The organism is Streptomyces sp. NBC_00341 (genome assembly GCF_041435055.1).
Classification (GTDB): domain Bacteria; phylum Actinomycetota; class Actinomycetes; order Streptomycetales; family Streptomycetaceae; genus Streptomyces.
Window position 1 is genome coordinate 171,561 of record NZ_CP108002.1, and the last position, 56,356, is coordinate 227,916.

Here is a 56,356-nt window from a genome sequence, read left to right on the forward strand (position 1 = left end):
ACGGTGATGTCGCGCGCGCCGAGCTCCTTCGCCCAGGCGAGCATGAGGCCGTGCATGCCCGCCTTGGCCGCGGCGTACGCCGAGGCGCCCGGTCCGCCACCGTTGCGTGCGGCCTGGGAGCTGATGTTGACGATCCTGCCGCCTCCCGGGCCCATCTGGCGCACCACGGCACGGGTGACGAGGAATGTGCTGGTGAGGTTCAGGTTCAGGACGGTGTGCCAGTGCTCGTCGGGCATCTCGATGAGACTGTGCCGGCCCACGAGACCGCCGGCGTTGTTGACCAGGATGTCGATCGGGCCCTGGAGCTGTGCGGCGGCGGTGCTGACCGCCGCTTCCACGGCTGCTGGGTCGGTGGCGTCGAGCGGCGCGGCGTGCGCCCGCCTTCCGGTGGCGGCGATCCGGTCGGCGACCTCGTGGCCGTCGTGGGTCTTGTAGGTCAGCGCCACGTCGGCGCCGGCGTCCGCGAGAGCGATCGCGACCGCCGCTCCGATGCCCGTACCGCCGCCGGTCACCAGGGCCCTGCGCCCCTGGAGGTTCAACGAGCGGAGCCCGGTTGTCTGTCCGTGTGTCGGTGTCCGGCTCATGCCTGCCTCCCGGCCTGATCGTCCATCATTTCGTAGTGCGACGGCTCGCCTTCGAGCGGTCGGCTGATCTCGTGCATCATTCGTCTCTTCCTGAAGCGGGTAGGTATCGGGTGTCTGTCCGGCGATGTGCGGCGGGTGAACGGCGTTCGGCACGGCGTGCCGGGGGCTGTCTTCTCGTTCGGTAGGGCGGTCATGACCGGCTGGGACAGAGCATCAGCTCGGGTACGTACGCCCGAGGTGGAAGCTGCAGGATCGCGGCGACCATCGCCGCCACGTCCTCCGGCTGCAGCGCGTGTGCCAGCTGATCGGCCGTCGGGGGCGTCGGACGCTTGGCGATCATCGGGGTCCGGGTGAATCCGGGGTAGATCACGCTGACCCGGACACCGTCGGCGCGAGCCTCCTCCATGGCGGCGTGGGCCAGTGCGGCCACGGCGGCCTTGGCCGCCTGGTAGCCGACGCCGGACAGGTCCGGCCTCTTCGCGGCCGATGACGACACGTGGACGAGCACCCCGCCGCCGCGCCGCTTCAGCGCGGGGACCGCTGCCCTGGTCAGGGCGAACGCGGCGTCGACGTTCACCCGGAACAGCTCACGCCAGTCGCTCTCGGAGAGGGTGTCCAGTGAGCGTCGGGTCACGTTCGCACCGACGCAGTTGACCACCGCGTCCAGTCCGCCGAACTCCGCGGTGGCGCGTTCGACGGCAGACTGTGCCGCGTCGAGGCCGGCCAGATCGCCGGGGACGTCGAGCACGCGTGTGCCGCCGCCGCGCAGGCGGTCCGCCACTTCGGCCAGCTCCGGTGCCCGCCGGGCGGCGAGCACGAGGTCGGCACCGAGTCCGGCCAGCGTCTGCGCGGTCGCTCGTCCCATGCCGCTGCTGGCGCCGGCGACGAGAATCGTGTGCCCGCTCAGCGGGCCCCGCGGAGGCGGGAGGCTCATCCGGTCACCAGCCGCCGGATGTACGACACGTCGGTCCGGGTCTGGTCGAGCGCCTGTGCGTAGGGCAGCGCGTAGTGGCTGTGCAGGGTGAGCACACCGTCGAAGTCAGCTGCTCGGAGGTGGGCGATGATCTCGGGCCACGGGACCATGCCGTCGGCGAGTCCGAACCAGTCGGAGGCCCACGCCCGACGGCCGCTCGGGTCGGGGGCGGCCGGGTACCAGCCGCCGTTCTTCACTCCTACGCAGCCGAGCCAGGTGGCCAGCAGGTCGAAGGTCAGCCGCCAGTTCTCCCGCCCCTCCTGCACCGCCTGGTTCCCGGGGTCCGGGTAGGCGACGAACGTGGCCGGATCGCGCCCGTCGAGCAGCCGGTGCGCGAGCGCGCCGGAGCTGTGTACGGTGCCGCCGTGCAGCTGCAGCGCGAGCCGGACACCGGCTCGTTCCGCGAGGTCGCCCAAGGCGTCGAGATCGCGCCTGGCCCGGTCGATCTGCTCGGTGACCCGCATGTTCGGGTCGTACTTCCAGTAGCCGAGCCGAACCGTGCCGATCCCGGCCGCGGCGCAGGCTTCGAGCACGGACTCGGCCGGGTAGGCCGCGGGATCGCTGAGGTCGGTCGTCGCCAGCGGGACGGACAGTCCGCCTTCGCGGCAGCGGGAGACCGCGCTGGAGATGTCGGCGGGATTCGTCGGGGAGGCGGTGAATCCGTCCCGGATGAGGAGGTCGACTCCGTCGAAGCCGAGACCTGCGATCGTGTCGACGGTCTCGGCGACTTCGCGGTCGCCGAACAGCTTGGTGAACAGGACCGTTTGCATCTGGTGCTGCCTTTCTCTTGAGGGGCACGGCGCGGTCGGCTCGCGCACGGTCGGCCGGGGGGGGGCGGGCCGGAGATCCGGCGTCAACGGCCTCCCAGACCGCTCATGGTGATGCCGCGGACGAACCAGCGCTGGGTGAGGAAGAACAGGATGATCAGGGGGATCGTGGTGACGGTGGCCGCCATCAGCAGCAGGTTCCACTGGGTGCCGTTGATGTCCTGGAACACCTGCAGGCCGACCGGGACGGTGCGGGTGGCGTCGCTGTTCGAGATGATCATCGGCCAGAGCAGGTTGTTCCACTGTCCGATGAACTTGAACACCGCCAGGGTCGCGAGCGCCGGCAGGGCGAGTGGCACGATCACGCGGACGAACGCCTGCCAGCGGTTCGCGCCGTCGAGGCGGGCCGCCTCCTCGTAGTCGCGCGGGATGCCGAGGAAGAACTGCCGGAGCAGGAACACCCCGATCGCGGTGAACGCGTGCGGCACGATCATGCCCGGCCAGGTGTCGATGGCGTGCAGCTTCGCGACCAGCACGAACTGCGGGATCAGCGTCACCTGCGACGGGATCATCAACGTGGCGAGGTAGACACCGAACAGCCAGCTGCGGCCGGGGAAGTTCAGCCGGGCGAACGCGTACGCCGCGAGCGCCGCGGTGACCGTTTCGAGGATCGTCGTCCCGGCGGCGAAGTAGATGGTGTTCAGCAGGTACTTGCCGAGCGGGACGAGATCGAAGACGCGGGTCAGGTTCTCGGGGTGCCAGCTGCTCGGCCAGAACGACGGCTTCGCGGCCATCGACTCGTCGTCGGACTGGAACGCCACCAGCACCATCATCACGACCGGGATCAGCGTGACCGCCGTGACCAGGAAACAGGCGAAGACGACTAGTTTGCGCCTGACAACAGGTTTGGTCTCACTTGTCATAGTGCACCAGCTTCCGTTGGAAGAGGAACTGGCCCGCTGTGATCAGCACGATGAACGCGAACAGCACCAGCGACTGCGCGGCGGCGTACCCCTGGTCGTAGTTCTTGAAGCCCGTCTGGTAGATGTACATGACCAGCGTGGTGGTCCGGGTGCCAGGTCCGCCGTTCGTCATGATCAGGGCCTGGTCGAAGACCTGGAACGAGCCGATCACCGACGTGACGACGACGAAGAACAGTGCGGGGGAAAGCATCGGCAGCGTGATGTGCCGGAAGCTGTGCCACGGCGACGCACCGTCCACGCGTCCGGCCTCGTAGAGCTGCTGCGGAATCGTCTGGAGCCCCGCCAGGATGACGACCATGCCGAAGCCGAAGCTCTTCCACACGCTCATGACGATCAGGGCCGGCATCGCCCAGTTGTCCGAGATCAGCCAGGCCGGACCGCTGATGCCGAACCATCCCAGCACGGTGTTCACCAGGCCGTCGTGCGGGATGTAGAGCCAGATCCAGACGAACGCCACCGCGACCGTGATGGTCGCGTACGGCAACAGCAGGAGGGACCGGAAGACGGCGATCCGCCGGATTCCCTGATTGAGCAGCAACGCCAGTGCCAGGCTGACCAGGATCGTCAGCGGCACGCTGACCAGCGTGAAGTACGCCGTGTTGCCGAGCGCCGACCAGAACGTCGGATCGGGGCCGAGGCGCGCGAAGTTGCGCAGGCCGACCCAGGTGGGCGAGCTGAACAGGTTCCAGTCCAGCAGGGAGATCACGCCTGCCGCGACGACCGGGCCGACGGTGAAGACGACGAAGCCGATCAGGCTGGGCAGGAGGAACAGCCAGGCGGTGAGCGCCTCACGGCTGCGTCGGCGCGGAGCGGTAGCGGGTGTGAGCGGTACGGGTGTGCTTGTGGCGGGCGGGGTACCGACAGCCATCGCGATCACCTCTTCCTGGCCGTGGCTTGGCTGACGGTGTCGCGATGCTGACGCATCAGTACGTCGAGGCGTGGGGTGAGGCCGTCGATGACCTCGCGGATGCCGACCTGGCCGAGGAAGGCGCGCGGCAGATCCTGACCGAGCAGCTGCTCGACCTGGTTCCAGTTCGTGGTGACGTCGTAGGCGTGCCCGCCGGCGAGCTTGCCGGCCAGGATGTTCTGGACGATCCCGAGGTTGGCGGGCGGCGGCTGGAACGCGCTGCCCGCACTGCGCCGCGCCGGGTTGTTGCGGCCGGCCTCGGCGTAGATGTCGAGCGCACCGGTGCTGGTCAGCGTCTTGAGCAGCTTCCACGCGAGGTCGAGTTCGGCGCCCTCGCGCACCCCCGACGGAATCGCGAAGCTGGTGCCCGAGACGCGCGGCGTACTCCCGGCGGCACCGGCCGGGAACGGGATGACGTCCCAGTCGAACTTCGCCTTGCGCGCGTTGACCACCTGCCACGGCCCGTTCTGCAGGAACGCGACGTTGCCCTGGAGGAAGTTCGACAGGGAGTTCTCGGTGACGAGGTTCTTGATCGGCGGTGTGACCTTGTCCTTCGCGAACAGGTCGATGACGAACTGCAGGCCCTCCATCGCCCGCGGCTCACCGAGGATGCTCCGGCCGCCGTCCGCGCTCATCACGTTTCCGCCGGCGCAGTAGATCCACGACACCAGGTCGCCGATCAGCGGCGCGCAGGTGAAGCCGTACTGCTCACCGGGTTTGGTGAGCTGCTTGGTGAGCTCGCGGAACGTCGCCCACGACATCGGTTCGGTGCGTGACGGCAGCGGGATGCCCTGCTTCTGCAGGAGGTCCTTGTTGTAGTACATGACGGTCGGCGCGACGTCGAAACCGATGCCGTACGTCTGCCCGTTGAAGCTCGAGATCCGCCGGCTGGTCTCGTAGAAGTCGTCGAGGTCGAAGTCGGGGTCGGCGGCGATCAGGTCGTCGAGCGGGCGGTGCGCGCCGCGGGCGGCGTACGTCGGGATCAGGGTGCCGTTGAGCGCGGTGACCAGGCTCGCGGTGCCGCTGACGAGTTGCAGGTCGAGCTTGGTCGAGTAGCCGCTCGACGGGGTCAGGGTGGCGACGGAGCGCACGCCGAGCTGCTTCTCGACATACGTGCCGAAGTCCTCCCAGACCTTCGTCTCCGCGGCGCTGCTGGACCACATGGACCAGGTCGCCCTGTCGGAGGACGGGGCGGACGAACAGCCGGCTGCGGCGAGCCCGATGCCGGCGAGGCCGCTGAGCTCGAGGAAGCTGCGGCGGGACAGCTTACTGATCATGGTTCTCCTCAGCGATAGAGCAGGTCGACCGACTCGGCGCGAATCCGCTCCTCGTCGACCTCGATGCCCAGTCCAGGGGCTGTGGGGACCGTCGCGACGGCCTTGGTGATGGTCAGCCCGTCGACGTACAGGTCGGTCAGGAGCTCCGGCCCGTTGAGTTCGGCGGGCAGGGCGAGTTCAAGCTGGCTGAAGACGTGGAGTGCGGCGGCGAACGCGATTCCGCAGTCGGTGAGACCGCTGGCCAGGATCTCCAGACCGCCGGCGAGCGCGGTCTGGGCGGTCTTCAGGGCGTTGCGCAGTCCCCCGGACTTGCAGACCTTGATCACGACCAGGTCCGCCGCGTCCAGCCGGATCGCGCGCGCCAGGTCCTGGGCGGAGAAGCTGCCCTCGTCGATCGCGACCGGCAGGTCGATGAGCCCACGCAGCCGGCTCATCGCGAGCGTGTCGGTGCTCGGCACGGGTTGCTCGACACAGTGGATCGTGCTGATGTGCGCCGTCCGGTCGAGGAGTTGCTTGAGGGCGGCCGGGCGGTACGACTGGTTCGCGTCGAGCCACAGCGGTTTGCCGTCGGCGACTTCCGCGGCGGTCTCGATCGCCGCCGTGTCGGCGTCCAGGTCGCCACCGATCTTGATCTTGTACGCCGCGTAGTCCGACGACTGGAGTACGTGCTCGCGGACCGCGTCCTGGTCGCCGACCCCGATCGCCGAGCAGAGCGGGATCTCGTCGTACACCTTGCCGCCGAGCAGCGCGTGCACGGGGACGCCCGCGAGTTTGCCGGCCGCGTCGTGCATCGCGACGTCGACCGCGGCGCGGGCGAACGGGAAGCCGTTCGAGACCGCGGGACTGAGGCGCTGGGCGGCGCGCCGTTGGAAGAGCTCGACATCGAACGGGGTGAGTTCGAGCAGGATCGGCGCGAGGTGGCGGCGGATGATGACGGCCATCGTCTCGGCGGTCTCGTAGCTCCAGCTGGGGAGCGCGCGCTGCTCTCCCCAGCCGACCACGCCGTCCTCTGTGGTCAGCTTGACGAAGATCACCGCCGCGGACTGGTCCGGCGCGGCGTCGGGTGCGCCGACGGCTCCGCTGCCGAGCACGAACCTGCGGGCGAACGGTACGGCGACCGGGAAGACCTCGACCTGGGTAATGCGGGACATCTGCGGTCCTTTCAGGCGGTGATCGACCAGGCGGCCGGTTCGACGAAGCTCGGTCCTCGGGTGCCGTCGGCCAGCCACCGCAGGGCGTCGCGCAGCACATAGCCCGCGAGCGCGAGGTGGCCTTCGGCGGTGTCGCCCGCGATGTGCGGGGTGAGCAGGAGGTTCGGGGCACGGAGGACCGTCGCGTCGAACGTCGAGGGCTCGGGGTCGTAGACGTCCAGGGCCGCGTAGATCCGGCCACTCAGCGCGTGGTCCAGGAGGGCTTGCTGGTCGATCGCGGGGCCGCGCGAGGAGTTGACCACGACCGCGCCGTCGGGCAGGTTCTCGATCAGCTCGCGGGTGATCATGCCTTTCGTCTCGGGCACGTTCGGGACGTGGATGCTCAGGAACGGACTGCGTGCGGCGTCCTTGAGCGTCGTCGTCCGTACGCCTATTTCCTGTGCGCCGGCGCGCGACAGGTACGGGTCGTAGACCGCGATGTCGCAGCCGAACGGTTTGAGCATGGTGATCAGTGCGCGGGCCGTGCTGCTCGCGCCGATGATCCCGACCTTGGCGCCGGCCAGCTCGTGACCGCGGTACTCCGTCTGCTTCCAGCCACCGGAACGGATCGCTCCGTCGAACCGGGGAAGCCTGCGGGCGAGGGTCAGCAGGGAGCCGAGGCAGTACTCGCCGACCGACCAGGCGATCCGCCGGCCGGCCGAGAAGACGCCGACGCCGTGATCGAGGACGGCCGGGTCGATCAGGTGCTTCACCGTGCCGGCCGCGTGCGCGACCACCTTCGGGCCCTGGCCGCCGGCCCACAGCTCGTTGCCGAGCCTCGGCGTGCCCCAGCTGGTCAGCAGGACGTCGGCGCCGGCAGCCAACTCGGGGAGGGCGGCCGGGTCGAGACCGGGCGGGTTGCCCGGCTGGGCCGGGCCCGTCGTGTGCCCGTCTTCCGCCCAGACGACATCGAAGCGTTCGTCGAGTAGCCGGCGCGTGTCGGCGTCGATGACATCGGCGGCACGTTCGGGTGAGATGAGGGCCGCGAGTCGGGGATTCGGCACGGGAGCTCCTTCGGGGTTGGCGTGAATCTGACGGTAGGCGCCTTCCGTCATGCAGGTCCAAGCCCGTTTTCGCATGAACCGATACCGTGCGCGCATGGACTTCACGCTTCAGCAACTCCGTGGCTTCGTCGCCGTCGCCGAAGAACTGCACTTCGGGCGGGCGGCGCAGCGCCTGAACCTGACCCAGCCGCCGTTGACCCGGCAGATCCAGGCCCTTGAACGGATGCTTGACGTCCGCCTGTTCGACCGCCCCGGCCGCGGCGTCCGGCTGACCGCAGCCGGCGGAGTGTTCCTGGAGCACGCCCGCCGCGTGCTCGCGCTGCTGGAGGTCGCTCCGGAGGCGACCCGGCGCGCGGCCGACGGGACGACCGGGACACTGCGGATCGCGTTCACCGCGATCGGCGCGTACGCCGTGCTCGCGGACTTCCTGACCCTGGTCGGCAGGCGGACGCCAGGGGTGACGGCGGAGCTGACGGAGCTGGTGAGTCCCGAGCAGTTCGAGGCGTTGGCGAATCTCGATATCGATCTCGGGCTGGTGCGGCCGCCGATCCCGGAGAAGTTCGAGTCGATGCCGGTGCACTCGGAGGATCTGGTGCTCGCCGTGCCGGACTCGCATCCGCTGGCGTTCGGCGAGGGGCCGGTGTCACTGGCCGACGTCACCGCCGACTACATCGGGTACAGCCCGGAGGGTTCGCAGTACCTGCACGACATCTGCGCGGCGATGATCGGGATGGACCGGTACGCGGTGAGCCAACTGGCGTCACAGGTACCGACGATGCTCGCGTTGGTGCGGGCCGGTCTGGGATGCGCGCTGATCCCGCGGTCGATCACGGCGATGAGGGTCGAGGGCATCCGGTACCGCGAACTGGACGCGGCCGACGCGCATTCGGTGACGCTGCACGCCTGCTGGAGCCCCGACAACCCGAACCCGGCGCTGCGGCGGCTGGCGGAGAGGCTGCGTGAGGAATAGCGGGAGGTGCGGCAGGCCCGGCGGAATCCTCCGCCGGGCCTGCCGCCTTGCCGATGCGGACGGTCGAGCCCCCTTGCGCCCTGACCGCCCGCCTCACGCGCCGGGGGTTCCTCAGCGCCGAGTGCGCAGGAGGCGTGTCCGGCCGATCAGGAATGCGCCGGCCCCGGCGCAGACCAGCACGAGCCCGATGACGCCGACCGAGAGATCGGTACCCGACTGGGCGAGGTTGGGCGTCGATGCTTCGCTCGCCGTGGCCGCCGGCTTCTCGCCCGCCGCATCAGCGGCGGGCGCGGGGTCCGCGGTGGGTGCGTCGGCCGGGTCCGCCGGGTCTCCCTTGTCGCCGTGGGCGGGGGTGTGCTCGTTGGAACCGGCGACCGGTGCCGCGGGCGCCCGGAGCGGCTGTTCTGCCTCGCCCGTGGTCTTGATCCGCAGCGTCGCCTGCCCGCCGTCGTTGCTGACGACCTCGATGCGCAGCCCGCCGTCGGCGGTCTTGAACGTCTCGCCGGCCGACCAGTACAGGTTGCGCACGCCGTCGCCGCCGGCGGCCGTAGGCACGACCATGGTCGAGGTCCCCTTGCCGACATAGCGCAGGACGCGCACGCCGTAGCCCCGTCGAAGCTTCGCTCCCTCCGCCTCGGTGACACGTCCGTCCGGGTTCTCGATGCCCTTGTCGCGGTCGACCGGCCGGCTCAGTTCGACGTAGAACGTGCGGCCGGTAGCCGGATCGGTCGCCTGTACCGCGACGAGGCCCGACTCGTTGTCGCGCGAGCGGATCGTCACCTTCTGGTCGGCTCCCGCCCCCTTGACCACCTGGTAGCGGTCCGCGGGGAGCCAGCCCAGCCGGATGCGGTTCGGGCTGGAGAGCGGTTTGAACATCCACGAGCGCGTCGCGCCCTGAACGTCCCAGGCGTCGCCGTACTCCGAGCCCTTGCACGTGCCCTTCTCGCCCCAGTCGGCCGTCAGCGATCCGTCGACGGTGCCACCGGGGCAGACGAGCACGCCGGCGTGACCGAAGCCGAGGTTGTGCCCGAGTTCGTGGGCATAGGTGCCGCCGCTGCCCAGGCCGGGTACGTAGATGGCACCGCCGCTGTCGGGGCCGCTGGTCACCGTGCCCGTGGCGGAACCGCCGGCGCAGTTGCCGACTGCCACGATCAGGTGCTTACGAGGACCGCCGGTGAAGCCGATGGCCTTCGACACCTCGCTGCGGGCGTGCCCGCGATCGCCGTCGCACGTTCCGAGACCGGGCGCCCAACGCGTGGCCTCGATCGAGAACTCGACGTTTCCGTCGGACTCGTCGCTCCACAACTCCGCCGCGGCCAGCACGCTCTTCTTGACCTCGGCGATGTACGCCGCGCCGTCGTCGCCCGGCTGCGGCCGCGCCGGGTCGGTCGTGACCGCGATCGTGATCGGATGCTTCTTCTCGGCCGCCACCGCCCCGGAGGCGCCGAGCGGGGATATCGCGAGTCCGGCCGACGAGGCGACGACGAGCGCCGTCAGCGTCGCCCGGCGGGCACCAGTACGTGCGAGGGGTGTGGGGGAAGGATTGAACACGGGGGATCCTTTTGGACACTTGTGGCGCCGGAACTTGTCGGGCCCACTGGATGGATGACGAAGCGTTACGGCTCGGGACGAAACATCGGGGACGACCGGGCGGACTCGCCCGTTCCCGGGGGTCTCCGCCTCGGAAGCGGGCAACTTCCGTGACCTCGGCCGTCCGGCGGTACGGACACAGTTCGCTCCGGCCCAGGAGCCCTTGACAGCTTAGCTGCTATATAGCCAGCCGGCTGGGTCTGATGTCCTCGCACATCGAACAGCCCCTGGGCCAGCGGGAGTACGTGGTGCTGAGCGCCCGGGACCGGCTGATCCGCCGTCGACGGCGAAGGCGGCGCCTGCGATCCACCAGGAGGCGCCGCCTTCCGGCCCCGGCCTTCAGTTCTGGGTGAGGACGTTCAGTTCCGCCGCGCCCGCCCACGGCTGACCGTTGACGGAGCTGAGGGCGACGAGCTTGATGTAGCCGCCGGTGCGTCCGCCGAGCGGCACGATCTGCTCGTCGGCGCCGTCGGGCCAGGTGCCCTTGGCGGCCGGCGGGCCCCAGTTCCGGCCGTCGGCCGAGACGTAGACCTCATAGTCCTTGATCCGGTCGTTGGTGTTGTTCTGGCGCGGCAGGTACCTGAACTCCTTCAGCGGGTGGGAGCCACCGAGGTCGAGCGTGATGTGGTGCGGGTAGTCAGGGGACGAGGCCGACCAGCCGGTGCCCCACCAGGTGGCGGGATCGCCGTCGAGGGCGTGGGCGGCCGGAGTGTCCTCGCCCTCGGTCTCCTGGCTGTCGACGTCCACGATCTTGATGCGGTCCTGCGGCAGGTAGTCGGGCGGGACCGTACTGACCTCGACGGCCGCCGCGGTCGAGGTCTTCTTCCCGCCCGCGGTGTACGACGCACGGGCGTTGAGGGTGAACGTGCCGGCGGGGATGCCGGCCTTCGGGGTGACCTTCCAGGTCACCCCGGCGGTGGCGCCGGGGGCGACGGAGCCGAGCGTGGCCGACGTCTCGGGCCGGGCGGTCCAGCCGTCGGGGACGGTCAGCTCTGTCTCGACGTCGGTGGCCGCCGCCGTCTCGCCGTTGGTGAACGCCACGTCGACGCTGTTGGCCGCGCCCGGCACGAGCTTGCCGGACTTCGGGTGGACGGCGAGCGTCGCGCAGGAGGGGACGTCGTCCGTCTCGCCCAGGTCGGTCACGGTGAAGTCGTCCATCACGAAGTCGGCCTGGTCGGGGGCGCTTCCCACCTTGCGGATGCCGACGTAATAGTCGCCGCAGTCGCCCGCGGTGAACTCGTGGTTGTAGCGGGCCGTGGTCCGCTGCTGCCCGAAGGGGATCTGCTGCGTCTCGGTCGTCCCGGCGCCGGTCGCGTTGAGCCGGTCGTACCCGGTGGACAGGGCGTACTGGCCGGCGAACGCGTTCTGGTAGTCGAAGGAGACCCGGTAGCGGTGGCCGGGCTCGAACCGCACGGTCTGCGGAATCGTCCGGTAGACGAGCTGGGCACCCTCCTCGTGGGACTTCAGCGAGTGGTTGCCGTCGAGGGTCTGATCGGTGAGCTGACCGTTCCAGCCCGCCATGGTGTACGGGGCGTGCTTCTCGGAGCGCACGGTGCGGATGTCCCCGGGCTCGGTCTGCACGAAGGGGCCCCAGCCCTGCTCGTTGTCCTCGAAGTCCCAGTGGGCGACCGTGCCCGCCTTCTCGGACTTGGTGGTGTTCACCAGGCGGACGTCGTCGAACTTCACCTCGGCATCGCCCGCCGCAGCGTCGACGGTCAGCTTCGCCGTCCCGGCCGTGGCCGTGAAGCGGACTGCCGTGCGCTGGAAGTAGGTGCCGCTCTTCTCATCGATTCCGATGGCGTCCTTGGCTGTCGACCGGTCGATCCAGTTCCTCGCACCGCCGGCGGTCAGGGTGACCCTGCGGGACGCGCCGGGCTGCACCTCGACCCAGGCGGAGGCGGCGTAGCGCTTGCCCGGGACGAGGTCGCGCAGGGTCGTGGTGAGCCGGGTGCCGGTGGCGGAAGCGGGGATGACGGCCTCGTACTGGCCGAGTGCGTTGCGCCGGACAGAGGCTGGTCCATCGGCCTGCCAGCCCTTGAGGGTGCCCGAGTTGAAGCCGGGGTCGGTTACGTGGGAGCCCTGTCCGAAGTCCGGCTGCCGGATGGAGTCGCGGTCGTTGCGGTAGACGACGTAGGGCTGGTCCTTGGCCGCGTCGATGGTGATCTTCCCGTTCCGGACGGGGAGCGTGCCGGCCTTGACCCGGCCCTGGTCGGTCAGCTTGTAGAGGGTGACCGACTTCTCGTTCTTCCACTGCTTCGGGACCGGCCAGGTGCTGGTGCCGCCGGCCGGGTTCCAGTGGTAGGCCTTGGCGCCGGTCCAGGGAAGCAGGTAGGCGTTGCCGTCCTGCACCTTGTCGTCGCCGACGAACACCTGGCGGGTACCGGAGGCGTCGGTGACGCGGACACCGCCGGTGAGTTCCACCTCGTGGTCGGTCCACTGGGTGATCTGCTGTCGCTGCAGGAACTTGGCGGGGAGGTTCCGGTTCCAGATGTTGGCGTAGAACTTGTTCCAGTCGTTCTGGTTGCCCCAGCCCTCCCATTCCTTGATGTTCGCGGAGCCGAGCAGCGGGTTGTCGATCCAGACGTCCTTCTCGCTGTTGCGGATGAACCGGATGACCTTGGAGTTGATGCCACGGTTGGCGTCGCCGCCGTAGCTCGGTTCGTTGGCCCAGTGCGACCAGAGGGAGGAGCGCTCCATCTTGTCGCCCCACTCGGTGCCCAGCTGCCAGCCCTGCTTGCGCAGTTCGGTCTGGAGGCGGTCGGACTTCCAGCCGTGGCTGTAGTAGACGTCCATGTAGAGGAACTTGAGGTTGGGGTCGGTCTCGTCCCTCAGCTGCTGGAAGCGCTTGGCTATGTCACCACTGGTGAGATCACGGCGCTGGTCGATGTAGTAGGACTGGCCGAGCCAGTCCCAGCCCTTGGCCTTGGCGTCGACCAGCGTGTCGCTGAACGCCTTGGCCTCCGGGTACGCCTCGGTGGAGTTCACGTGGACGCCGAACGAGGCTCCCCAGTCCTTGCCGGCCTTCGCGAGGGCGTTGAGGTCCTTGAGCCCACCGGCCCGGGTGTTGTAGTTGCCGCCGTAGTCGGGGTGGGCGGAGTCGTGGCCCTCCTGGGCGTAGCCCTTGAGGAGGGCGAGCTGGCCGAGGCCGTCGGTGGCCAGCGAGATCCGCTTGACATTGTCGAGCGTCTTGGTGAAGGGGTTGCTCGCGTAGCTCGCGAAGTTGAAAGGGATGTGGGTGACCACACGGCCGGGGGTGTCTTCGGATCCCTTGGCCCGCACTCCGATCGAGCGGAAGGCTATGGCGCCGTCCTGCCAGTCGACCTTGGCGTCGGTGTTGCGGTCGCCGGTGACGACGACCTTCGCCCACGGAAGCTCCTCGGTGAAGGGCGACCCCGCGGCGCGGTAGGTCCACTGCCCGCTGGAGACTCCGACCTCGGTCGTGCCGTCGGTCTTGACGGCCTGGCGCTTCACCCGGGTGTTCTCGCTGGTGGCCTCGTCCTGCACGGAGTTGGTCTCGATCGCGGCGGCGAGCCGGTCCGTGTTGACGATGGCGTACGCCGAGCCCTGCGGGGACGCGTCGGCGGGCGTGTCCTGGGTGACGGCGGTGAAGGTGTCGCCCTTGCCGTTCTTGTCCGGGTCGACACGGGCCGCGGTGACGTGCGCGCCGGGCTGGTCTCCGCGTACGGAGAGGAGGTTGTGGCCCGGGATGTCGATCGTGTGGACACGGAAGCCGGCGGTGTCGGTGATCCGGTCGATCCGGAAGGTGACCTGGGAGCCTTTGACCGCTATGTGCGCGTCGATGCGGACGCCGTCGAGGTCGGGGAAGGTCAGCCGGTAGCGGGCCGTCGCGCCCTCGACGCTCGCTCGGCCCACGGCCCGGTGCGGTGCGCCGTTGAGTACCACGGTGTCGAGGGGCGTGGCCCGGCCGCCGAGGACGGCTCCGTTCGCCCGGTCGGTGTAGTCGAGTACGTAGGGGAACTGCGCTCCGGTGCGCACCCGCAGACCTGCGGATTCGATGACCAGTGCAGTCTCCGCCGACTCCGTCGCGTCGTTCGTCGCGTGTGCCTGCCCGGTGAGGGCGGGCGACACGGTCAGCACGGCCGCCAGAAGCAGGCCTGCTCGTGAGTAACGTTGCATGAATACTACTTAGCAGTTAAGCAGCTATGCCACTAGGTCTCGTGCGCTTCGGTCTACCGCCGGTGATCGCGGCGATCGGCGGGCATCTGAGGTCGTGTCAGCAGGGGGACCACCGCCGAGGAGAGAGCATCGGAGCAGGTCAACACCCGGCAGTAGGCTGACGCTGCCCAGGATCATCCTCGAAGGAGTCCCGACGTGGCAGTGCGCCGCACCACGCTGTTCGACCAGGTCGCAAGCGAGATCATCACGCTGATCGAGGAGACCGGCCTGAAGCCGGGCGACCAAGTACCGCCGGAGGGCGAACTGGCCGCGCGGTTCGGGGTGAACAGGCTCGCGGTCCGTGAGGCGATCCGGGCTCTGGCGGCGCGGGAGATCCTCATCTCCAGCCAGGGCCGGCCGGCCCGCGTCAATGTACCGACCGCGCGTGTCTTCGCTCAGATCCTGGGGTTCCGGCTGCGCCAGCAGTCGCTTCGTTTCGAGGACGTTCTGGATGCCCGTGGCGCGGTCGAAAGGGCCATGGCCTCGCGGGCGGCGGTGCGCGTGGGTGCGGGAGAGGCGTCCACAGAGGATGCCACCGCACTGCTGGAGAAGATGGAGGAGGCGGTCGACGACCGCGACCGCTTCGTGGCGCTCGACCTGGCGTTCCATCACGAGATCGCCAGGACGGCCGACAACGGCATCCTGGAACTGGTCCTGGAGTCCCTCGGCGACGTCCTGACCGAGCACCGGCTGGCCAGTTACGACGGCCGCTCGCGGCGCGGCGAGAGCCAGCACGACACGATCACCGCCCATCGCGCGATCGTGGACGCCATCGCGGCGGGTGATCCCGAGAGGGCTGTCGCGGCCATGGCGGCGCATCTGACGGAGACGGGTGAGGACTTGGAGATCACGCCGTAGCCACGCCCCCGCAAGGGCGCCGCTCAGGCGCCGTCCTCGTACCGGCTGAGATGCCGCGCGAGGCTGAGCTCCAGATGCTCCCGCATGGCGTCCTCCGCCCGTTGGGCGTTGCGCCGCAGTACCGCTCGCAGGATCCGGCTGTGTTCGACGGCCGTGGCGGGGCTGCCGCCCGTGACCGGGCTGAGCCGGAAGAGGTGGAGGTGTGCGTGCAGGCGCTCCACCGCGGCGGCGAGCAAGGTGCGCCCCGAGGCGGCGGCGAGCGTGTCGTGGAAGCGCTGGTCCAGCGCCGCGAAGCGCCCGTAAACGGCGAAGCTGTGGCCCTTGTCGGGCAGGCCCTGCATCTCCTCCATCAGGGCCTCGATCCGGTCCAGCGCCTTGTCTCCGGCGTGCTCGGCGGCCAGAGCCGCGGCCCGGGGCTCCAGAAGGAGCCGCATTTCGAAGAGTTCCTCCACGTCTCGCCGGCCCAGCAGTTCGGTGGTGCGGTAGCCCGACAGTGACCGCTTGAGGACCAGACCGTCCGCTTCGAGGCGGGCCAGCGCCTCACGCACCGGGGTGGGCGAGACGCCCAGCGACCGGGACAGTGCCTCGATGCCGACCCGGGCGCCCGGCTGGATCACGTGGTCCATCACCATCGCCTTGACGGCCTCGTAGACGCTGTCCCCCAGCACCTCGCGCTTCACCCCCGCGCCGGCACCCCACTCAGTGGCCGCGAGCGGGACGGACTCCGTCCCATCGGTGTGATTCACCGGCATAGCGCTACTCCCCCAAGCTCAACAATCCTATGTGATTCAACATGCCTCAACCCCGAAAGGCCATACGCCGGAAGGCCGGACTCCCGCCCGGATCAGGAGCAACGGCAGCTCATCACAACGATTTGCACACCTCATACAAAGTATTCGACGCACAGGCCTTGACGATCCGATCCCTCCTCCCACAACATCTCGGCAACAGAATCCTATCTGATTCAACTGAGGCAATGATCATGATCCTTCGCAGATCCGCGGTGTCCGTCGCCGCCACCCTCGCCCTCCTGGCCATCGCTTCGACCGCATGCACCGTGAAGACCTCCGACGGCAGCGGGCCGGCCGGCACCGCGACCGCCAAGACCGGCAAGGGGAGCGCCGAACTCGCCGACGGTTCCGGCACCAAGGTCGCACTCGTCCCGGGCGGCGCCCACCCGTACTTCCAGCCATGGAAGAAGGCGGGCGCGGATGCCGAGAAGACGCTGAAGCTGGGCGATGTGACGTTCGACGAGACGGCCGAGTGGGACCAGCAGAAGCAGAACAACCTGCTGTCGACCCTGGCCGCGCGCGGCTACAACGCCTTCGGTGTCTTCGGGGTGTCCCCCACCGACGTCAACACCACCTTCTCCGACCTCAAGTCCCAGGGCTTCGCGGTGGCCTCCCTGGGGTCGTGCCCCGCCGGCGGCAGGAACGAGGCCGACTTCTGCCTCTCCACCGATGTGGAACTCGCCGCCTACAAGGCGGCCGAGGCCACCATCGAGGCGATGGGCGGCAAGGGCACGATCGTTCACCTGACGGGCAACAACGTCGACGCCAACACGCAGCTTCGGATCAAGGGCGTGCAGAAGGCCGTGAAGGAGACCGGCGGCAAGGTCGACCTGCTGCAGAACATCACCGATATCGACAAGGACCTCCAGACCGCGCAGAAGGCCGTCTCCGACCTGCTCGCGACCAAGGGCTCACGGATCCAGGGCATCGTCTCGACCGCGTACAACCCGGCGGTCGCCGCGGCCGAGGCCGTTCAGGAGACGGGCTCGAAAGCCAAGGTCGTGGCGATCGACGACGACGCCAAGATCCTCTCCTCGATCAAGAACGGCTCGGTGAGCGCCACGGTCGTGCAGAACCCGGTGGGTCAGGCCGAGATCGGCGCCTGGGCGCTCGCGCTCCTGCAGACCAAGCAGTGCACGGTCAAGCAGCCGGGCCAGGTCATCGACTCGGGTTCCTTCGTCGTCACGAAGCCGAACCTCGGGACGTACGACAAGGCGCGCGACACCAAGACAGCGGAGCTGAAGAAGCAGTTCGCCGACGAGTACCTCTCCTGCGGCTGACCGTCCCGGCACAACGACAGAAAGTCAGCAACCGGCATGACCATGATCACGAAAGCGACGGCCCTGCTGGCCGACATCGCGGTGGAGACCGACCGCACCGACGCCGTGCAGTCCTTCGTCAAACAGGAGACGGTCCTCGTCACCCTGACGACCACGGACGGCATCGAGGGAACCGGCTACGCCTACACCATCGGCACCGGCGGCACGTCCGTCCTGGCCCTCCTGCGCGACCATCTGCTGCCACTCCTCGCCGGGAAGGACGCCCGCAACGTTGAGGGGCTCTGGCAGGAGCTGTTCGGCCTGACCCGTGCCACCACCACCGGCGCGATCACCTCGCTCGCGCTCGCCGCGATCGACACGGCGCTGTGGGACCTGCGCTGCAAGCGCGCCGGCGAACCCCTGTGGCGGCTGGCCGGCGGTCACCGCCGGGAGATACCGGTGTACGACACCGAGGGCGGCTGGCTCCACCTGGGCACCGACGAGCTGGTCAAGTCGGCCCTCGCCGCGAAGGAGGCGCAGTTCTCGGGCGTCAAGATCAAGGTCGGCAAGCCGCACCCGGCTGAGGACGCGGAGCGCCTGCGTGCCGTACGCGAGGCCGTGGGACCGTTCCTGCACATCATGACCGACGCGAACCAGTCGCAGTCGCTGTCCTCCGCCGTGCGGTTGGCCGCCGCCCTCGAACCGTACGATCCGTACTGGCTCGAGGAACCCATGCCCGCCGACGACATCAGCGGCCATGCCCGGCTCGCCCGCTCGACCCGGATCCCGATCGCGGTCGGCGAGTCGATGTACGCGCCCATGCAGTTCCGCAGCTACCTGGAGACCGGCGCGGCCTCTGTCGTACAGGTCGACGTGGCCAGGGTCGGCGGGATCACGCCGTGGCTGAAGGTCGCCCACCTCGCCGAGACGTTCAACGTCGAGGTGTGCCCGCACTTCCTGATGGAACTGCACGTCAGCCTCGTCGCCGCCGTCGCCAACGGCGCGTACGTGGAGTACATCCCGCAGCTGCGCGCGGTCACCCGCACCGAGCTGACCGTGCGGGACGGTCTGGCCGTCGCTCCGGACGAGCCGGGCATCGGGATCGACTGGGACATGGACGCCATCGACCGGCGGAGGGTGTCATGAAGACGGCCGTCGCTCCACCCGGCAGCGAGACGGACCGCCCCACCGACGGGGCCCGGCCGGCACACCGGCTGCCGTTCTGGGTCAACCAGCGGCTCGGGCTCCTCGTCATCATCATCGCGCTCGCCGCTCTGTTCGGTGTTCTGCGCCCGGCGTTCTTCGACGAGCGGCTGGTGCTCTTCCCGCTCCTGAGGGACATCTCGACGCTGACGGTGGTGGCACTGGCGCAGATGGTGGTGCTGTCCATCGGGCACATGAACCTCGCCGTCGGGCGCATGGCCGCCTTCGGCGCGTTCTTCGCCGGCTTCGGCTACGACCGGCTCGGTCTGTCGCTGCCGCTCGGCCTGGTGCTGTGCCTGGTGGCGGGCTGTGCGATCGGCGCGCTGACCGGCTGGATCATCGCCCGTACCGGGGTGAACTCCTTCGTCGTGACGCTGGCCATGGACTTCGCCCTGCTGGGACTCGTCTCTCTGCTCTACTCGGCCCTCACGGACAACGCCGCGTTCACCGCCCGTCCGGACGGGCTGGCGGAGCTGCGTTCCTACTCGCTCGCCGACATCTGTGTCGGGCCCGTCTGCGGCTCGCCGGCCGTCCCGCAGATCATCCAGTTCACCGTGATCGCCCTCGTCGGCCTCGGCTTCCTCTACTCCCGTACCCGGATGGGACGCGAGCTGCTGCTCACCGGCGCCAACCCGAGTGCCGCCGAGCTGTCCGGCATCCCCACCGGACGCAGGATCGTGCTCGCGCACGCGCTCTCGGGGCTGCTCGCCGCACTGGCCGGTTTCATGGCCGCCGTCGGCACGGGCACGTTCCGCGCGTCCATCGGCGACGACTTCATGCTCCCCTCGTTCCTGGGCGCGGTCCTGGGCGGGACCCTGCTCACCGGCGGCGTCGTCTCCGTCGTCGGCGCTCTGCTCGGCACCTCACTGGTCGGTGTGATCCGCAAGGGTCTGGACCTGCTCGGCGTCGGTCTCGAAAGCCTCAACATCTACCTCGGCTGCGTCCTGCTCCTGGCCCTGTCCGCCGACCGGGTGCGCACCGTCGTGTCCTACCGCAAGGTGGTGCGTTCCACATGACCCCGCTCCAGGACAGCAGTACGGCGGCATGGTCCGCGCTGCGGCGCTTCTCGCGCTCCACGACGACCACCCTGCTGGGCGTGGTCGTCGTCGGCTACGTCGCCCTCGGCATCTCGTCGTCCGGGACCTTCTTCGAAGGGCCCTCACTCCGTACGTTCCTGCAGTACCTCGCCACACCGGTCCTGATCGGGCTGGCCCAGATGGTCGCCCTCAGTGTGGGGCAGCTCAATCTCGCGGTCGGGGCGCTGGGCGGGTTCAGCGCCTGCCTGATGGGCGTCCTGATGGTCGACGCCGGTGTCCCTGCCGGACTCGCCGTCCTGATCGGTGTGCTGGGCGCGACCCTGATCGGCCTGATCACCGGCGTGTTCATCGTCGCCACACGTATCAACGGCTTCATCGTGACGCTCGGCACCATGACCATCCTGCTGGGTGCGCAGTACCGGCTCTCCGGGACCCGCACCATCGACGGGTACTCCGCCACGCTGCGCGACTTCGGCCGCGCAGCGCCGCTGAACATCCCGCTGGTCTTCGTCACGGCCCTGGTCGCGGCCGGTCTCCTCGCCGCCTTCATGTACCGCACGGTGGCGGGGCGGCGGCTGCTGGCCGCGGGCGGGAACCCGCTCGCCGCCAAGCTCTCCGGCATTTCCACCGACCGGCAGATCGTGCTCGCGCACACCCTGTCCGGGCTACTCATCGGCATCGCCGCGCTGACCGCCACGGCCTCGCTGCCCGGGGTCAACCGCAGTGTCGGCGGAGACTGGCTGCTGCCCAGCTTCGCGGCGCCCATCATCGGCGGCGTGGCGTTGACCGGCGGCTCCGTCGCCGTGCTCGGGACCGTGCTCGCCGCCTTCGTCATGCGCCTGATCGACACGGCGCGGGCGCAGTTCTCGCTCGACCCGAGCTGGGTCAACTTCCTCATCGGGGTGGTCGTGCTCGGCACCGTCGTCGGCGGTCGCCTCCACCAGGGCCACCTCGCCAAGAAGGGCGTATCACCCGGCGGCGCTCCCCCACCGCCACCTCCCGAGGAGACACCCCGGCCGACGGCCGTACCGACGCCGATGGGAGAGACCCGATGAGCGAAGTCCTGCTGGAATGCGATCAGATCGTCAAGGTCTTCCCCGGTGTCCGCGCCCTCGACGGCGTCGGCCTGCGGCTCACCGCAGGCTCCGTGCACGCCCTGCTGGGCGAGAACGGGGCGGGGAAGTCCACCCTCATCAAGGTGATCACCGGCGTGCACGCGCCGGACGGCGGCAGGCTCCTCAGGGGCGGCCAGGAGATCCAGCCGCGCTCCCCGCTGGACGCCATGCGGGCCGGCGTCGGCGTCGTGCACCAGGAGCGCAATCTGATCCCCGGGTTCTCCGTGGCCGAGAACATCACGCTGCAGAACCCGCCCTCGCGCCGTGGCCTGGTCGACCGGGAGGCCATGACGGCTCCGGCCCGGCGCTGTCTGGCCGAACTCGGCCTCGACATCGATCCGCACCAACTTGTATCCGAACTGTCTGTCGCACAGCAGCAGTTGGTGGAGATCGCCAAAGCGCTCCACACCGACAGCAAGGTTCTCCTGCTCGACGAGCCGACCGCCTCCCTCTCCCCGCAGGAGGCCGAGCATCTCTTCGACGTCATCCGGCGGCTCACCGAACGCGGCACGTGTGTGGTCTTCGTCAGTCACAAGCTGGAGGAGGTCTTCGCGGTCTGCGACACCGTCACCGTGCTGCGCGACGGCCGGTCCGTGCTCGAATCCGCGCCGCTCGCGGAGCACACCCAGGACGACGTCGTGACCCTGATGGTCGGACGCGCCCACGCGGTGACGGCGATGACCCCGCGGCCCGTGGACACGTCCGCGACGCCCGCGCTCTCCCTCACCGGGCTCTCGACGGCCTCCGGCCACCGTGACATCTCCCTCGACGTGCTCCCCGGGGAGATCGTCGGGCTGTACGGCCTGGTCGGCGCGGGGCGCAGCGAACTGGTCAGGGCGGTGCTCGGTCTGGACCGGGTGACCGGCGGTGAGATCCGGGTGTACGGGGAGCCCGCGAGGATCGGCTCGCCGCGGCAGGCGCTGCACGGGTACGGGATCGGGTATCTGACGGAGAACCGCAAGGAGGAGGGTGTCTTCCTGGAGCAGCCCATCCTCCGCAACATCACCGTGACGGTGTGGCGGAAGCTGGCGAACGCCATCGGATACGTTCCCGCCCGCCGGGAGCGCGAGACCGCGGAGGATCTTGTCGAGCGCCTCGGCATCAGGATCTCCGGGCTCGCGCAGAACGCCGGTGAGCTGTCGGGCGGCAACCAGCAGAAGGTCAGTCTGTCGAAGTGGCTGGCGGCCGACACCCGGCTGCTGGTCGTCGACGAACCGACCGTCGGTGTGGACGTGCGGACCAAGCACGCCTTCCACGAGCTGATCTGGGAGCTCGCCCGCGGCGGACTGCCGATCCTGCTGATCAGCAGCGACCTGGCGGAGATGGTGACCCTGGCCGACCGGGTCGTCGTGATGGCCGGTCACCGCATCCGCGGCGAGGTGGCCAACGACCACGACTACGGCCGGATGAGCGGCCGGATCATCCGTATGATCCACGACCGGCCGGTCCTGGCCGGGTCCCCGAAGGGACCGACCGCGTGAGGCGGGTCGCGCAGGTCATCGGTCTGCGCCCGGGGAAGGCGGCGGAGTACCGGGAGCTGCACCGTGCCGTCCCCGGGCCCGTGCTCGACCGGCTGCGGCGCTCCCATATTGCCAACTACTCGATCCACCTGCTCGGCGACAGGCTGTTCAGCTACTTCGAGTACCACGGCGACGACCTGGCCGCCGACCTCGCCCTGATGGCCGACGACCCGGCCACCCAGGAGTGGTGGCGGCTCACAGCTCCCTGCCAGCGGCCCGTGGACGAAGCCGGGCCCGGTGCCTGGTGGGCATCGGGCGAGCAGGTCTTCCTCATGGAGTAGGCCGCCGGACAGGCCGTAGGCCCTCCGTACACGAGAACCGTCCGGCGGCGCCGGTGCGCCGTTCCCGCAGCCCCGGGAGGGCGCGGCCCTCGCTCTCCCGGGCACCCCGCGTCTTCGGCCCGGCCCCGTCGGTCATTTCTCCTGGAACCGGCTGAGCTGGCGCTCCAGGCTGTGTGTCAGATGGTCCGTCATCGCCTGTGCGGCCCGCTCGGCACTGCGGCGCAGGATCGCCCGGACGACCCGCTCGTGCTCGGCCAGGGTCGAATCGTCCTCGACGGGAAGGCTGCTGAGGCGGAAGACGTGGAGATGCGCGTGGAGCCGCTCGACCGCGTCCAGGAGGAGGGGGCGACGGGCGGCGACCGCGACGGCGTCGTGGAAGCGCTGGTCCAGGGCTGCGAATTCACGGTAGGACGCGTAGGGACCCGCGGGGCTGGGGTGGACCTCCATGTCCTCCTGGATGGCCTCGATGACGTCGAGCTGAGACTCGTCGGCGTGCAGGGCCGCCAGCGCCGCGGCCCGCGGTTCCAGGAGGAGCCGCATCTCGAACAGCTCCTCAACCCCTTGCCGGGTGAGCAGTTCCGTCGCCCGGTATCCGGAGAGGGAACGCTTGACCACGAGGCCGTCCGACTCCAGACGGGCCAGCGCCTCGCGGACCGGGGTCGGTGAGACGTCGAGCCTGCGGGAGAGGGCTTCGATGCCGACGCGGGCCCCCGGTGCGATCTCATGGTCCATGACCATGGCCTTGATGTCCTCGTAGACGCTGTCGGAGAGTGGCTGGCGGACCGGCGCCGTGGGGGGCTCTGGCGCCCCGGCCCGGTCGTCGAAGACGGGCGGGTCATTCACCGGCATCCAGATCTCCTCGCTTCACCACACGTGCGGCCACCAGCAGTTTAGCGAGCGGGCCGGGCGAACCCAGGTGCTCCGGGCTCCCTGGTGACGCCCCGCGTTCCTCGAACGTCGGTGCGGACGATGGAGCGCTCCGTCTTCCCACTGGTCAACCGCCAGTCGGGCCGGGCGAGGGGCATCCCGAACGCCTCGGCGGCGGGCACCGGGGCCGTCCGGTACGCACCGCGTTCCGATGGGCGACCACCGTTCGGACCCGTCCGGGCTGCGGCAGCTCCGACGTGCGTCGAGGTTGGACGTATGCCAGCACAGAGCCCGGTCGGCGTTCCCGGCGGTCAGTCGTCCGCGCGCTTGCGCGGTGTCGGAGAAAGCATGAGCGGGCGATCGGTACTCCTGGTCCTTGGGGTGTTGGTGCTGCAGACAGCGTTTGTGCTCTCGTGCGTCGGCGCGTTCCGCGATCCCGTCCCGCACCGCATTGCCCTGGCCGTCACGGACCCCACGACACGGATCGCCGACGACACCTTCTACCAGCTCGCGTTGCTTCCCGGTGAGCCGGTGGACCCGGTCCGGGTGGCCGACGAGGCTGCTGCCCTGGACCGCATCCACAGTCGTGAGGTGGACGGTGCGCTCGTCCTCTCCCGATCCGGCACCGCCGACCTGTTGCTGGTTGCCGGTGGGGCGGGCCCGTTGCTGGCCAAGGAACTTGCCACGCACGTCGTCGCGGCAGAAGGGCACCAGGGCCGCACGGTCCGAGTCCGGGACGTGGTGCCGGTCGCGCCGGGTGACAAGCGTCTCCTCTCCTCCTTCTCGCTCGTTGTGGGCTGGTGTGCGGGCGGCGTCCTGTGCGCCTCGGTGCAGGCGTACGGTGCCGGGCGCCGTCGTCCGGCGGGATTGCGCGCATCGGCCGCCATGGGTGTGCTGCTGGTGTATTCGGTGCTTGCCGGGCTCCTAGGCGTGCTGGTCGCCAGGACTCTTCTGGACGCGGTGCCAGGAAACCTCTGGGCACTGTGGGCCCTCGGTTCCCTGCTGGTTCTGACGGTCGGAGCCCTCACACTCGCCCTGTACGAATCGGCCGGAGCGCTGGGAATCGGTCTGGCGCTCCTGCTCGTGGTCGTCCTCGGCGGGCCGAGCGCGGGCGGGGTGTATCCCACCGAGTTGCTGCCCGCGTTCTGGCGCACTGTGGGCCCGTTCCTGCCGCCCGGGGCGGGCCTGGACGCCGTGGATTCGATCGCCTATTTCCGTGGTGCGGGTGCCGGCGGGCCGTGGTGGACGCTTGTGGCCTGGGCCGGCGGCGGCGCGGCCGTGGTCCTGCTGGGCGGCGTTGTCGCGACCCGGTCCCGTCCTCCCGCAGCGCGGACCAAGCGTCGGCCCTGACGTCCAGTCACCACAGCGACGTCACTGGCCCCGACGTCACCGGCCCCCGGCGTCACCAGTCCTCGTCCGACCACTGGTCGAGCAGCGCTTCGCCGTTGAGGCTGCTGTGGGGTACCTCGGTGCCGAGGGACTGCTCGGCCCAGATGACTTTGCCGCGTGCGGTGTAGCGCGTGCCCCAGCGGTGCGCGAGCCGGGCGATGATGAACAGGCCGCGCCCGCCCTCATCGGTGCTGGCAGCCTGGCGGACGTGCGGGGCCGTACTGCTGCCGTCGGCGACTTCGCAGATCAGGGTGTCGTCGTCGTGCAGCAGCCGGAGCCGGATCGGCGGGGAGCCGTATCGGATCGCGTTGGTGACCAGCTCGCTGACGATGAGCTCCGCCGTGTAGGTGGCGTCCGCCAGCCCCCACCCGTTCACCACACGTGCCGCTTCCGCACGGATGCTGGAGACAGTCGTCGGGTCGTCGGGTACGTCCCAGTCGGCCACGCGGCCGGGATCCATCAGACGGGTGCGGGCGACGAGCAGGGCCACATCGTCCGTGGGCCGGTCGGTCAGCAGGGCGTCGAGGACCGCTTGGCATGTTGCCTCGGGGTCCGGGTCGCCGGGGCCGGCCAGCGTGGCGCGCAGGACGTCCAGCCCCACGTCGATGTCGCGGCTGCGCCGCTCGACCAGCCCGTCGGTGAACAGGACCAGCCTGCTTCCTTCGGGCAGCGTCAGCTCGGTGGTCTCCACCGGCAGGCCCTCGTTGATCCCGAGCGGCGGCGAACCGGGGATCTCCGGATAGGTGACGGTGCCGTCCGGGAGCACCAGGGCCGGGCCCGGGTGACCGGCCCTGGCGAGGGTGCAGTGCCCGGTGACCGGGTCGTAAATGGCATAGAGGCAGGTGGCGCCGGAGACGTCGACGTCACTGTCCCCCTCCGCGTCGAGGCGGCTGACGAGAGCGTCGAGGTGGGCGAGGAGTTCGTCCGGGGACAGGTCCAGGGCGGAGAAGTTGTGCACCGCGGTACGCAACCGCCCCATGGTGGCGGCGGCATGGAGGCCATGGCCGACGACATCACCGACCACCAGCGCGACCCGGACTCCGGGCAGCGGGATGATGTCGTACCAGTCCCCGCCCACGCCCGGCTGGGCCGGGAGGTAGCGATGGGCCACCTCAAGGGCGGAATGCGTGGGCAGGGCGCTGGGCAGCAGGCTGCGCTGGAGTGTGACCGCCATGGCGTGCTCGCGGGTGAAGCGGCGCGCGTTGTCGATGGCCACGCCCGCTCGGGCCGCCAGTTCCTCCGCGACGGACAGGTCCTCGGGCTCGAAGGGACCCTTGTCCTTGCGCCAGAAGTCCACGCTCCCCAGCACCACACCACGTGCCTGCAGCGGGGCGGAGACCAGCGAGTGGATGCCGTAGTCCAGGACCGCACGCGCCCGTGGCCGGTCCAGGGCGAACCAGCCCTCTGAGGCCGAGAGATCGGCCGCGAGGACGGCCCGGCCGCCGTCCACACCGAGCGCCGCGGGACTGCCGGGAGGAAAGTGCAGCACCTCCCCCACCGGGGAGAGGGGGTGATCCTCGCGGATACCGGCGATCGCTGTGCGGCGCATGTCGGCGTCCGCTCCGGTGGGTTCCTCACCGCGCAGTACGGGGTCCAGCAGTTCCACGGTGACGAAGTCGGCGAACCGGGGCACCGCGACGGCCGCCAGTTCCTCGGCGGTGCGCACCACATCGAGCGTGGTGCCGATGTGCGTCCCCGCGTCGTAGAGCAGTTGCAGCCGTGACCGCGCCACTTCTGCCCGGCCCGCCAGTTCACTCAGCTCGGTGGTGTCGCGCAGGGTGACCACGCTGCCCCGAGGGCCTCCCGGCCCCTCGACGGTCCGGAGGTTGACGGCGAGGAGCCGGTCCCCGTTGGCGTGGACCTCGTCGCTGGCTGTCCGGCCCGAGACCAGGAGCTGCGTCGTGTCCGGGGTCAGACCGAGGTCGCTCACCTCGCGTTGCTCAGCGTTGCGCGGCAGGCCGAGCAGTCGTCGCGCCTCGTCGTTGGCCAGCGTGAGCACGCCGCGGTCGTCGATGATGAGTACGCCTTCCCGAACCGAGTGCAGGACCGCGTCATGGTGCTCGTACATCCGTGTCATCTCGGCGGACCCCAGGCCGTGGGTCTGATGGCGCAGGCGTTTGCTCACGGCCGCCGACCCGGCCGCGGCCAGCAGGAGTGCCCCGCCCGCGACCGCCAGGATCGCGGGGAGCTGGTGCGTGACCATCTCGTTCACGCTCTTGACGTAGATCCCCACCGAGATCAGTCCGACGACCCGGCCCTTGGCGTCGAACACGGCGACTGTCGTATCGACTGCTCGTCCCAGGGCGCTGTCGAACGTCTCCTGGAAGGGCTTGCCCGTGAGCGCGGGTCCGAAGCTGCCGGTGACGTGGCCGCCGATGCGGCTCGGGTCGGGGTGGGACCAGCGGATGCCGTTCGGGTCGAACGCCACCACGTAGCCGACGTGGGCGCTCCTGCGCATCTTCTCCGAACTGGGCTGCAGCACTCGTGTCGGGTCGGCCGACTGCATCGCCGCGGCGGTGCCCGGTGCGTCCCGGAACGCCACGGCCACGGCGAGCGATCTGTCCCGCGCCTCGTCTGTAGCGGTGTGCTGAGACTGGACGAGGAGGACCAGGAAAGTGGCAGCGATGAGCAGGACTGCGACGACCACCTGCAGCAGGAACACCTGGCCTGCGACGCTCCGGGGCATCAGGTGGGAAAACCGGCCACGACGCCCGGCCCGGAACCGCCACGGAGACCCTTTCTCGACCATTCGCCCAGCATCACCGAGGATGGGCCCGCAGAGCGGCTGACCGCGCCGGTACGCGGCAGTGCCTCACACGACGGGGGCACACAGGCCAGGCGACCGGGGCTACGAGCTGGTCCGCCGGCAGCGGGACGGGATCCGGGCCAGGACCTGCACCCGGCTCCGAGCCAAGGCCGACGTGAACTTCTGGGTCCTGGGCGACGTCCACCGCGGGCGTGGGCAGCAGTGCCTCGCCATCATCGAGTGCCGCATAGAGTGACCGTGCGCCCGGCCGGTCCGGCATGAGGGCTTCCGGCGGCGAGCGAATGAGGCTGCGATGAGTGAACTGACGAAGCCCGGGATCGACCGTCCGGAGGGTGACGCTCCCCACGAGCTGACAGTCCGCGACCTCGTCGTCGGGGACGGGCTTGAGGCGAAGCCGGGCAGGGTTGTCCAGGTTCACTACGTCGGCGTCACCTTCGAGTCCGGAAAGGAATTCGACGCCTCCTGGGACCGGGGCAAGGCGTTCAAGTTCGCCGTGGGCGGTGGCAAGGTCATCAAGGGCTGGGACCGCGGGATCAGAGGGATGAAGGTCGGCGGCCGGCGCGAGATCGTCGTTCCCCCGCGCCTCGGCTACGGCAACCAGTCACCCTCGTCGTTGATCCCGGCGGGCTCGACACTCGTCTTCGTGGTGGACCTGCTCTCCGTCGCGGTCTGAGGCCTTCTGCTGCCCTGACTCTCCCCCGGATCAGAGGCCGTGCGACACCTGCCGGAGGACCGCGGCACCACACGACTTCGGCGTCGCTCGACTGAGCCTGGGGGCCGTCGTGCCGTGGACGCGGGGCAGGTCGAGGTCAGCCACGGTTGGCGGCGTGGAGATGACGGGTGTCGCCGAGGCCGACGACTTGGCGGTTGTGGAAGAAGTCGTCTTCGCGCAGCGTGGTGATGCTGCCGGAGGGCGCCCGGAAGCTGGCATAGCCGACTGACTCGATCGGCATCTTGATCCAGGACGCAACGACGCACGTCAGGGAGCCGCCGTGGGTCACGATGATCTGCTGTTCGCAAGGGCTGAGCAGGATCTCGTCCATGGCCGCGTAGATGCGCTGCGCCCATGCAGCCTTGGTCTCCGCACCCTGCACGCCCTCATCGTGGTGCATTCGTTCCCCGACAGCCGGCGGTGGGATGAAGCGACGGTCGAGCCACTCCTGCGGCATTCCCTCCGCCTCGCCGTAGGACTTCTCCCGCAGCCTGCGATCCAGGACCGGCTTCACGCCGAATACTTCGGCGACCTCATTGGCCGTCCGCAGGGTGCGCTGCAGATCCGAGGAGAACAGCTCCACCTCGGCGCCGTCCGGAATCCGGGCCCGCAGCGCTTGAGCGATGGAGGCCGCCGCACGGACACCGTCGGGCGTCAGCTGCGAGTCATGCCATCCGCCGACGACTCCCTCGACGTGGTGGGTCGCCTCGGGATGGGTCACGACGTAGAGGGTGCGCATGGGTGCTCGATCTCCCGTGGGTAGCGTCCTGCCTGGTTCGAGGGTGCAGCCCAGCGGCACAGCGATCCGGCCGATGCAGAGGGGCTGCGGCGTGCCTCGGCGGACCGACGGAGCTCGATCCGGTAATGGGGGCAGAAGTTGAAGCTCTCTGCGATGTCACCGCCACAGCCGCACAGCAACTCGCGGATCTCCTGCCGCCCTTGTCAACACGTAAAAGGTTACGGCAGGCCGTGAGCCTCGGCTGCCTCACGGAGCAACTGACTGATCGCGTGGTGCGGGTCACAGCTGCCGCATGTCACGAACGGACGAGCAGCTTGCGTCTGGTGGTCGTTCGCAAGGCCCCGACGGCCACGAGACGAAGAAGGCGGCAACGCGATGAACGCAACAGAGGCACAGAAGCACGAGGTCCTGGTCCTGGGTGCCGGCTACGCCGGACTCGCCGCCGCGATCCAGCTCGCGGCCCGCACGAGGAAGCGTGGAGACGTGCGCGTGACGCTGGTCAACCCCTTCGAGGAGTTCACCGAACGGCTCCGCTTGCACATGACCGCAACGGGTCAGGAGACGGCCGAGATGAGCATCCGGGAGCTGCTTGAGGGGACCGGCGCCGTTTTCGTCCGCGGCTGGGTCACCGCCTTGGACGTCGGGGCGAAGACCGTTCGGATCGACGACGACCGGGTCCTGGGCTACGACACCCTTGTCTACGGTCTGGGCAGCGTCGCGGATACCGTCGCCGTCCCCGGAGTCGATGCCCACGCCCACACCCTGAACAGCCCGCAGGACGCCGCCCTCCTCGCCGACCGGCTGGCCCGGCTCGGCGGCGGGACGGTAGTCGTCGCCGGCGGCGGCCTCACCGGAGTCGAGGCCGCCGCAGAGGTCGCCGAGCGATACCCGGAGCTCCAGGTGACGCTGCTGGGCCGGGGGGAACCCGGCGCGGGCATGCATCCGAGGGCCAAGGCCCATCTGGATGCCGGGCTCGCCCGGCTCGGAGTACGGGTACTCATCGGCGTCGAGGTCACCGAGGTGCGGCCGGACAGCGTCGAGCTGGCGGACGGCTCCAGCATCCCGGCGGCCGCCGTGCTGTGGACCAGCGGGACCCGCGTCTCACCGCTGGCCGCCGCCGCGGGCCTGAGCGTGGACGAGCGCGGCCGGCTGATCACCGACAGGGCGCTGCGCTCCGTCTCCCACCCCGATGTCCACGCCGTGGGCGACGCGGCGGCCATCCGGCAGGGCTATGGCGTGATGCACGGGACCTGTCAGGGCGGCATGCCCACCGGCGTCCACGCGGCCCTCACGATCCTGCGCACGCTGGCCGGTAAGGAGCCCAAGCCCTTCCGCTTCGGCTACTACCACACACCGGTCAGCCTGGGCCGCGAAGACGGCGTCGTGCAGTTCACTCGCCCCGACGACAGCCCGCGCCGCATCGTGCTGACCGGAAAGCGGGCCGCGCGGTATAAGGAGACGGTCACCGCCTCGCCGTGGCCGGCCTTCGCCCGCATGAAGAAGATTCCCGCCTCGGGCGCGTTCTGGCCGCGCGGCGGCCGCTACACCCGTATCCGGAGTGCCGAATGACTCAGCCGCAACATGCCGACCGCGACCAGCCGGCCTTCCAGCAGTACCGCACCCTGCTCTTCTCCGTCGCGTACCGCATCCTCGGCACCGCTGTCGATGCGGAGGACGTGGTCCAGGACGCCTGGCTCAAGTGGTCGGCGGCCGACCGTTCCCAGGTCGCCGACCCCAAGGCCTACCTGACCCGGATCGTCTCCAACCTGTCGATGGAGCTGCTCCGTTCGACCCGTCGCCGGCGGGAGACGTATGTCGGGCCCTGGCTCCCCGAACCGATCCTCACCGCTCCGGCCACGGCCGACGACGTCGCCGCGGCGGACTCGGTCTCCGTAGCCCTGCTCGTCGTCCTGGAGACACTCAGCCCTCTGGAGCGTGCGGCCTTCGTGCTGAAGGAGGTGTTCGCCTTCAGCTACGCGGAGATCGCGGAGGCGGTGGAACGCGCCGAGCCGGCCGTCCGGCAGGCGGCGCACCGGGCCCGCGAACACGTACGGGCCCGGCGTCCTCGGTTCACCACCGACCGTGCCGTCCAACGCGACGTGGCCGAGCGGTTCTTCGCGGCGGCGACCGGTGGTGACATCAACGCGCTCATGGAGTTGCTGTCTCCGGACGTCACCCTGTGGACCGATGGCGGCGGCAAGGTCCGTCAGGCACTCAAACCGGTGGTGGGCCTGAAGAGCGTGGCAGGCTGGTTCGCCGCACTCGGCACGGCCAGCTACCAGGGCGTCGAACCCCATGAGATGCGGGCCGAGTTCACCTCGATCAACGGCGGACCGGGTGTGGTCTTCCACGCCCCGGACCGTGTGCTCGCGACGATGTCGTTCGACTTCGCCCCGGAAGGTCGTATCTCGGCCATCCACAACGTGGCCAACCCCGACAAGCTCCGCGCCGTCACCGAGGGGACCCTGCGTGAACTCGCCTGAAGAGCCCGGCGGGTGCCACGCCCCGTCGTGAGCCCGAGCCGGTTCTCGCCCAAGCGCAAGGGCGTGCGGTGGCCAAGTACCCACGTACGGTGTTGGGGTGTTCAATCGGCTTGAGGTCAGTGTGTTGCGCCCGGGGCCCCGATGGGCTGCCCAATTGCAGTTGAGGGTTGATGGCGAGGACGTGGTGTCAGAGGTGGTCGGCGAGGGAGGCCGCGGCCCGTTCGCGAAGGAGGCACTGCCCGCCGACGGACACGGCCCCCTCTGGGCGACCGGCGAGGGGCGACGGGTGATCGGGTGGTCCTGCGGTCATCGGGTGGCCCTGCGGGGGAAGCCGAGGGCGACCATGGCCGTCAGGGCGATGCCCGCCGTTGCCACGAAGAGCGCGGTACGCGTGCCGTCCACCGTGGCCGCCGCCGAGGTGTGCTCGCCGAGACCCGCGATGCCGACCAGGACCGCCAGGCCCACCGCGCCGCCGATCTGCTGGGCCGTGGACGCCATGCCGGAGGCGATGCCCTGCTCGTGGCCCTCGATGCCCGCGGCGGCGGCACCGAACATCAGGGTGTAGGCCGTCCCCTGGCCGAGGCCGAGGGCCAGGAAGCCGGGGATGAGCGCGGCGTAGGAGCCGTCGGCGGCCATGGCGAGGGCCACCGTCGCGGTGCCCGCCGCGCCGAGCGCCAGGCTGCCGGTCATCGCGGTGCGGGTGCCGAGCCGCGTGGTGGTCCGGCCCGCGAGGAGGGAGCCCGCGGTGATCGCCAGCATCGGGACGAGGTAGGCGAGGCCGGTGCGCAGCGCGCCGTAGCCGAGCACGCTCTGGAAATAGCCGGTGAGGAAGTACGCGAGGCTGCCGATCGTCGCCATGAAGAGGAACGTCACCGCCATGCCGGTGCACAGGCCGCGGCCGCGGAGCAGCCGCAGGGGCATCAAGGGGTCGCGGGTACGGGCCTCGATGAGGACGAAGGCGGCCAGCAGGGTCGCGCCCGCCGTGGCGGAGAGGACGACCGTCGCGGACAGCCACCCCGACTCCGGGCCCTGGACCAGGGCGACGACCAGGCCCGTGACGCCGAGTGTGGAGGTCAGGGCGCCGGGGAGGTCGATCCGGCGGCCGGCCCGCCGGGTTGTGTCGGAGGTGATGAGGCGGAAGGCGGCCACCACCGCGATCAGGGCCAGCGGGACATTGACGTACAGCACCGAGCGCCAGCCGAGGAGTTGAGTCAGTACGCCGCCGAGCAGCGCGCCCACGATGAGTCCGCTGCCGCCCGCCGCGCCCCACACCGAGTAGGCGCGGTTGCGTTCGCGGCCCTCGGTGAAGAGGGTGCCGACGAGGGTGAGCGTCGCGGGGAAGAGGAACGCGCCGCCGATGCCCTGCACGGCGCGGGCCGCGACCAGCAGAGCGGGTCCGGTGGCGAGGCCGCCCGCCAGCGACGAGACCCCGTACAGGCTCAGTCCGAGCACGAACGTGCGGCGTGGGCCGAACAGGTCGCAGGCGCGGCCGCCGAGGAGCAGGAAGCCGCCGAAGGCGACGGCGTACGCGCTGATCACCCACTGGAGGTGCTGCGCGGAGAACCCCAGGCCGCTGCCGATCCGGGGCAGCGCCACGTAGACGATGTTGTAGTCGACGGAGATGATCAGTTGGGCGAAGGCGAGGAGGGCGAGCGTCGCGGCGCTCGCCCTCCCGCTCCGCGCGCGGGCCGGACGTGGGCCGGCCCCCGTCGCCGGGGTCGCCATCAGTGGGCTGCCCTCTCGTCCTCGCCCGCGATCTTCGCGGTGCTCAGGGCGATGCGGTTCCAGGTGTTGATGGTGAAGATCAGGGCGAGGACGCGGGCCAGTTCCGGCTCGTCGAAGTGGCGGGCGGCCTGCGCGTAGACGTCATCGGGAACGCCGTCGTGGGAGACCAGGGTGACCGCCTCGGTCAGGGCGAGGGCGGCCTGCTCCTTCTCGGTGAAGAAGCGACGGGCCTCGCGCCATACGCCGATCATGTGCAGCCTGGCCTCGTCCTCGCCGGCCTTGCGGGCGTCGGAGGTGTGCATGTGGAGGCAGTAGGCGCAGCCGTTGAGGAGCGAGGCACGGATCTGGATCAGCTCGACGAGGGCCGGGTCGAGGCCCTCGCGGGCGGCGGCATCGAAGCCGATGAGGGCCTTGAACGCTTTGGGGGCGGCTTTGGCGAAGTTGATGCGCGGTGCGTGGTCGTGGGCGGTGGCGGGCGCGTGGGGTGCGGTCCGGGTGGTGTGGGGTGCGGTCGGAGTGGTGTGCACTGCGGTCCGGGTGGTGCGCGCGTTGTCTGTCATGATCATGAATCTAGGGCCGTGAAAGACCTCGGGTAAGGTTCATTTTCATGTCGGAATCATGGGTCAATCTGGCGGAGCGCATCGGCAGTGACCTGTATCTGGAGCTGTCGGGTCCCGGCAGTCGCCGCGCCGTTCTCATCCGCGCGCTGCGGGACGCCGTGCGCGAGGGACTGCTCGCGCCGGGCACCCGTCTGCCGCCCTACCGCTCACTCGCCGCCGACCTGGGCCTGGCCCGCAACACGGTCGCCGACGCCTACGCGGAACTGGTCGCCGAGGGCTGGCTGACCGCGCGTCAGGGTTCCGGGACGCGGGTGGCGGAAGGTGCCGCGCCGTCCCCGCGCGCCCGGAAGCCGAAGCCCGCTCCCGTGCGGCCCACCCCCCACCCGCACAACCTGCGCCAGGGCGTTCCGGAGGCCGCCTCCTTCCCTCGCACGGCCTGGCTCGCGGCCGCCCGGCGCGCGCTCGGCGCCGCACCGGACGAGGTCTTCGGGCCCGGCGATCCACGTGGCCGAATCGAGCTGCGCCGCGCGCTCACCGACTATCTGACGCGCGTCCGCGGGGTTCGCGTCGATCCCGAGCGGATCGTGGTGTGCTCAGGCTTCGCGCACGCGCTGCGGCTGCTTTTCGACGGCTCGCGCGGCGCTGGCGGCGCGACGCTGCGCGGTCCCTTCGCGGTGGAGTCGTACGGGCTCCGCTTCCACACCGACATCCTGGAGGGCTCCGGCGTTCGGACGGTACCGCTGGACCTGGACGAACAGGGCGCCCTTGTCGAGCAGTTGGCCGAGAGGCCACGGGTGCGCGGCGTACTGCTCACGCCCGCACACCAATTCCCGACCGGCGGCCCGCTGCACCCGGCCCGACGCGCCGCGGTCATCGACTGGGCCCGCACCAGTGACGGACTGGTCCTCGAGGACGACTACGACGGGGAGTTCCGCTACGACCGCGTGCCGGTCGGCGCCGTGCAGGGCCTGGATCCCGAACGGGTCGTCTACCTCGGCTCCGTCAGCAAGAGCCTGTCCCCCGCGGTGCGCGTCGGCTGGATGGTGCTGCCCGTCCGGCTCGTCGACAGCGTGCTCGCCGCCAAGGGCACACGGGAGGCGTCGGTGAGCGTCCTCGACCAGCTCACGCTCGCCGACTTCATCGCATCCGGGCAGTACGACCGTCACATCCGCCGGATGCGGCAGCGCTACCGGCTCCGCCGCGACCGGCTCGTCACGGCCCTCGCCGAACAGGCCCCGCACATCGCGGCAACCGGCGTCGCGGCGGGACTTCATGCCGTCCTTCGGCTGCCGCCCGGCACGGAGGCGTCCGCGGTCAAGGCCGCGTCCTGGCAGGGGATCGCGCTGGACGGCCTCGCCGGGTTCCGGCACCCTCGGGCCTCGATGCCGGCCAGGGACGGTCTGGTCATCGGGTACTCGACGCCGGCGGAACACGCGTACGGGGCAGCGGTCGAGGCGTTGCTCCGGGCGCTGCCACCCGGCGCCGCCGAGTCCCTGGCCTCGTGGCCGTGAGGCCGCCCCGGTCTTCTCGACCGTCTTCTCGACGACGTACGGGATCCTCGTGAGCTCGGGGCTCCTCGGATCGCGGCCCGGCGAACGGCCCCGTTCTTTACGCGCCCTGCGTGGAGTGGGAAGTTGGAGGGCCGACGGCTCCTGCGGAAGGGATCGCATGGCCTCGGACCACGACATGCTGTGGCCTCGCTGCGCGTACCTGGGTCGTGCCCTGCTGCCACTACTCGACCAGGAGGTGTGGCGCCGGGATCGCCGACGAGAGGGGCTGCGGGGTTGGGGCATCGACACGGCGGTGGGGGAACGGCTCATCGAGGTCATCGCGGCCTTGACAGGCCACGCTGTCGCACTGGACGCTTCCTTGTCCGCAGCCGAGTTCGAGAACCTGCCCCTCAGCACCGTGGCCGACGCGGCGACCGGCAAGTGCGACTTCGAGCTACTCGTCGGACTCCCGGACATCTTCGCCGACGAGCGCGACGAAATCGCCGTCAAGATCTTCCGGCTCTACGCCTACAGAGGCGGCCGGACCAGTCTCCAGCTCATTCGACTGGGCACGGAAGTACGCCGTACGTTGACCGTCCTTGCCGCCCGCGAGCCGTCACCGTCCCCGACGTGCGCGGACATCTTCCGCCGGGCGGCCGCGGCCAACCTGCCGCAGTAGGCACACCGGCTCCGCGCCGTTGCCCCTCACCCGACCGGGTGGCTCCGCAGATCCTGACTCCGTCAACATCCGCTCCTCCAGGTCCAGTACTGGTCCCGGGACTTCGGCCCGGCCCCTGTCATGCGGCTCGCGGCCCACCCGGTGAGGAAGCCCACCGGTTTGGGCAGGATGGCGGCTGACTCCCTGATCCTGCCCCAGAGCGCGCCGCCAAGACGGCCTCCGGCCTCGTCATGATCGACAAGCCGCAGAACGCGAGGGCCGGAGCCCGCCCGCGTTCATATCCGGCCTCAAAGAGGGGAACTGAGCCCCGCTCCCGTGGGCAGGGAATGACCGCCCTGCATGACGTAGGCGAGAGACCGTCCGCGACCAGGGTCGGGAACTCCCGCCGGCTCTCGGTGTACGGGAACATCTCGGCGTCCCTGCCGAAGGCGATCTTCGCCTCGGCCTCCGTGGGACGCCGCAGTCCTTCCGCCAGATCCTCCCCGAAACGGCGGTAGGCACCGCGCATCTTGGGCGGCTGGTCCTCCCAGAGATCCTCGTCGTCCAGCCTCTCCAGGAAGTACGTCTGTGCGTACTGGGTCGGTACGAGGTAGGTGCCGTACTCGGCCGTGAGCGCGTAGGCCGTAGGGGTGGCCAGACAGGCGTGCTCGATGAGCGGATCCAACCGCCCTGTCGACGGCCGGCGGGCGTGCTGCCGTGGGGGTGGGTCGGGTTTGATGCCCGGGTGGGGTCAGGATGTCGCACGCTGCCATCGCTCCCGCCGGGCCGGAACGGACACCGAGCGAGGCCGCGGGCCGCTGCGGTCCTGCCCACACGGCTGCGGTGGGGTGCCCGGCCGTCAAAAAATCTCCCGAACACCGAACCGCTCTGAGACATCACACATCTTCAGGGGCGTAGGCGCGCATCACCTCGCGCGCCGATTCGTACACGAGGGGAACCCGAAACTTCATGAAGAGCAAGCTGACCGTCGTGACCCTAGCGGCCGTCGTCGTCGCCGGGACCGCCACTTTCGCAGTACCGGCGTCGGCCGCCTCCGCCAAAGCGCAGCCGACCCGCTGTCACACCGCTGACTTGAAGGCAGGCTTCGCCCTGGGCGGTGACGCGACGCCGGAGATGAATCAGACCAAGAAGCAGACCCAGGCGTTCATCTGGTTCACCAACCAGAGCAAGCGCACCTGCACCCTGTCCGGCTTCGCCGGTGTCGACATGATCGGCGCTCAGAAGACTGACGGCACCTGGTCGGTGGCGCGTTCATCCAAGAAGGCCCCGAAGTTCCCCCTGAAGCACGGGGACACGGTGGACTTCAGCATCACCCTGCTGCCGGTGGCCAAGTCCACGCCGCAGAAGCAGAAGTTCGTTCCGGCGAAGTTCCTGGTCACCCCGCCGAACGAGACGAAGCACTTCACCCTGAAGTGGCCGTTCGGCGGCCAGATCCTCAAGCAGGATGGCGCCACGCACCCGGCGACCTACCTCAACCCGATCGGGCTGTAACCAAGCGCGCGGCCTCGGAGCCTCCCTCCGGTAACGGGCGCTCACAACAGGGCACTTCTTGGAGACGAGCGTCTCGTGGGCGGCCACGGTCCACGTGGTGGTGGGGGCAAGCGGGGTACGGGCTTCGGCGCCGGATCGCAGTGTGTCGGTCAGGGGCGCCGGGCCTGGTCGCATGACGGTTCGGGGGCGGTCGGGCTGCCGGGGCGCGGTTGCTCGCTGGTCTCGCTGAGGTGACCGGACTGACCGCCGCGTACTCCACTGCGCTCAGGCCGCTGCGGCCGCCGGGCATGAGCCGGGCCGGATCGCCGCCGATCTACCGCCTCACTCACGGTGGACGCCGCTTGCGCCGGCGGATCTCAGCGAGCTTGCCATGGCGACACGAACCGGCCACGGCATTCCACCGCCTTGCCCACTGACCCGACCAGTCGGCTGACCGACGCCACCTGCCCGCCCACGATCCGAGGGGCCCCCGGAAAACCTGGCCACAGCGCCGGAATTCCGCCATGACCTGACAGCGAAATCGCCTCGCTCGCCCAACGGTTGATGATCATGGATACCACTTCATCGCAACCGAAACAGTGAGGCTGGCAGCCCGTCGGCCGCCTGGGCGCCGGGCACCGGGCGCGGAGCTCCCGGTCTCTGCCCGGACGGCCGCAGGCGGGGAGAGTTAAGGACAAATTTCGCCCATAAGGGCTGTTTGAGGTCGTTGGATCATTGTGTGAAGTTTGGGGTGGTGTGTTCGTGTGCAGATTGCGAGTGTCGGCCGTGGAGCATCTGCGGTCACGCACTTCGAGAGGCTTCCTCATGCGCTTCATGCGCACCACTGCTCTTTCCCGGACACTCCTGGTCTCAGTGATCACGGTGACCGGGCTCACCGCCGCCCCTGCCCTGGCTTCCGCGTCGGCCCGTGCCGAGATGGGCAGCGTCCGGGACGTGGGTGGCTTCAGTCTCCTGGGGCTTCCGGGGGGTAATGGGGCTAACGGTGTGGGCACCGGTGGTGGGATCGGCGGCCTGGGCGGTACCGGTGGCGCGGCCGGTGCCAACGGCAATGGCGGCACCGGGGGTGACGGCGGCAATGCAAGCGGCAGCGCCGGCGTCGGTGGCGCGGGCGGTGCCGGCGGCGCCGGGGGTGCCAACGGCAACGGCGGTAGCGGCGGTTCCGGAGGCGGAGCCGCCCTGGGGGGTATCGGAGGCAAGGGCGGTGCGGGCGGTGTCGGCAACGCGGGTGCCGGTATCGCCGGTGGCAGGGGCGGCAACGGCGGAGCGTCCACGGTCGGTGGCGGACACAAGGGCGGTACCGGCGGTGCGGGTGGCGCGGCCAGCCCGGTGTGTCCCGGCAAGCCCGGTGGCAACGGCACTGCCGCCACGTTCACTGCGGACGGCACTACCGGTGCCACCGGCGCCGCCGGAAACTCCACCCTTCCCTGCTGAACCGACCCCCGCGGGGACTGCCGAGCCAGCTCCCGTAGGACGACACGTATCCCTCGGTGCCGCCCCGCCTCTACAGACGCTGTAAATGCGGGGCGGTTCCAGCCTGACGGTCCGGCCCGCAGGCTTACCCGTCCGCACGGTATGCCTGACAGAGAGATGCTTGGGTGCCGCGAAGTTCAGACTTGCCGGGCGCCATGACCTGGCCGTCTATGGCGAGCAGGACATGCCTGCCCCACTGGAAACAGTCCGGGATCTCGCCGACTTCCGGCCGGCCCGCGGCACGAAAACCGGTTCGGGGAACGGATATTCCCCACTTGATTCCGCACCGGCCTGATGCAGTGACCCGCACTGACCCGCGCTTTACCTGAGTCCGAGGAAACCCCGTCATGAACAGGAACCAGACCGCCACTCTCCTCGCCCTGCCCACGTTCTTCGCCGGCGCAGCACTCTTTCTCGGCTCTCCCGTCGCGGCCTCCGCCCTCGCCTGCACCGCCGGCACCGCGGGCGTCGCGGGTGCCAATGGCAACTCCTCCCATCCCAACGGTTTTCCCGGCACCGCGGGCGGCCCCGCGACCGGAGCCGGGGACTGCGCCGGCGGTGCGGGGGGTCCCCCCGGCGGCAACGGTGTTCTGGGCGGTGTCGGCGGTGTCGGCGGCAACGGCGGTGCCGGCCTCGGCAGTGGTTCCGGCGGAGCAGGTGCTCTCGGTGGCAACGCCGGCCCCAACGGCGCCGCGGGCGGCAACGGCGGCAACGGCGGCAACGGCAGCTCCGGTGGCGCCTACCCGGGTGGTGCCGCAGGTATCGGCGGGGCGGGGGGCCTGAGCTCTGGAGGCGCCCTCAACTTCGGCGGCAACGGCGGTGACGGGGGCAACGGCGGCGCCAAGTCGGGTGCCGGCGCCGACGGCGTCTGCGGTATCGGCGGCGCCGGCGGCAACGCCACCGGTGGCCTCCTCTTCCACGGCGGAATCGGAGGGACGGGCGGGACCTTCGGCTTGGGAAGCCCCTGCGCGAACGGAGCCCACGGAACACCGTGACCCACCGCCACCGGTGCCCCGCGCCATCCCCTGGCCGAGGACACCGGGTGCGGCCCCCGCCTGTGACGGCCGCATGCTGACCATCTCGCCACTGAGAGCCGGAGAGCCGACTCCCAGTGGCGAGGAGCCCCCGGATCTGGCGTGCGCACGGACCGGGTAACGCCGGGAAGCGACGGCGTACGCACGGGCCACGGCTGCGTCCCCGCCGTACCCGCTTCCCTGACGCCGTCTCTTGTAGTCCGACCGGTTCTGCCTGGTGTGTTTCCTCAACGGCTCCGACGCGCACCGTCGTGTTCCTGGGACAAGTCCACCAGGGGTGTCAGGACGCCGGGAGGGGCGGGACAGCAACGGGCAGCACACAACCTGCTGCTGCTGCGGCGGTCTTGAGGGCGGGGGCAGCCGCATCGTTGGCCGTTTTCTGGGCCTTGAGGGCCGCTAGGCCTTGCAGGCGGCGACTGCCGCCGCGGCGGCAGTGGCGGCGGTGGCGTCGGCATCGACCGCCGCGTTGGCCGAGGTGACAGCGGCGGCTGCGGTGGCGGTGGCGGTCGTGCTGGCGGCAGCGATGGCGGCCGCGTCCGGCGGGACGGCGGCCAGGGCCGCGGTGAGGGTCTTGAGGGCTGCCGCGGCGCTGGACGCGTCTGCCGCAGCGGCAACCGCAGCGGTACTGGCATTGGTTACGGCGGCAGCAGTAGTGGTCGTGGCGGCGGCGCAGGCTGCGGGGTCGGGGGCGGCCACCCGGGGCGCGGATGCCGGGGCGGCGCCGGCGGGAGCCGTGAGGAGCGCTGCGCCGCCGAGGGTGAGGGCCACGGTGGCCAGGGACGCGGCAGCGATGCGGTGGATCGGCATGCGGAACTCCAGGGGACGAGTAGCGGGGGTTCTCGAGTACCCGGCGGGACAGCCAGAGCGCGGGAACCCGGGGCGGCCCGGGACCGGGCCGACTCACACTGAGAAGAAGATCAGCGAATGTCCCCTATGTCCTGCTGAAGGTCGCGGCCGCGCAGACGAAAGCGCCTTGGGTGAACCCGTTTTGACCATAGATAGGAGATAGTTCAACATCCCGCTGGACCGGCCCGCCCTTGGTGGGGCGCTGATTCGCGCCGCACCACACGTCGTGGTCGTGGCCGTCGGGACCACCCCGGCGTTCCTCCCCCGCTGCGCAGCAGTGGTGGCAACTCAGGGCCGGATGGCGGCGCCAGCGGGACCGCCGGATTCGGCGATACGGGCGGGACGGGCAACTCCGGCGGCCGGCGCGGAGGGAAGACCACCTCCGGAGCGGCAAGACCACCGGCTTCGGCTTCGACCACTTCACCTCCCGCCGCTTCCCGGTCAACGCCGCCACGGCAGCCTGATGGGGCGCTCGCCCATGGTCTGGCGTCGGTCCTGCTCCCCCTCGGGGCGGACCAGCCCTACAACGCGCGGCGGTGCGTCGAACTCGGTACGGCCCAGGTTCGGAAGTGCGCACGTCCGTATCGGCCGTACTCGCCGACGTTGCCTACCGCCGCGCCGCCGAGCGGGTCGGAGAGGAGATCAACGCGCTGCCGGGACCCGAGCAGACGCTTCCCCAGCAGACCGTCCTCCCCGACGGGCAGACGGTGACGTCCGCGAGTGTGCCGTCGGGCGAGCTCCTGGCGGCGCAGCGGGCGAGCGGAGCACCATCGGTTGCCGTCACCTCTGCCCTGGCCCCGGGCTCATTTGCCGTGCGGGCGGCGCTGCCCGTGCTCGGGACGCTGATGTCCGTCCCTGCTCTGCAGCTCCTGGTCACCCGCCGGATGGCAGGGATGACGGCCGAGGCCGCGCCCCGGCCCCGGCAGCACTTCTGGGGGCACGCCGTCATCACCTGGACCGACGGCACCAGGCGCGAAGGGTGGCTGCGGGCAGGTGACGGAATGGACTACACCGCCGACGTCGCCGCAGAGACCGCCATGCGGCTGGTGCGGGGTGGCGCGGAGCCCGGCGCCTATACACCGGCGGCCGCCTTCGGGCCCGGCCTCGCCGTCGCGGCCGGGGGTGCGTTCATCCTCGGCTGAGCCGGCGCGGCGCGCATGGCCGACCGGGCGTCCGTCCTGTGCGCCGGAGCGACGGTGGCCGCGGTTTCGCTGCCGGTCAGCTGCTGGTTCGCTGCTGGTTGTGGGAGCAATTACGGGCCGGGCAGTATGTCTTGCTGTGAACCATGTACTGTGCGGCCTCGCCGTCAACGCGGCTCTGCCCTCCGAGCTGGTCCAGCACCTGATCACGGTCGCGGACGCGGACATCGCCGAGAGCCTGGCCGGCCGTGCCGGCCTCAGCCCCGAGCAGGCGGTCGCCCTGGCCGCCCGGGTCGAGGAGAGTGCCGAACGGCTCGCGTACGAGGGGCTGCTGACCGCCGCCGACATCGATCCCGTCACACAGCCGGGCGCCGCGCTCGCCCTGCTCGACGCGCGTGCCGGGGATCCGCAGTGGGCACGGCTCCTCGCCACGGACCCGGATGTCCGGCGCCGGGAGAAGCTGGCCGCCTGCCCCGGGCTTCCGGACGATGTACGGGAGACGCTCGCCGCCGACCCGGACATCCGGGTCGTCGCGGAGCTGGCGCTGTGGACAACAGCCGACATGGCGGCCCGGCTTGCCCGTCATCCTCATGAGGAGGTCCGCCGCGCGGCCGCGGCGAACGAGGCCACGCCACCGGGCCTCCTGGCCGCGCTCGCCACCGGTGAGGGGCTTCCCCCGGCGGAACGGTGCCTGGTCTGCGACAGCGTGGAAGTGCCGTTCACGCACGACCCGTACTGTCCGCGGCCCGACTGCGATCTGCGTTCCGGTGCTTCCTGCGACGGCTCGCACGAGTCCACCGTCCATGAGACGGCCGAGCGGGTCCTGCGGAACCCCGCCGCGCCGGTCGAGGCCCTCCTCCGGTTCGCCGGTCACCCCTCCATGATGCTGCGCTGGGCGCTCGCCGCCCGCCCCGGACTGCCGCCGGAGACAGGGCTGAAGCTCGCGGACGATCCCGTTCCCGGAGTCCGGGCCGAGCTCGCGGGGAACCCGGGGATCGACGCGGCGCTCATCCGGAAGCTGGCCGCCGACCACGGTCACGATGTGCGGCGCACACTCGCACACAACCCCCGCCTGCCGCTGGACGTACTCCCCCGGCTTGCGGCCGCCGTCAGGATCGGACCGACGCTGCTGCCGCGGATCTCCGCCGCCACCGCCTCCGAGGCCGAGGATCTTTCCCGCTCGTCGAGTCCCTCGGTACGGATGTTCCTGGCCCAACGACGGGATCTGCCGGCCGGGGTCCGCGACAGGCTTGCCGCCGACCCCGACGCGAAGGTGGTCAAGTCCATAGCAGCGCACCCGGGCCTGTCGGAGGATCAGCTGCGGACGATGGTCGAACGGCACGGAGCCCAGGTCATGACCGGGGTGGCGGCCAATCCGGAGGCACCGTCGGCCCTGCTTGAGGAGTTTTCCCGCCATGTTCCACCGGCCCGCAAGGCACTGCGTGAGATCGCCCGGCACCGCCACGCGACGGGACCGGCGCTGCTCGGCTGTCTCGCCGACAGCCGGGCCCGGCCCCTGGCCGCCCGTCACCCGGCCCTTCCGCCCCTGACCATCGTCGAACTGCTCGCCGACGACGACTGGCAGGTGGTGGAGGCCGCCGCCGCCAACCCCTCGCTGCCGCCGGCCGTCATGAGAGATCTGGTACCCGGAGCCGAGCGGACTCCCGCAACGCCCACAGCCCGTCACTGACCAGGGGTGTGCTCCCCCCACCGCGTCGAACGAAACCGACCAGCCGCCGCCTCGGTAGCACATCGCCGGTCAGCGGTACGCGTACGAGCTCATAGCCCTGCGGGAACGTCGCGAGGCGGGGCAGCAGGCAGATGCCGTGGCCGCCGGCGACCAGCGCCGCGATCGCGGACCAGTCGACGGCGTTGTGGGTGACGCGGGGTGAGAAGCCCGCTGCCGCGCACGCCGAGGTGAGCAGCAGGTGCTGGTCCCGGGGGTCGCCGGCGCGGAGCCAGGTCTCGGTGTCCGCCTCGTGCAGTTCGACCGCGGCGCGGTCGGCGAACCGGTGGCCACGCGGGACCAGGAGGTCCTGCGGCTCCTGGAGGAGCAGGTGCTGTTCGAAGCGTTCGTCGTCGGCGGCGGGCGTGCCAGGGGCGGGAATGACGATGGCGATGTCGCGTTCACGGGTCAGCAGCATTCGGAAGCGGTCGGCCTCCGGATCCTCGCCGATGTAGTACGTCATCCCCGGATGCCGGGAGAGCAGCCGGGCGACGGCCGGTATTACCAGGGGGCCGAGCGCCGTCGCCACCGAGGTGATACGCAGCTCACCCGGGCCGTTGTTCCGGTGCGCGGCCAGGTCTGCGGCGGCCCGCTCCCACTGGGCGTGCAGGACGTCCGCGTGTTCGACGAGTGTGCGGGCGGCGGGCGTGAGCCGGACCCGGCGGCCGTGCGGTTCGAGCAGACGCACATTCAGCTCGGCGGCGAGACGGCGCAGCTGCTGAGAGACGGTCGAGGGGGTGAGGTGCAGGGACTCTGCCGTGGCGGTGACGGTACCGGTCTCGGCAAGTACCCGGAGGGTCTGCAGACGCGGGTCGATCATGTGGCTTCCTCACACGATTCCGTGCACAACTCTTCGATGGACGCGAACGATCTTAGTCCTCCAGTCTGAACGTCGGACCGGTTCTCTCACCTGGTCCTCGCGGCGCTGTCGCCGCCCTCCCGTCGAAGGAGCAGCTGAACCATGATCAAAGATGTTGAGGTGGCCGTCTCCGACGCGTCCGCATGCTGCCAACGCCCGTTCATCGGTGGGGCGGTGGAGTCCGGCCGGTCGGGAGGGGTGTCCGTGCGCGGCGGGGCCACGTCGTGACCGCCGCGGTCGTCGCCGGGCTGCTCGCCGGATACGGCCTCGCGATGCCGGTCGGGGCCGTCGCCGTGCTGATGGTGAACATGACCGCGGCGACCTCGTTTCGGACCGGTGCCGCGGCCGCGCTCGGCGCGGCCACCGCCGACTCGGGCTATGCGGTGGCGGCGGTTCTCGGCGGCAGCTCGCTGGTGGTGGCCGTGCGGCCGGTGCTGGGACCGCTGCGCTGGGCCGCCTTCGCGATACTGGCCGTCATGGCGGCGCGCGTCCTCCGTGCGGCGCTGCGACGCGGGCCTGATGCCGCCGCGGACGCCACGGCCCACCCGCCCGTCACCCCGCTGCGCGCCTACGTCACCTATCTGTCGCTGACCGCGCTCAACCCGTGGCCCGCCATCTACTTCGTCACGCTCGTGTTCGGGCAGCAGGCTCAACAGCCCATGAGCGGAGCCGAGTCGGTCGTCTACCTGACCGCCATCACCTTCGCCTCCGCGAGCTGGCAGCTGCTACTGGCCGGCGGCGGGCGGCTGCTCGGGGGCGCCCTCACCGGTCCTCGCGGCCGTACTGTCACCGCCGCGGTCTCCAGCTGCCTGATTCTCGGCCTCGGTCTGCACATGGCCGTCGGCTGACGCCGGACAGCGAATTCCGCATGACCTGACGGAAACCCCTTGCCCAATGGTCAAGAAACGTTGACCATTGAGCCCATGCCTACCGATGACCTTCCCGAGACGCTTCACGTCACCACCGAGGAGCAGCTGCGCGCCGTCTCCAGCCTCACGCGCCACCGGATCATGGCCGTGCTCCGCTTCGAGCCTGCGACGATCACGCAGATCGCCGGGCGGGTGGGCCTCGCGAAGGGGAGTTCCAGCTATCACGTGCGGCTGCTCGAGCGGGCCGGTCTGGTGAAGGTCGTGCGGACGCGGAAGGTGCGGGGGGTCACCGAGCGGTACTACGCGATGGCCGCGCGGGCGATCGTGCTGCCGGATCCGGGGACCGGACAGCCGGATGTGCTGATGCGGCATGCGGTGGCGGACCTGGAAGCGGCGCCCGTGGACGGCGAGCGGTACGTACGGATGGCTCATCTGCGGCTCACCGAGGAGCAGTTCGCGGAGCTGGGGGCACGGCTGGAGGAGCTGGCCGACGAGTACCGGCAGCTGTCGGATCCGTCGCTGCCGGACGTGTCGCTCGCCTTCGCCCTGTTCCGGCCGGGGCCGCGCGAGCAGGCCGAGGGGGAAGCCAAGTGACCTCTGAAATACGGAAGTTGCCGACCGGGTTCGGGCGGCTGTGGACCGCTCAGACCGTTTCCTCGCTCGGTGACGGCGTGACACATGCCGCGCTGCCGCTGCTCGCGTTGACGCTGACACGGGATCCGATGGCGCTCGCCGCCGTGACGGCCGCCGGGACGCTGCCGTGGCTGCTCTTCGGGGTGGTCGGCGGCGCCCTGATGGACCGCTGGGACCGCCGGCGCACGATGTGGGTCGCGGACAGCGCTCGTGCGCTGCTGCTGGCGATACCGGCGGCGGCCGCCGCGCTCGACGTGCTGAGCATCGCGCTGCTCGCGGCCGTCGCCTTCCTGCTCGGCCTCGGCGGACTGTTCTTCGACACGGCCGCCACCGCCTATCTGCCCGATCTGCTCGGCCGCGACCCCGTACACCTGGAGCGGGCCAACTCCCGGCTGCGGGGCGCCCAGACCGCCATGTCGGGATTCGCCGGGCCGCCCGCGGGCAGTGCGCTGCTCGCGCTCGGGCGGGCCGTTCCGCTGGTCGCCGACGCGGTGTCGTTCGCGCTCTCCGCACTGCTCGTACGGTCGCTGCCCGCCGTGCCCCGGCCTGCCGGGGGCGTCGTCCGCGCGTCGCTGCTCCGGGAGGCGCGGGAAGGGGCCTCGTACGTGTTCCGGGACCGGTTGCTGCTCGGGCTCGCGCTCCGCCCGGCGGTCGGGAACGTGGCCTTCCTCGCCGTGGAGACCGTCCTCGCCCTCTTCGCGCACGACCGTCTCGGCATCGGCTCCTTCGGCTTCGGCCTGCTGCTCACGGCCGAGGCCACCGGCGGGCTGCTCGGTGCGGGCACCGCCTCCTTCCTCGGCCGGCGGCTCGGCACCGGCACCGCGCTGACCTGCACGGCCGCGGTCGAGGGGCTTGCCGTCCTGGGGCTTGCCGCCGCCCCGAATCCGTACGTGGCCGGGTTCGCGCTCGCCGTCTGCGGGGCGGGCATGGGCGCCACGATGGTGCTCGCGCCCTCCCTCCGGCAGGCGATCGTCCCGGCCCGGCTGATGGGGCGGGTCTCCTCCACCTCCCGCATGCTCGCCATGTGCGCGGCCCCGTTCGGTGCTTTCGCCGGAGGATGGCTGGCCACCGCGTACGACATCCGCACCCCGCTCTACGCCGCCGCCGGACTTCTCCTCACCATGACGGCCCTCACCGCGACCATGACCGGCAACCGCCGCGTCGAGGCCGCGCTGCGGGGCGCCGCACCGGCCGGCGGTCCGGCTCGGCCGTTGTCCGAGGGGCCTGTTCGGGAGGGTGCGACCGGCTCGTCGTCGTGAGCCGGTCGCGGAAGGTGTCGCGATGACCTCATGTGCCCGCGGTCAGCGTTCGTAGGTGCCGGTCAGCCGGGATCGGGCGAGGACGGGTGCGGTGACGGCGCCCAGGAGTGCGCGGGGCCGCGCCCGGTCGGCCGCCGCCGCGCCGGAGGCGCCGTCCACAGGAGCCGCGAGGGCGAACAGCTGGAAGGTGTAGCGGTGTGGTCCGTGGCCCTTGATGGGCGCGGGGCCGTGGTAGCCCCGTCCGATGGTGGAGCGGAGCACCCGCACCCCGGTGGCGGGCCGCCGCGCGTCGAGGGCGCCGTGGGCGAGCTCTCCGGATGCCGGGTCGACGAGGGCCACGCAGTGCACGGCAGGCCTGGGCAGGGGGACGTCGATGTCCTCGACGACCAGGAGGAGTTGGGCGGTTCCGGATGGCGGCGCCGTCCAGGCCAGGTGGGGCGACAGGTTCTCGCCGCCGATGTTCTTCGCACCGTGTCGCGGTGGCATGGGGTCGCCGTGGGCGAAGTCCCGGCTGGTGAGGGTCAGTAGTGCGGGGCCGTGGAGGTTCGGCAGGTTCCACGCCGTGTGGGCCTCGCCCGCTCTGCGGTTGTTCAGGAGCCTGCCGAGCAGCGTCATCGTGTCGCCTCGACCATGTCGAGGACCTCGGCGGTGGTGGCGGTTTCACCGATCTTGGGAAAGACGCGTTCGATGCTGTGGCGGTGGGCCTCGGGATCGGGGTCGCCCATGGCGTCGGTGGCCATCACGACGTGGTACCCGTAGTCGGAGGCCGAGCGTGCGGTCGACTCGACGCCCGCGCTGGTCGAGATGCCCGCGAGCACGATCTGGGTGACGCCCAGGTCTCGCAGGAGGGTGTCGAGGCCGGTGTCGTGGAACGCGCTGCGCCGCCGCTTGGTGATCAGGTGGTCGGCCGGCTGGACATCGAGTTCGTCGATGAGGTCTGCCCAGCCGGCGGGCAGGCCGCCGTTGCTCCCGGGCCGTCCGGTGTCGGTACGCCCCGACGCGCGTCCGGTGACGTTGACGAGGACCACGGGCAGGTCGTGACGCCGGAAGGAGGCGGCCAGGTGAGTCGCCCGGCCGACAGCGGCGGTGGCGAGTGGACTGCCGGCCAGGGCGGAGACGATGCCCTTCTGCAGGTCGATCACGACGAGCGCGGGCCTGGGATCGATCGTTGTCAGTGTCATGCGGTTGTTTCTCCTGTGTATGCCGGCCGGTTGCCTGGCCAAACGGTTCGGTGGTCTCGGCCGCTGAGCTACCCCTGCGGTCGCGCGAGGGGGTCGGCGGCCTGGGTCTCGTGCGGCGTTGGGGCCTTGGCGGCGGGGTTGCTGCCGCGCAGGACGGAGGCGATCGCGGCGAGCAGCGCGAGAGCGGCGCCGAAGGCGAACACGATGATCAGGCCGGAGTGGAACGGGCCGGCGATCAGGGACGGGAAGAACTCACTTCCGGTCAGGGCCTGTTGCTGCGCCTCGGTGAGGTGAGTGAGAGCGCCGGTGGGCTGGAGCAGGTGCTGGATCGGATTGACTCCCAGCTGGGCGGCGAAGAGCGACGAGACCGGGGGCAGGCTGCCGACCTGGGCGGCGACCTGCGCCGGCACGCCTTGCTGCTGCAGTGCGCTGGTCAGCGTGTGCGGGAGGCTGCCGGCCAGCCCGGCGATCATGAGGGAGAAGAACACGCCGATGGAGACGGCGGTGCCGGAGTTCTGGAATGTGGCACGCATGCCGGAGGCGACGCCACGCAGCCGCGCGGGGACACTGCCCATGATCGAGGAGGAGTTGGGGGAGGCGAACATGCCGCTGGCGATCCCGTTCAGCGTGATCAGCACAGCGAATATCCAGTAACTGAAGTCGATCGGCAGGAACATCAGTCCCAGGAAGCTCGCGCCGAACAGCAGCGCACCGCCGGTCGCCAGGCCCCGGGAACCGATCCGGTCGGACAGATAGCCGGAGACGGGACCGGCGGCGAGAAATCCGGCCGTCAGCGGCAGCATGAAGATGCCGGCCCACAGGGGCGTGTCGCTGTAGTCGTAGCCGTGCAACGGCAGCCAGATGCCCTGCAGCCAGATGATCAGTACGAACTGCATCCCGCCTCGGCCGATCGAGATGGCCAGTCCCGCCAGGTTGCCGAAGGTGAAGGCCCGCAGGCGGAACAGGCTCAGTTCGATCAAGGGTGCGGAGACGCGGTTCTCGATGACGACGAACGCGGCCAGGAGGATCAGTCCCCCGGCTATCAGTCCGTCAGCCAGCGGATTGGTCCAGCCCATGGTGTGCCCGCCGTAGGGCTGCAGGCCGAAGGTGACCGCGATCAGGACCGCGCTGAGTCCGACCGCGAAGGTGACGTTGCCCCACCAGTCGATCCGGCCGCCGCCGCACTTTCCGGTCTCCCGCAGGGTGCGGTAGGCCCAGACCGTGAAGAACACCCCGACCGGCACGTTCACCCAGAACACCGCCCGCCAGTCCCAGGCCGCCAGCAGTCCCCCGGCGACCAGACCGATGAACATCCCGGCCAGGGCGGCGACCTGATTGATGCCCAGGGCGAAGCCGCGCTGTTCCTCGGGAAACGCGTCGGTCAGGATCGCGGCCGAGTTCGCCGTCAGCATCGAGCCGCCGACGGCCTGCAACAGGCGCCAGGCGATCAGCCACATCGCTCCGTGGCCCCCGTCGAACGGGTCGAAGGACAGCAGTATCGAGGCGAAGGTGAAGACCGCGAACCCGGAGTTGTAGATCAGGACCCGGCCGTACATGTCTCCCAGTCGCCCCACCGTGACCACCAGGACGGCCTGGACCAGCCGGTACCCCATGATCATCCACAGCAGGTAGGCGATGTTGCCCGGGGCCAGCGGGTCCAGGTGCACACCCCTGAAGATGGCCGGCAGGGCGATCAGCACGATGGAGCCGTCCAACGCGGACATGAAGACCGCGGCGGTCGTGTTCGTCAGTGCCGTCCACTTGTACCGGTCACCGGGCGAGCTGCGCGTGGCGCGCGTCCTGGCTGGGTCCGTCATCCGCCTGACTCCTCGTGGTCGCGTCGGTGCCGGATGTTCAGATGTTCTGGGCCAGCCGGTCCAGCAGTGGCCCTGCCGCCGCGAGCTGTTCCAGCTCGGCCGGAGTGAACGCGCCGCCGGCCAGGGCCTGGGCGATGAGCTCGGTGCGCGCGTTGCGCTTGTCCTTCAGCTCCCGCCGGCCGGCCTGGCTCACCGTCAGCACCACGCGCCTGCCGTCGTCCGGGTCGGGGCTGCGCTCGACCAGGCCCCTGGACCTCAGCGCGGCGAGCGTCGCCCCCATGGCCTGGGCGGTGATCTGCACGTCCCGGGCCAGCGCGGAGGACGTGGTGGGCCCCGAACGCTCCAGATGCGACAGAGCGGTCCGCTCGGGCATCGTGAGCCCGCCCCCGGTGGGCACCTGCCGCACACGCCGCAGCAGCGCGCCGACGCCCACGAGCAGGGAGGCGGCGACCTTTCCGGGATCCAGATCTTCATTCATGTACTAAGGCTACCTTATCAACCAGCCTTATTTGTTTTTGAACGCGATCGGGCTCTCGGCACACCTGTTGCGGCGTCGACCGAGGAACTCAGCCGTCCAGCAGGGACCCGAGCGCCGACTGGAGGTCTGCTGGTCCGCGGTAGTGCACGCCGGTCATCCCGAGCGCGACCGCGGCTTCGATGTTCTCCAGCCGGTCGTCCACGAAAAGGCATCGGTCCACGGTGACGCCGGCCCGCTCGGCAGCGATCTCGTAGATCTTCGGGTCCGGCTTGGCCACCCCCACCCGGGCACTGCTCACGACGTGGTCCGCGAAGTCCGCCAGCCCCAGCGACACCAGATCGCTCTCCAACTCCAGGGTCGCGTTGGTCACCAGGACCAGGGGCATGTGAGCGCGCGCCCGACGGAGCAGGCCCACCACCGCCTCGTCGGCGCGGAACGGCGCCTCGGCAAGCGCCGCGCCCAGTTCGTGAGCCCGCGCCCGTGGCACCCGGCAGGACAGGCCGAGCGCGATGGACTCCACCCACTGCTTCTGCGTGATCTCACCGAGGAGCAGTGGCAGATCCGTCTCCGGCGCGAAGGCCACTTCCATGGTCGTGCCCGGGGCCAGCCCCGCGAGGCGCTCCAGGCTCGTCAACCGCGTCGTGTCATAGAACCGGATCACGTTGTCGAAATCGCACAGCACCGCGTCGAAGGCCCTGCCGGAGGGATGAGAAGTCGTCACCGCCCCTGGATAGCACAGGGGCGGTGAGCGGCTGGTGTCTCAGGTGTCCTTGTTCCGGAGTGCCCGCCGGGTCAGGCGGCGAGGGTCTTCTCCAGTGCGGCGAGTCCGTCGCGGTAGATGCCCTCGAAGAGGGCGGTCGCCTCGCCGTCGGCGACTCCGTCCGGCGTGAACGTTCCCGACCACTCCACCCTGGACCCCGCCGCGCCCAGGTCGACAACCTGGAGCGTGGAGCGGTAGCCCGTGACCGGGAAGGGGGCCCGGACTATGGAGTAGGCGTAGCTGCGGGCCTGCTCGTCGAAGGACTCCAGGCGTTCCACGATGACGCCGCCCTCCTCGTTCGTCAGAGTGCGCAGCCGGGCACCCTCGCCGAGCCGGCTCTCCTTGATGTACGGGAGCCAGTCCGGCAGGGAGCCGAAACCGCCGATGAGCTGCCAGACCCGGTCCGCGGACCACGCGGTGGTGAGGGTGACGGTGGTGGCGGTCATGACGCCTCCCGCACCGGAACGGGTGCGTCATGGGCGATGATCTTCTGGTCCCGCAGTGACTTCCAGAAGGCGTACGACACGTTCTCGGTGAGGGCGCCGAGATCCTCGGCTATGCGGCTGGGGCGGGTCGCGCCGGGGATGGCCGCGGCGACGGCCGGGTGCGCCAGGACGAACTGGAGCGCGGCGGACTTGATGCCGATGCCGTGCTCCTGCGCCAGTGCCTTGATCCGGCTCACCTTCTCGACGATGCCGGCGGGCGCCTCGGCGTACTCGTAGTGGTTGCCGCCGGCGAGGATGCCGGAGCTGTAGGGTCCGCCGACGACGATGTCGACGTCGCGCTCGGCCGCGGCGGGCAGCAGGCGCTGCAGGGCCCGTGAGTGGTCGAGCAGGGTGTAGCGGCCGGCGAGGAGGAACGCGTCGGGGCGGGGCTCGTCCAGGTCCAGTGTCATCTCCAGCGGTTCGACCTTGTTGACGCCGAGCCCCCAGGCCTTGATGACCCCCTCCTCGCGCAGCCGGGTCAGGGCGCGGAACGCACCGGTGCGGGCGCTCTCGTACATGGCCAGCCAGTCGTCGCCGTAGAAGTCCTGGGCGATGTCGTGGACCCAGACGATGTCGAGGCGGTCCGTCCCGAGGCGCTTGAGGCTGTCCTCGACGGAACGCAGCGTCGCGTCGGCGCTGTAGTCGTTGACGATCCTGTTGGGGCGTCCGTGCTCGAAGAGGGCGCCCTTTTCTCCGAGTCGGCGGCTCGCGGGGTCCTCGACCTCGTCGAGGATGACCCGGCCGACCTTGGTGGACAGGACGTACTCCTCGCGCGGCTTGTCGGCGAGGACGTGGCCGAGGCGGATCTCGGCGAGGCCTGCGCCGTACAGCGGGGCGGTGTCGAAGTAGCGGATGCCCTGGTCCCAGGCGGCCTGCACGGTGGCGGCGGCCTCTTCGTCGGGGATGGCGCGGAACATGTTGCCCAGGGGCGCGGTGCCGAAGCCGATGCGGCCGGGCAGCAGGGAGCGGATGGTCATGGTGGTGCCTCGATCTTGTGCGTGGGGGGTGTGGTGGTGGCCGGCGAGTGTCAGTTGAGGGTGTCGGAGTCCGGGCCGGTGCGCAGGGCGCGGTCCAGGGCGGTGAGGGCCTCGATGTCCTCGGTGCTCAGCCTGAAGCCGAAGACGTCGAGGTTCTCGCGGATGCGGGCCTCGGTCACCGACTTGGGGATGACCACGTTGCCGGTCTGCAGGTGCCAGCGCAGGACGATCTGGGCCGGGCTCCTGCCGTGCTTCGCCGCGAGCGAGACGACTGCCTCGTCGCTCAGGACGGCGCCCTGGGCGAGCGGGCTCCAGGCCTCGGTGGCGATGCCGTGGCGGGCGTGGAAGTCGCGCAGTTCCCGCTGCTGGAGGCCGGGGTGCAGCTCGATCTGGTTGACGGCAGGGACGACGGAGGCGCTCTTCAGCAGGCGCTCCAGGTGGGCGGGCTGGAAGTTGGAGACGCCGATGGCGCGGGTGCGCCCGTCCGCGAGGAGCTTCTCCAGGGCGCGCCAGGTCTCTGAGTAGAGGTCGCGGGCCGGGGTCGGCCAGTGGATCAGGTAGAGGTCGACGTGATCGAGCCCGAGCTTGTCCAGGGAGGCGTCGAAAGCGGTCAGCGCGGAGTCGTAGCCCTGGTCGGCGTTCCACAGCTTGGTGGTGATGAACAGCTCGTCACGGGCGATGTCGGATTCGGCGAGCGCGCGGCCGACGCCCCGCTCGTTGCCGTAGACCGCGGCGGTGTCGATGCTGCGGTATCCGGCATCGAGGGCCGTGGCGACGGCGGCGGTGGTCTCCTCGTCGGGGACCTGGAAGACCCCGAAGCCGAGCTGCGGCATGGTGACGCCGTTGTTGAGGGTGATGGTCGGGATGGAGCTCATGATGTCTCGTTCTCTCCGGGGGGGCACGCATGCAACAGCGCCTTACAAGCGATAACAATAATTGCATGCGCGGGCTATTGCAAACGCATCATGACGGCTTGCGCCTTATGCCCTGGGGAGCCCCGGCCCGCATGCCCTGGGGCTCCCCCGGCCCGTGTGCCCCCTCGCCCGTTGTCCCCTCAGCCCAGCAGCAGCGACCTCGGCTGGGCGGAGAGCGCCCGGTCCAGGACGAGGGAGGCCGCACCGACGGCGGCCACGTTCTCGCCCAGGGTGGTCGAGGCGACGGTCGTGGCATGGGTCGCCCTGACGAACGGGGACCTGGCCACCATCGGCTCGATGGTGGCCAGGAGACGCTCACCCAGCACGTGCCAGGCAGGTCCGCCGAAGACGATGCTGTCGACGTCGAGGAGGGTCGCCGCCGCGCACACCCCCCGGCCGACGCGCAGCCCCAGGCGCTCGATGATGCCGTCCGCCTGGGCGTCCCCCTCCGCGGCGAGCCGCCCGAGGCGCTCCAGGCCGCTCTGCGCGTCGGCCGGATCGAGCACGGTGTACTCGCCCCCGAGCACGCCGAGGGCGATGGCCTCCTCGACCAGGGTCCGCGTCGAGCAGGCGGCGCCGAGCCCGCCCACCTCGCCCGCGTTCCCGGAGACGCCGCGCAGCACGGTGTCGTCCACCACCAGCCCCATGCCGGACCCCGTACCGAGGTAGAAGAAGAGCAGGTTGCGGCTGTCGGTGGCCGCTCCCGCCCAGCGCTCGGCGACGACGGCGGCCGTGACGTCCTTGTCGAGCAGGGCCGGGAACCCGGTCGCCTCGCTGAGCCGGTCGCGCAGCGGATAGCGGCCCCAGCCATGCAGTTCGGGCGGCTCCACCACCCACCCCGCGGTGACGTCGATGGGGCCCGGCGCGGCGATGCCGAGGCCGAGGATCCGTCCGTCGTCGATCCCGGACTCCGCCACGATCCCGGACACGGACGCGGCCATGTCCGCGACGGTGCCGTCGGTGTCGCCGCCACTGGGGGTACGCCGGCTGCGCTGGGCCACGACCTTCCCGAGCAGGTCCACCAGGACGCAGGTGATCACGGCGGGGTCGAGATGGACACCCACCGCGTACCGGGAGGTGGGGACGATCTCCAGCAGGGTGCGGGGCTTTCCGCTGCCGGTGTTGTGCTTGCCCGACTCGCGGGCGAGGCCCTGGTCCAGCAGGCGTCGGGTGATGTTGGAGACGGTCTGCGCGGACAGCCCGGTGGCCTGCGCGAGCTCCACCCGGCTCAGGCCGCCGCGCCCCCGCCGGCGGATGGCGTCGAGGATCACGGACTCGTTGAAGTCCCCCATCCTCGGCAGGTTGGTGCCACGCCGGATGGCGCCCTTCTCCGTGCTCGCCGTCTTGCTCGTCAACGTGCCTCTCCCAGCCTCGGCGCGCGGCGGCGGCGAAATCGCCGCCTCGCCTGCGACGGCAACAGAATCGATGGAATGGTACGACGCGGGTGGGACAGTGCGTCGGGGGCGGACGCGCCCCGCGGCACAACTGTCCCTCTCTCCGGGTGACTTCACTTCCTCGCCGCCGGTCGCAGGCGCAGCGTACGGATCTGGAAGGGCCGGAACGCGAGGGCGACGGCCCCGTCCTCCGGCGCCAGCTCGCGCTCCGGCTGCTCCAGCAGGTCGCAGTCCTGTGCCCCGGCGAGCGGGAATCCGGCGCTCAGGCCGGCCCTGACCGCTCCCCCGCACGCCTCGTACAGCCGGACCACGACGTCGCCGCTCCGGTCGTCGGCGAGCTTGACGGATTCCACCACCACATCCGTGGTGTCGAGCGTGACCAGTGCGGCCGTCTCCGCCGGGGCCGCCCGCAGCGGCAGGTTCAGCGCGTAGCCGCCCGCGACGGCCTCCTCGATCCCGGCGCCGGCCAGCAGCGCGTAGCCGAAGCGGTGGGTGCCCCGGTCGGCCTGCGGGTCGGGGCTGTGCGGGGAGCGCAGCAGGGTCAGGCGCAGCGTCGTGGTGGTCCCGCCGTCCTGGCGGGTGTCGCGGCGCACGTCGTGCCCGTAGGTCGAGTCGGTCAGCAGTGCGGCGCCCCAGCGCCGCTCGCCCACATGCACCCAGCGGTGCGCCCACAGTTCGAAGCGGGCGGCGTCCCAGCTGGTGTTCTCGTGGGTGGGCCGCTGCACATGGCCGAACTGGATCTCCGCGCTCTCCCGTTCCGCGTGCACGTCCAGCGGCCAGGCCGCCTTCAGCACCGTGTCGCGTTCCTGCCAGTCGATATCGTTGCGGACGGTCACCTGGCGGCTCTCGGCGGCGAGTTCGATGTGCTGGACGAACCGCGAGTCGCCGTGAACGCGCTCGACGCGCACCGACGCGAGCAGCGGGCCCTCGTCCGCGAGTGCCACCGACTCGCACGTGTCGACGTCGTGCACGACGTCGCGGTAGTACGAGTCGATGTTCCACGCGGACCACAAGTTCGGGTCGTCGGGGTGGAGCTGGAGGAGGTTGCCGACGGCGCCGGGGGCGATCGCCTCCCGCCGTGCCGCGTGGTCGTACACCGAGGTGACCAGGCCGCGCCGGTCCACGACG

The 56,356-nt window shown here is 70.5% G+C and carries 51 protein-coding genes (2 of these 51 only partly in view); 23 read left to right on the forward strand and 28 right to left on the reverse strand.

Features of this window, described 5'->3' with window-relative positions:
- The 8 genes from OG892_RS00800 to OG892_RS00835 form a co-directional block, all read right to left on the reverse strand.
- A protein-coding gene (locus tag OG892_RS00800) for an SDR family oxidoreductase (RefSeq protein WP_328868236.1) crosses the window boundary here: on the reverse strand, window positions 1–584 show its 5' portion. 211 nt of this gene lie to the left of the window's left edge; 584 of the gene's 795 nt are visible here — the first part of the coding sequence; it begins with the start codon at window positions 582–584; its stop codon lies off the left edge, out of view.
- 190 nt (window positions 585–774) lie between these two features.
- Window positions 775–1,518, reverse strand: coding sequence for an SDR family oxidoreductase (locus OG892_RS00805; protein WP_328868235.1), 744 nt, complete (start codon window positions 1,516–1,518; stop codon window positions 775–777).
- Window positions 1,515–2,327 carry a sugar phosphate isomerase/epimerase family protein gene (locus OG892_RS00810; RefSeq protein ID WP_371628163.1) on the reverse strand — a complete coding sequence of 271 codons (813 nt, stop codon included), beginning with the start codon at window positions 2,325–2,327 and terminating at the stop codon, window positions 1,515–1,517. Before OG892_RS00810 ends, OG892_RS00805 begins: the two co-directional genes overlap by 4 nt.
- Window positions 2,328–2,410: 83 nt before the next feature.
- A complete protein-coding gene (locus OG892_RS00815) occupies window positions 2,411–3,247 on the reverse strand; it encodes a carbohydrate ABC transporter permease (protein WP_328868233.1) in 837 nt (278 codons plus the stop codon).
- On the reverse strand, window positions 3,237–4,175 hold the full coding sequence (locus OG892_RS00820; RefSeq protein ID WP_073738948.1) for a carbohydrate ABC transporter permease: 939 nt from the start codon (window positions 4,173–4,175) through the stop codon (window positions 3,237–3,239). The genes OG892_RS00815 and OG892_RS00820 overlap by 11 nt, the downstream gene beginning before the upstream one ends.
- Before the next feature lie 5 nt (window positions 4,176–4,180).
- Window positions 4,181–5,491 carry a sugar ABC transporter substrate-binding protein gene (locus OG892_RS00825; protein ID WP_073738809.1) on the reverse strand — a complete coding sequence of 437 codons (1,311 nt, stop codon included), beginning with the start codon at window positions 5,489–5,491 and terminating at the stop codon, window positions 4,181–4,183.
- 8 nt (window positions 5,492–5,499) lie between these two features.
- Complete coding sequence (locus OG892_RS00830) at window positions 5,500–6,642, reverse strand: mandelate racemase/muconate lactonizing enzyme family protein (protein WP_073738810.1); 1,143 nt, start codon at window positions 6,640–6,642, stop codon at window positions 5,500–5,502.
- Between the two features lie 11 nt (window positions 6,643–6,653).
- The gene (locus tag OG892_RS00835) at window positions 6,654–7,685 is read right to left on the reverse strand and encodes a hydroxyacid dehydrogenase (RefSeq protein ID WP_371628162.1); all 1,032 of its coding nucleotides are present in this window, start codon (window positions 7,683–7,685) and stop codon (window positions 6,654–6,656) included.
- A gap of 94 nt (window positions 7,686–7,779) precedes the next feature.
- Here OG892_RS00835 and OG892_RS00840 point away from each other — a divergent pair, with 94 nt between their 5' ends.
- Window positions 7,780–8,655, forward strand: coding sequence for a LysR family transcriptional regulator (locus tag OG892_RS00840; protein WP_073738812.1), 876 nt, complete (start codon window positions 7,780–7,782; stop codon window positions 8,653–8,655).
- Between the two features lie 111 nt (window positions 8,656–8,766).
- Here the strand turns inward: OG892_RS00840 and OG892_RS00845 are convergent, their stop codons facing one another.
- Together OG892_RS00845 and OG892_RS00850 are read right to left on the reverse strand one after the other, a co-directional pair.
- Entirely contained in the window at window positions 8,767–10,206 is a 1,440-nt protein-coding gene (locus OG892_RS00845; protein ID WP_328868230.1) for a hypothetical protein, read from the reverse strand.
- A gap of 378 nt (window positions 10,207–10,584) precedes the next feature.
- Window positions 10,585–14,382, reverse strand: a complete 3,798-nt coding sequence (locus tag OG892_RS00850; protein WP_371628161.1) for an endo-alpha-N-acetylgalactosaminidase family protein — start codon at window positions 14,380–14,382, stop codon at window positions 10,585–10,587.
- Window positions 14,383–14,577: 195 nt separating this feature from the next.
- On the opposite strand from OG892_RS00850, the gene OG892_RS00855 reads away from it, so the two are divergent.
- Complete coding sequence (locus tag OG892_RS00855; RefSeq protein ID WP_079193655.1) at window positions 14,578–15,279, forward strand: FadR/GntR family transcriptional regulator; 702 nt, start codon at window positions 14,578–14,580, stop codon at window positions 15,277–15,279.
- A gap of 23 nt (window positions 15,280–15,302) precedes the next feature.
- On the opposite strand, the gene OG892_RS00860 is transcribed toward OG892_RS00855, so the two are convergent.
- Window positions 15,303–15,911 carry a GntR family transcriptional regulator gene (locus OG892_RS00860; protein ID WP_242436891.1) on the reverse strand — a complete coding sequence of 203 codons (609 nt, stop codon included), beginning with the start codon at window positions 15,909–15,911 and terminating at the stop codon, window positions 15,303–15,305.
- Between the two features lie 350 nt (window positions 15,912–16,261).
- Here OG892_RS00860 and OG892_RS00865 point away from each other — a divergent pair, with 350 nt between their 5' ends.
- The 6 genes from OG892_RS00865 to OG892_RS00890 are packed head-to-tail and all read left to right on the forward strand — an operon-like array spanning window position 16,262 to window position 22,485.
- Window positions 16,262–17,350: a substrate-binding domain-containing protein gene (locus OG892_RS00865; protein ID WP_371628160.1), complete on the forward strand. Its 1,089-nt coding sequence runs from the start codon at window positions 16,262–16,264 to the stop codon at window positions 17,348–17,350.
- A 36-nt stretch (window positions 17,351–17,386) separates the two neighbouring features.
- Window positions 17,387–18,475 (forward strand): mandelate racemase/muconate lactonizing enzyme family protein, encoded by a 1,089-nt coding sequence (locus OG892_RS00870; protein WP_328868228.1) that lies wholly within the window; start codon window positions 17,387–17,389, stop codon window positions 18,473–18,475.
- Window positions 18,472–19,548, forward strand: coding sequence for an ABC transporter permease (locus OG892_RS00875; protein WP_073738818.1), 1,077 nt, complete (start codon window positions 18,472–18,474; stop codon window positions 19,546–19,548). The genes OG892_RS00870 and OG892_RS00875 overlap by 4 nt, the downstream gene beginning before the upstream one ends.
- Window positions 19,545–20,624, forward strand: a complete 1,080-nt coding sequence (locus OG892_RS00880) for an ABC transporter permease (RefSeq protein ID WP_371628159.1) — start codon at window positions 19,545–19,547, stop codon at window positions 20,622–20,624. The genes OG892_RS00875 and OG892_RS00880 overlap by 4 nt, the downstream gene beginning before the upstream one ends.
- Complete coding sequence (locus tag OG892_RS00885) at window positions 20,621–22,165, forward strand: sugar ABC transporter ATP-binding protein (protein ID WP_371628158.1); 1,545 nt, start codon at window positions 20,621–20,623, stop codon at window positions 22,163–22,165. Before OG892_RS00880 ends, OG892_RS00885 begins: the two co-directional genes overlap by 4 nt.
- On the forward strand, window positions 22,162–22,485 hold the full coding sequence (locus tag OG892_RS00890; RefSeq protein ID WP_371628157.1) for an L-rhamnose mutarotase: 324 nt from the start codon (window positions 22,162–22,164) through the stop codon (window positions 22,483–22,485). The genes OG892_RS00885 and OG892_RS00890 overlap by 4 nt, the downstream gene beginning before the upstream one ends.
- Before the next feature lie 132 nt (window positions 22,486–22,617).
- Here OG892_RS00890 and OG892_RS00895 read toward each other — a convergent pair whose 3' ends face one another.
- The gene (locus tag OG892_RS00895; RefSeq protein ID WP_371628156.1) at window positions 22,618–23,334 is read right to left on the reverse strand and encodes a GntR family transcriptional regulator; all 717 of its coding nucleotides are present in this window, start codon (window positions 23,332–23,334) and stop codon (window positions 22,618–22,620) included.
- A 294-nt stretch (window positions 23,335–23,628) separates the two neighbouring features.
- On the opposite strand from OG892_RS00895, the gene OG892_RS00900 reads away from it, so the two are divergent.
- Entirely contained in the window at window positions 23,629–24,702 is a 1,074-nt protein-coding gene (locus tag OG892_RS00900) for a DUF3533 domain-containing protein (protein ID WP_371628155.1), read from the forward strand.
- Between the two features lie 52 nt (window positions 24,703–24,754).
- Here the strand turns inward: OG892_RS00900 and OG892_RS00905 are convergent, their stop codons facing one another.
- Window positions 24,755–27,427, reverse strand: a complete 2,673-nt coding sequence (locus OG892_RS00905) for a SpoIIE family protein phosphatase/ATP-binding protein (protein ID WP_073738824.1) — start codon at window positions 27,425–27,427, stop codon at window positions 24,755–24,757.
- A gap of 121 nt (window positions 27,428–27,548) precedes the next feature.
- On the opposite strand from OG892_RS00905, the gene OG892_RS00910 reads away from it, so the two are divergent.
- Together OG892_RS00910 and OG892_RS00915 are read left to right on the forward strand one after the other, a co-directional pair.
- Window positions 27,549–27,743 carry a hypothetical protein gene (locus OG892_RS00910; protein WP_073738825.1) on the forward strand — a complete coding sequence of 65 codons (195 nt, stop codon included), beginning with the start codon at window positions 27,549–27,551 and terminating at the stop codon, window positions 27,741–27,743.
- Between the two features lie 57 nt (window positions 27,744–27,800).
- The gene (locus tag OG892_RS00915; RefSeq protein WP_073738826.1) at window positions 27,801–28,181 is read left to right on the forward strand and encodes an FKBP-type peptidyl-prolyl cis-trans isomerase; all 381 of its coding nucleotides are present in this window, start codon (window positions 27,801–27,803) and stop codon (window positions 28,179–28,181) included.
- A gap of 136 nt (window positions 28,182–28,317) precedes the next feature.
- Here OG892_RS00915 and OG892_RS00920 read toward each other — a convergent pair whose 3' ends face one another.
- Window positions 28,318–28,959, reverse strand: coding sequence for a histidine phosphatase family protein (locus OG892_RS00920; protein WP_073738827.1), 642 nt, complete (start codon window positions 28,957–28,959; stop codon window positions 28,318–28,320).
- Window positions 28,960–29,334: 375 nt separating this feature from the next.
- Between OG892_RS00920 and OG892_RS00925 the strand changes: the two genes are divergently transcribed.
- Both OG892_RS00925 and OG892_RS00930 read left to right on the forward strand, forming a co-directional pair.
- Window positions 29,335–30,528 (forward strand): NAD(P)/FAD-dependent oxidoreductase, encoded by a 1,194-nt coding sequence (locus OG892_RS00925; protein ID WP_371628154.1) that lies wholly within the window; start codon window positions 29,335–29,337, stop codon window positions 30,526–30,528.
- On the forward strand, window positions 30,525–31,442 hold the full coding sequence (locus tag OG892_RS00930) for an RNA polymerase sigma-70 factor (protein WP_328868220.1): 918 nt from the start codon (window positions 30,525–30,527) through the stop codon (window positions 31,440–31,442). Before OG892_RS00925 ends, OG892_RS00930 begins: the two co-directional genes overlap by 4 nt.
- Before the next feature lie 306 nt (window positions 31,443–31,748).
- On the opposite strand, the gene OG892_RS00935 is transcribed toward OG892_RS00930, so the two are convergent.
- Window positions 31,749–33,167 carry an MFS transporter gene (locus OG892_RS00935; protein ID WP_371628153.1) on the reverse strand — a complete coding sequence of 473 codons (1,419 nt, stop codon included), beginning with the start codon at window positions 33,165–33,167 and terminating at the stop codon, window positions 31,749–31,751.
- Complete coding sequence (locus OG892_RS00940; protein WP_371628152.1) at window positions 33,167–33,733, reverse strand: carboxymuconolactone decarboxylase family protein; 567 nt, start codon at window positions 33,731–33,733, stop codon at window positions 33,167–33,169. The genes OG892_RS00935 and OG892_RS00940 overlap by 1 nt, the downstream gene beginning before the upstream one ends.
- Before the next feature lie 41 nt (window positions 33,734–33,774).
- Here OG892_RS00940 and OG892_RS00945 point away from each other — a divergent pair, with 41 nt between their 5' ends.
- The 5 genes from OG892_RS00945 (at window position 33,775) to OG892_RS00965 (ending at window position 39,852) form a co-directional block, all read left to right on the forward strand.
- Window positions 33,775–35,238: a PLP-dependent aminotransferase family protein gene (locus tag OG892_RS00945; RefSeq protein ID WP_328868218.1), complete on the forward strand. Its 1,464-nt coding sequence runs from the start codon at window positions 33,775–33,777 to the stop codon at window positions 35,236–35,238.
- Between the two features lie 157 nt (window positions 35,239–35,395).
- Window positions 35,396–35,896 (forward strand): hypothetical protein, encoded by a 501-nt coding sequence (locus OG892_RS00950; protein WP_371628151.1) that lies wholly within the window; start codon window positions 35,396–35,398, stop codon window positions 35,894–35,896.
- Between the two features lie 948 nt (window positions 35,897–36,844).
- Complete coding sequence (locus tag OG892_RS00955; protein WP_073738833.1) at window positions 36,845–37,387, forward strand: DUF4232 domain-containing protein; 543 nt, start codon at window positions 36,845–36,847, stop codon at window positions 37,385–37,387.
- A 984-nt stretch (window positions 37,388–38,371) separates the two neighbouring features.
- Entirely contained in the window at window positions 38,372–38,818 is a 447-nt protein-coding gene (locus OG892_RS00960; protein ID WP_371628150.1) for a hypothetical protein, read from the forward strand.
- Window positions 38,819–39,204: 386 nt separating this feature from the next.
- Window positions 39,205–39,852 carry a hypothetical protein gene (locus OG892_RS00965; protein WP_371628149.1) on the forward strand — a complete coding sequence of 216 codons (648 nt, stop codon included), beginning with the start codon at window positions 39,205–39,207 and terminating at the stop codon, window positions 39,850–39,852.
- A gap of 435 nt (window positions 39,853–40,287) precedes the next feature.
- Here the strand turns inward: OG892_RS00965 and OG892_RS00970 are convergent, their stop codons facing one another.
- Window positions 40,288–40,698, reverse strand: a complete 411-nt coding sequence (locus OG892_RS00970) for a hypothetical protein (protein ID WP_371628148.1) — start codon at window positions 40,696–40,698, stop codon at window positions 40,288–40,290.
- Window positions 40,699–41,306: 608 nt separating this feature from the next.
- On the opposite strand from OG892_RS00970, the gene OG892_RS00975 reads away from it, so the two are divergent.
- Window positions 41,307–41,879, forward strand: coding sequence for a hypothetical protein (locus tag OG892_RS00975; RefSeq protein WP_371628147.1), 573 nt, complete (start codon window positions 41,307–41,309; stop codon window positions 41,877–41,879).
- 136 nt (window positions 41,880–42,015) lie between these two features.
- The gene (locus tag OG892_RS00980) at window positions 42,016–43,566 is read left to right on the forward strand and encodes a hypothetical protein (protein WP_371628146.1); all 1,551 of its coding nucleotides are present in this window, start codon (window positions 42,016–42,018) and stop codon (window positions 43,564–43,566) included.
- Here OG892_RS00980 and OG892_RS00985 read toward each other — a convergent pair.
- Complete coding sequence (locus OG892_RS00985) at window positions 43,505–44,422, reverse strand: LysR family transcriptional regulator (RefSeq protein ID WP_328868211.1); 918 nt, start codon at window positions 44,420–44,422, stop codon at window positions 43,505–43,507. The genes OG892_RS00980 and OG892_RS00985 overlap by 62 nt on opposite strands.
- Window positions 44,423–44,685: 263 nt before the next feature.
- Here OG892_RS00985 and OG892_RS00990 point away from each other — a divergent pair, with 263 nt between their 5' ends.
- From OG892_RS00990 to OG892_RS01000, 3 genes are all read left to right on the forward strand, one after another.
- On the forward strand, window positions 44,686–45,309 hold the full coding sequence (locus OG892_RS00990) for a LysE family transporter (protein ID WP_371628145.1): 624 nt from the start codon (window positions 44,686–44,688) through the stop codon (window positions 45,307–45,309).
- 75 nt (window positions 45,310–45,384) lie between these two features.
- A complete protein-coding gene (locus tag OG892_RS00995) occupies window positions 45,385–45,924 on the forward strand; it encodes an ArsR family transcriptional regulator (RefSeq protein ID WP_073738840.1) in 540 nt (179 codons plus the stop codon).
- Window positions 45,921–47,222: an MFS transporter gene (locus tag OG892_RS01000; RefSeq protein ID WP_371628144.1), complete on the forward strand. Its 1,302-nt coding sequence runs from the start codon at window positions 45,921–45,923 to the stop codon at window positions 47,220–47,222. The genes OG892_RS00995 and OG892_RS01000 overlap by 4 nt, the downstream gene beginning before the upstream one ends.
- Before the next feature lie 42 nt (window positions 47,223–47,264).
- Here OG892_RS01000 and OG892_RS01005 read toward each other — a convergent pair whose 3' ends face one another.
- The 10 genes from OG892_RS01005 to OG892_RS01050 all read right to left on the reverse strand — a co-directional run.
- On the reverse strand, window positions 47,265–47,837 hold the full coding sequence (locus tag OG892_RS01005; protein WP_371628143.1) for a YbhB/YbcL family Raf kinase inhibitor-like protein: 573 nt from the start codon (window positions 47,835–47,837) through the stop codon (window positions 47,265–47,267).
- Window positions 47,834–48,403 (reverse strand): isochorismatase family cysteine hydrolase, encoded by a 570-nt coding sequence (locus OG892_RS01010; RefSeq protein WP_371628142.1) that lies wholly within the window; start codon window positions 48,401–48,403, stop codon window positions 47,834–47,836. Before OG892_RS01010 ends, OG892_RS01005 begins: the two co-directional genes overlap by 4 nt.
- A 68-nt stretch (window positions 48,404–48,471) precedes the next feature.
- A complete protein-coding gene (locus tag OG892_RS01015) occupies window positions 48,472–50,220 on the reverse strand; it encodes an MFS transporter (protein WP_371628141.1) in 1,749 nt (582 codons plus the stop codon).
- 37 nt (window positions 50,221–50,257) lie between these two features.
- Window positions 50,258–50,698: a MarR family transcriptional regulator gene (locus OG892_RS01020; protein WP_328868206.1), complete on the reverse strand. Its 441-nt coding sequence runs from the start codon at window positions 50,696–50,698 to the stop codon at window positions 50,258–50,260.
- An 88-nt stretch (window positions 50,699–50,786) separates the two neighbouring features.
- The gene (locus OG892_RS01025; protein WP_328868205.1) at window positions 50,787–51,419 is read right to left on the reverse strand and encodes an HAD-IA family hydrolase; all 633 of its coding nucleotides are present in this window, start codon (window positions 51,417–51,419) and stop codon (window positions 50,787–50,789) included.
- A 71-nt stretch (window positions 51,420–51,490) separates the two neighbouring features.
- Window positions 51,491–51,904 (reverse strand): SRPBCC family protein, encoded by a 414-nt coding sequence (locus OG892_RS01030; protein ID WP_328868204.1) that lies wholly within the window; start codon window positions 51,902–51,904, stop codon window positions 51,491–51,493.
- Window positions 51,901–52,920 (reverse strand): aldo/keto reductase, encoded by a 1,020-nt coding sequence (locus tag OG892_RS01035; RefSeq protein WP_371628140.1) that lies wholly within the window; start codon window positions 52,918–52,920, stop codon window positions 51,901–51,903. Before OG892_RS01035 ends, OG892_RS01030 begins: the two co-directional genes overlap by 4 nt.
- A gap of 50 nt (window positions 52,921–52,970) precedes the next feature.
- On the reverse strand, window positions 52,971–53,795 hold the full coding sequence (locus OG892_RS01040) for an aldo/keto reductase (RefSeq protein ID WP_371628139.1): 825 nt from the start codon (window positions 53,793–53,795) through the stop codon (window positions 52,971–52,973).
- A 179-nt stretch (window positions 53,796–53,974) separates the two neighbouring features.
- The gene (locus tag OG892_RS01045; protein ID WP_073738850.1) at window positions 53,975–55,189 is read right to left on the reverse strand and encodes an ROK family transcriptional regulator; all 1,215 of its coding nucleotides are present in this window, start codon (window positions 55,187–55,189) and stop codon (window positions 53,975–53,977) included.
- Window positions 55,190–55,341: 152 nt separating this feature from the next.
- On the reverse strand, window positions 55,342–56,356 hold the 3' portion of the coding sequence (locus OG892_RS01050; protein WP_371628138.1) for an alpha-mannosidase. The gene runs 2,078 nt beyond the window's last position; 1,015 of the gene's 3,093 nt are visible here — the last part of the coding sequence; its start codon lies off the right edge, out of view — the gene reads right to left on this strand; its stop codon occupies window positions 55,342–55,344.

What these genes read in the sequence shown, in the direction of transcription:
- OG892_RS00805 (WP_328868235.1), bottom strand. Translation starts at nt 1,518, where the DNA reads ATGAGCCTCCCGCCTCCGCGGGGCCCGCTGAGCGGGCACACGATTCTC.
- OG892_RS00810 (WP_371628163.1), bottom strand. Translation starts at nt 2,327, where the DNA reads ATGCAAACGGTCCTGTTCACCAAGCTGTTCGGCGACCGCGAAGTCGCC.
- OG892_RS00815 (WP_328868233.1), bottom strand. Translation starts at nt 3,247, where the DNA reads ATGACAAGTGAGACCAAACCTGTTGTCAGGCGCAAACTAGTCGTCTTC.
- OG892_RS00820 (WP_073738948.1), bottom strand. Translation starts at nt 4,175, where the DNA reads ATGGCTGTCGGTACCCCGCCCGCCACAAGCACACCCGTACCGCTCACA.
- OG892_RS00825 (WP_073738809.1), bottom strand. Translation starts at nt 5,491, where the DNA reads ATGATCAGTAAGCTGTCCCGCCGCAGCTTCCTCGAGCTCAGCGGCCTC.
- OG892_RS00830 (WP_073738810.1), bottom strand. Translation starts at nt 6,642, where the DNA reads ATGTCCCGCATTACCCAGGTCGAGGTCTTCCCGGTCGCCGTACCGTTC.
- OG892_RS00840 (WP_073738812.1), top strand. Translation starts at nt 7,780, where the DNA reads ATGGACTTCACGCTTCAGCAACTCCGTGGCTTCGTCGCCGTCGCCGAA.
- OG892_RS00850 (WP_371628161.1), bottom strand. Translation starts at nt 14,382, where the DNA reads ATGCAACGTTACTCACGAGCAGGCCTGCTTCTGGCGGCCGTGCTGACC.
- OG892_RS00860 (WP_242436891.1), bottom strand. Translation starts at nt 15,911, where the DNA reads ATGGTGATGGACCACGTGATCCAGCCGGGCGCCCGGGTCGGCATCGAG.
- OG892_RS00865 (WP_371628160.1), top strand. Translation starts at nt 16,262, where the DNA reads ATGATCCTTCGCAGATCCGCGGTGTCCGTCGCCGCCACCCTCGCCCTC.
- OG892_RS00870 (WP_328868228.1), top strand. Translation starts at nt 17,387, where the DNA reads ATGACCATGATCACGAAAGCGACGGCCCTGCTGGCCGACATCGCGGTG.
- OG892_RS00875 (WP_073738818.1), top strand. Translation starts at nt 18,472, where the DNA reads ATGAAGACGGCCGTCGCTCCACCCGGCAGCGAGACGGACCGCCCCACC.
- OG892_RS00880 (WP_371628159.1), top strand. Translation starts at nt 19,545, where the DNA reads ATGACCCCGCTCCAGGACAGCAGTACGGCGGCATGGTCCGCGCTGCGG.
- OG892_RS00885 (WP_371628158.1), top strand. Translation starts at nt 20,621, where the DNA reads ATGAGCGAAGTCCTGCTGGAATGCGATCAGATCGTCAAGGTCTTCCCC.
- OG892_RS00895 (WP_371628156.1), bottom strand. Translation starts at nt 23,334, where the DNA reads ATGCCGGTGAATGACCCGCCCGTCTTCGACGACCGGGCCGGGGCGCCA.
- OG892_RS00900 (WP_371628155.1), top strand. Translation starts at nt 23,629, where the DNA reads ATGCCAGCACAGAGCCCGGTCGGCGTTCCCGGCGGTCAGTCGTCCGCG.
- OG892_RS00905 (WP_073738824.1), bottom strand. Translation starts at nt 27,427, where the DNA reads ATGCCCCGGAGCGTCGCAGGCCAGGTGTTCCTGCTGCAGGTGGTCGTC.
- OG892_RS00915 (WP_073738826.1), top strand. Translation starts at nt 27,801, where the DNA reads ATGAGTGAACTGACGAAGCCCGGGATCGACCGTCCGGAGGGTGACGCT.
- OG892_RS00920 (WP_073738827.1), bottom strand. Translation starts at nt 28,959, where the DNA reads ATGCGCACCCTCTACGTCGTGACCCATCCCGAGGCGACCCACCACGTC.
- OG892_RS00925 (WP_371628154.1), top strand. Translation starts at nt 29,335, where the DNA reads ATGAACGCAACAGAGGCACAGAAGCACGAGGTCCTGGTCCTGGGTGCC.
- OG892_RS00930 (WP_328868220.1), top strand. Translation starts at nt 30,525, where the DNA reads ATGACTCAGCCGCAACATGCCGACCGCGACCAGCCGGCCTTCCAGCAG.
- OG892_RS00935 (WP_371628153.1), bottom strand. Translation starts at nt 33,167, where the DNA reads ATGGCGACCCCGGCGACGGGGGCCGGCCCACGTCCGGCCCGCGCGCGG.
- OG892_RS00940 (WP_371628152.1), bottom strand. Translation starts at nt 33,733, where the DNA reads ATGATCATGACAGACAACGCGCGCACCACCCGGACCGCAGTGCACACC.
- OG892_RS00945 (WP_328868218.1), top strand. Translation starts at nt 33,775, where the DNA reads ATGTCGGAATCATGGGTCAATCTGGCGGAGCGCATCGGCAGTGACCTG.
- OG892_RS00950 (WP_371628151.1), top strand. Translation starts at nt 35,396, where the DNA reads ATGGCCTCGGACCACGACATGCTGTGGCCTCGCTGCGCGTACCTGGGT.
- OG892_RS00955 (WP_073738833.1), top strand. Translation starts at nt 36,845, where the DNA reads ATGAAGAGCAAGCTGACCGTCGTGACCCTAGCGGCCGTCGTCGTCGCC.
- OG892_RS00965 (WP_371628149.1), top strand. Translation starts at nt 39,205, where the DNA reads ATGAACAGGAACCAGACCGCCACTCTCCTCGCCCTGCCCACGTTCTTC.
- OG892_RS00970 (WP_371628148.1), bottom strand. Translation starts at nt 40,698, where the DNA reads ATGCCGATCCACCGCATCGCTGCCGCGTCCCTGGCCACCGTGGCCCTC.
- OG892_RS00985 (WP_328868211.1), bottom strand. Translation starts at nt 44,422, where the DNA reads ATGATCGACCCGCGTCTGCAGACCCTCCGGGTACTTGCCGAGACCGGT.
- OG892_RS00995 (WP_073738840.1), top strand. Translation starts at nt 45,385, where the DNA reads ATGCCTACCGATGACCTTCCCGAGACGCTTCACGTCACCACCGAGGAG.
- OG892_RS01005 (WP_371628143.1), bottom strand. Translation starts at nt 47,837, where the DNA reads ATGACGCTGCTCGGCAGGCTCCTGAACAACCGCAGAGCGGGCGAGGCC.
- OG892_RS01010 (WP_371628142.1), bottom strand. Translation starts at nt 48,403, where the DNA reads ATGACACTGACAACGATCGATCCCAGGCCCGCGCTCGTCGTGATCGAC.
- OG892_RS01015 (WP_371628141.1), bottom strand. Translation starts at nt 50,220, where the DNA reads ATGACGGACCCAGCCAGGACGCGCGCCACGCGCAGCTCGCCCGGTGAC.
- OG892_RS01020 (WP_328868206.1), bottom strand. Translation starts at nt 50,698, where the DNA reads ATGAATGAAGATCTGGATCCCGGAAAGGTCGCCGCCTCCCTGCTCGTG.
- OG892_RS01030 (WP_328868204.1), bottom strand. Translation starts at nt 51,904, where the DNA reads ATGACCGCCACCACCGTCACCCTCACCACCGCGTGGTCCGCGGACCGG.
- OG892_RS01035 (WP_371628140.1), bottom strand. Translation starts at nt 52,920, where the DNA reads ATGACCATCCGCTCCCTGCTGCCCGGCCGCATCGGCTTCGGCACCGCG.
- OG892_RS01040 (WP_371628139.1), bottom strand. Translation starts at nt 53,795, where the DNA reads ATGAGCTCCATCCCGACCATCACCCTCAACAACGGCGTCACCATGCCG.